The following is a 47,150-nucleotide window of genomic DNA, read 5'->3' as shown; positions in this document are numbered from 1 at the left end:
GGCAGTGGGTCAATCAGCATTAATTTTGACTGACCCACCGCCATCGCGAGCAGGCTCGCTCCCACAGGGGTTTTGCGTTACGGTCAGTTTTTCAGGCTGGCTTGTACGGTGGCAACACCATCCTTGCCATCAAAACTGCTGACACCGTCCAACCAGCGCTGCAGGTCTTGCGGATGATCACGCAGCCACTGCCTGGCCACGTCCTGCGGCGTCTTGCGCTCCATGATCGGCACCATCAGCTGGCTTTCCTGGGCGGCGGTGAAGGTCAGGTTCTCCAGCAAGCGGTTCACGTTCGGGCAACGCTCGGCGTAGTCCGGAGACGTCACGGTGGAGACCGTCGCCGCGCCTTCGTTCGGCCCGTAAACATCTTCGCTGCCGGTCAGGTAAGCGATTTTCATGTTGATGTTCATCGGGTGCGGCGTCCAGCCGACGAACACCACGAACTCCTTGCGATTCACCGCCCGTTGCACGGCGGCAAGCATGCCGGCCTCACCGGACTCGATCAGTTTGAAATCCTTCAGGCCGAACTGATTGGACTCGATCATGGTTTTGATCGTGGTGTTGGCGCCACTGCCCGGCTCGATGCCGTAGATTTTGCCGCCGAGCTTGTCTTTGAATTTGGCGATATCGGAAAAGGTTTTCAGCCCCGCCTCGGCCACGTATTCCGGCACGGCGAGGGTTGCCTGGGCGTCGGCCAGGCTCGGTTTTTCCAGGACCTTCACTTGATTGGCGGCCAGGAACGGCGCGATGTTTTTGTCCATCGCCGGTTTCCAGTAACCGAGGAAGATGTCCAGGCGCTTGTCGCGGATGCCGGCGAAGATGATTTGCTGCACGGCGCTGGTTTGCTTGCTTTCGTAGCCAAGGCCGTTGAGCAACACGTCGGCCATGCCGCTGGTGGCGATGACGTCGGTCCAGTTGACCACGCCCATGCGCACGGCTTTGCAGGAAGCATCGTCACTGGCCAGAACAGGGGTGCTCAGAAGAGCGGTACCGCAGAGGATTGAGAGACAGCAGGTCAACAGTCTTTTCATTGGGAATGATCTCGTGCGGCAGAATTATTATGGGTCCGGTGTCTTGATGCACCGTGTCCAGAACATTACGCAGCGTCGAGAGGGTAAAAGCGAACTGTGGCGACCGAGATTTGCACGGTGGCGACTAAAGTGAACGCGTTACCTGTGGGAGCGGCGGTGCGACGATTCGACTTGCTCGCGAAAGCGGTGTGTCAGTCGACATCAATGGTGTCTGACACACCGCCTTCGCGAGCAAGCCCGCTCCCACCAGGGTCAGACGTTGTAGTGTTTTTGGCCCCAGGTCAGCAGCCCTTGCAGCAGCTCCTTGAGCACCACTTGCGTCGGCTCTGCCAGGTCCGGGCGATAACGGAACGGCTCGAACTCTTCCATGTACGTGCACTGGCCCAACTCCAGTTGCACGGCGTGGATGTTTTGCGCCGGATTGCCATAGTGCCGGGTGATGTGGCCGCCCTTGAAGCGCCCGTTCAGCACATGGCTGTAATCGGTGTGCCTGGCGCAGATCGCTTCCAGTTGAGTCGCCAACTGTGGATCGCAACTGGCGCCGTTGAACGTGCCGAGGTTGAAGTCCGGCAGTTTGCCGTCGAACAGGTGCGGGATGATCGAGCGGATCGAGTGCGCATCAAACAGCAATGCATAGCCGAATTCGGCTTTCATACGAGCCAGCTCGTTCTGCAACGTGCTGTGGTACGGCGTCCAGACCTGCTCCAGATACGTCGCACGCTCAGCCGCCGACGGTTCCATGCCTTCACGGAACAACGGAATGCCGTCGAACAGCGTCGCCGGGTACAAACCGGTGGTGGCGCCGACGTACAACGGTTTGTCGTCCGAAGGCCGGTTCAGGTCGATGACAAACCGCGAGTACTCGGCAGCCAGGGTGCTGGCGCCCAGTTCGGCAGCGAATTCGTAGAGTTTCGGGATATGCCAGTCAGTGTCCGGCAGGCTTTTCGCGTCGGGGATCAACCCGGCTTCAACCGCCGGGGTCAGGCGCACGCCGGCGTGGGGCATGCTGATCAGCAGCGGCACGCGGCCTTGTTTGAAGTTCAGAACCTTATCCACAACTGCTCTCCTAAACGCTTGTTTCGACGCCGTGACGCACGACGCGTTTTTCCAGGTCACCGCCCAGCCAGTACGACAGGTCGGCGGGACGATCGATTTGCCAGGCGACGAAGTCAGCGACCTTGCCGGCTTCCAGCGAACCATGGGTGTCGGCCATGCCCAGCGCGGTGGCGGCATGAATCGTCGCACCGGCCAGGGCTTCTTCCGGGGTCATGCGGAAACAGGTGCAAGCCATGTTCAGCATCAAGCGCAGCGACAGCGCCGGCGAAGTGCCGGGGTTAAGGTCGCTGGCGATGGCGATTTTCACCCCGTGTTTGCGCAACGCATCCATCGGCGGCAATTGGGTTTCACGCAGGAAGTAGAACGCGCCGGGCAGCAACACGGCGACCGTGCCGGACGCGGCCATGGCGATGGCGTCTTCTTCGGTCATGAATTCCAGGTGATCGGCGGACAGAGCGTGATAACGCGCCGCCAGGCTCGAACCGTGCAATGACGACAGTTGCTCGGCATGCAGCTTCACCGGCAAGCCCAGTTTTTGCGCAGTGACGAACACGCGCTCGACCTGTGCCGGCGAGAACGCCAGGTATTCGCAAAACGCATCCACCGCATCCACCAGCCCTTCGGCGGCCAGGGCCGGGAGCATCTCGGCGCAGATGTGATCGATGTAGTCGTCGGCGCGATCCTTGTATTCCGGCGGCAAAGCGTGGGCCGCCAGGCAGGTGCTGCGCACACTGATCGGCAGTTCGGCCCCGAGACGGCGGGCCACGCGCAGCATCTTGCGTTCGTTGGCCAGGTCGAGACCGTAGCCGGATTTGATTTCGATGCTGGTCACGCCATCGCGCATCAAACTCTTCAACCGCTTGGCGGCGCTGGCGAACAACTCGTCTTCACTGGCCGCGCGCGTGGCGCGCACGGTGCTGGCGATGCCGCCGCCGGCCGCGGCGATTTCCGCATAGCTGACGCCTTGCAGACGCTGTTCGAATTCACCGCTGCGGTTACCGCCAAACACCGTGTGGGTGTGGCAGTCGATCAGGCCCGGCGTAACCCAGGCCCCGTTCAAATCGTTGACGGCCGGATATTCACCCGCCGGCAGTTCAGCACGTGGGCCGATCCACTCAATGTGCGCACCGGACGTCACGATGGCCGCGTCCTCGATGATCGAGTAGACGCCTTGCGCCATGGTTGCGACGTGGCAGTGTTGCCAGAGAGTTTTCATCCCGTAATCTCCACAATGTTCAAAATCGGTTCGCGGGCAAGCCTCGCTCCTACAAGGTAGGAGCGAGGCTTGCCCGCGAAGAGGCCATCACAGACTAGGCAGCAACTTCGCCGATACCAGTTCATTCAGGCAACGCGTCGCCAACAACTCGCTGGCCGCATTGATGTCCGGCGCAAAGAAGCGGTCCTTCTCATAGAACGGCACTTCTTTACGCAGAATCGCCCGAGCCTTTTCCAGTTTCGGCGAGGTCTTCAGACCGTCGCGCAGGTCCAGGCCTTGAGCGGCGGCCAGCCATTCCACCGCGAGGATGCCACGGGTGTTCTCGGCCATTTCCCACAGACGCTTGCCGGCAGCCGGAGCCATCGACACGTGGTCTTCCTGGTTGGCGGAGGTCGGCAGGCTGTCCACCGAATGCGGATGGGACAACGCCTTGTTCTCGCTGGCGAGTGCCGCAGCGGTCACCTGGGCGATCATGAAACCGGAGTTCACGCCGCCATTGGCCACCAGGAACGGCGGCAGTTGCGACATGTGCTTGTCCATCATCAGCGAGATGCGGCGTTCGCTCAGCGAGCCGATTTCAGCGATGGCCAGGGCCATGTTGTCGGCGGCCATCGCGACAGGTTCGGCGTGGAAGTTACCGCCAGAGATCACGTCACCTTCAGCAGCGAACACCAGCGGGTTATCCGAAACGGCGTTGGCTTCGACGGCCAAGACTTCGGCAGCCTGACGGAACTGGGTCAGGCAGGCGCCCATGACTTGCGGCTGGCAGCGCAGGGAGTACGGGTCCTGGACCTTTTCGCAGTTCTCGTGCGAATCGGACACTTCACTGCGCTCGCCCAGCAAGTCGCGGTACGCGGCAGCGGCGTCGATCTGGCCTTTCTGGCCACGGGCGGCGTGGATGCGGGCGTCGAACGGCGAGCGCGAACCCAGCACCGCTTCGACGGTCAGGCCGCCCAGAGCCAGGGCGCCCGCGAACAGATCTTCACCTTCAAACAGACCACGCAGCGCGTAAGCGGTGGACACCTGAGTACCGTTGAGCAGCGCCAGACCTTCTTTCGCGGCCAGGGTCAGCGGGGTCAGACCGGCGACTTTCAGCGCTTCGGTCGCTTCCATCCACTCGCCTTTGTAACGAGCCTTGCCTTCACCCAGCAGCACCAGCGACATGTGGGCCAATGGCGCCAGGTCGCCGGAGGCACCGACCGAACCTTTCAATGGAATGTGCGGGTAAACCTCGGCGTTGATCAGGGCGATCAGCGCGTCGATGACCACGCGACGAATACCGGAGAAACCACGGCTCAGGCTGTTGACCTTGAGCACCATGACCAGACGCACCAACGCGTCGCTGATCGGCTCGCCGACGCCGGCAGCGTGGGACAGCACCAACGAGCGCTGCAGGTTTTCGAGGTCTTCGCTGGCGATGCGGGTCGAGGCCAGCAGGCCGAAACCGGTGTTGATGCCGTAAGCGGTACGGTTCTCGGCGAGGATCTGTTCCACGCAGGCAACGCTGGCTTCGATCTGGGCAGCAGCGCTGTTATCGAGGGTGATTTTGACCGGTTGCTGATAGACATCACGCAGTTGGGCAAGGCTCAGTTGGCCGGGGATCAGGTTTAGTGCAGTCATTTTGTGCTCCTTTTGAGAGTTTTTATTCTTCATAAACGAAGAAGACTCACCAGACGCTCCGGAGATATCCGTTGTCCGTCGCGACTCGCTTTTTGGGAGCCGCGCCTTGGCACGTTGGTGTTGTGTGGAAATCAGTTCAGATTCGGTAAAGCCTTGTGCAGCAAATTCGAGTCTTTCAATACGCCGGCAGCGGCGGCGATGTCCGGCGCCAGCCAGCGATCCTGGTCGTAGGCCGGAACACGCTCACGCAGCAGACGCCACGCCGCATCGGTGCCGGCGCCGAAGCGTTGCTCTTTGAGGAATTCAAAAGCCTGGGCCGCCAGCAGGTACTCGATGGCGAGGATCTGCGTGCAGTTTTCCAGCGCGCGATGCAGCTTCAGCGCGGCGTTGGTGCCCATGCTCAGGTGGTCTTCCTGCAAGCCGGAAGTGACGTAGTTGTCGAGCACCGCCGGTTGCGCCAACTGGCGGTTTTCCGCACACAGCGAAGCGGCGACGTATTGCACGATCATCATCCCGGAGTTCACCCCCGGATTGGCCACCAGGAACGCCGGCAGACCGCTGACGTGCGGGTTGATCAAACGGTCCAGACGTCGTTCGGCGATGGAGCCGATTTCGGCCATGGCAATCGCCAGCAAATCCGCCGCCAACGCGACCGACTGGCCATGCGGGTTTGCTTGGGACATGACGCGGAAGTTGTCCGGTGTGCCCAGCAGCAACGGGTTGTCGGTGCAGCCGTTAAGCTCGGTTTCGATCTGTTGAATCGCGTGGGTCAGTTGATCCCGTGCGGCGCCGTGGACTTGCGGGATCGACCGGATGCTCAGCGCATCCTGCGTACGAATGCCTTTGCTGCTGGCAATCACTTCGCTGCCATCGAGCAGCGCCCGCAGGTTGATCCCGACCTGTTGCATGCCCGGATGCGGTTTGAGCGCGATGATCTCGGCGTCGAACGCAGCGATCTGGCCACGCTGGGCTTCGAAGCTCATGGCACTGATCACGTCGGCCCACTGCAGCAGGCGCGTCGCATCGGCAATCGCCAGGCAACTGAGGCCGCTCATGCACGGCGTACCGTTGACCAGGCACAAACCGTCCTTGGCACCGAGTTGAACAGGTTGCAGGCCTTCTTCAGCCAGCGCCTGTTGAGCGGAAACAATCTGCCCGCGATAGCTGACATTGCCGACACCCAGCAGTGCGATGCCGATGTGTGCCATGTGGGTCAGGTAACCGACCGAACCCTGGGACGGCACTTGCGGGGTGATGCCCCGATTGAGCAGCGCCAGCAAGGCTTCGACCACTTGCCGATGAATGCCGGATTTGCCCTGGGAGTAGTTGCGGATCGCTGCGCACATGATCGCGCGGGTCTGCTCGTCGGCCAGTGGTGCGCCGACGCCACAGGCATGGCTGAGCAAGGTGTTGCGCGACAGTTGGCTGAGCTGTTCGTCTTTGAGCGATACGTTGCAAAGCGCGCCCAGACCGGTGTTGACGCCATAGGCGCGTTCGCCGCTGGTGACGATGCGCTGGACGATCGCCTGGGCATTGTCGATGCGTGCCCAGGTCTGGGCCGACAGCTCGAGTTGTGCGCCGTGACGGGCTACCGCGACCACATCCTGCCAACGCAACGGGGCATCGGCGATAACGATTTTTTCAGCCTGGGACATCATTAACCTCAACCGTACAACCTGAATATTGATGCAGCTTCACCGGCGCCTTCGCGGGCAAGCCTCGCTCCTACAGGTGTGGGAGCGAGCCTGCTCGCGATGGGGCCGGCACAAACGCCGCAAACCTTTAAACCACCGCCGCCCGCCGCTGTACGAACCGGTCGACATACTCATCCGCCGGCGAATGCAGGATCTCTCGCGGGGTGCCGACCTGAATCAGGCGGCCATCCTTGAGGATCGCGATGCGGTTGCCGATGCGCACGGCCTCGTCGAGGTCGTGGGTAATGAAGACGATGGTCTTGTGCAGGGTCTTTTGCAGCTCCAGCAACTGGTCCTGCATCTCGGCGCGAATCAGCGGATCGAGCGCACTGAAGGCTTCGTCCATCAGGATAATGTCGGTGTCCGCCGCCAACGCACGTGCCAGGCCCACACGCTGACGCATGCCGCCCGAGAGCTGATGCGGGTATTTGTTTTCGTAGCCCTTGAGGCCCACGGTGTTGATCCAGTGCAGCGCGCGTTCGGTGCACATCTGCTTGCTCTCGCCGCGCACTTTCAGGCCGTAGGCGACGTTGTCCACCACGGTCTTGTGCGGCAACAGGCCGAAGCTCTGGAATACCATGCTGATCTTGCGACGACGAAATTCGCGCAGGGCTTCCATGTCGTATTGCAGGATGTCCACGCCATCCACCAGGATCGCGCCGCTGGTCGGGTCGATCAGGCGGTTGAAGTGGCGCACCAGTGTCGATTTGCCGGAACCGGACAGGCCCATGATCACGAAGATCTCGCCGCTGCCAATGCTCAACGACAGGTCGTTCACACCGACCACGCAGCCGGTTTCGGCCAGCACCTGATCCTTGGTCTTGCCCTGGCCGATCATGCCCAGCGCTTCTTTGGAACGGTTGCCGAAAATCTTGAAGACGTTTTTGACTTCGATCTTGCTGATGGCTGCGTTGCTCATTTGCTCACCTCATGCCGTGCACGACCGTACGCCTGTGTAATGCGGTCGATCACCACTGCCAGAATCACGATCGCCAGACCGGCTTCAAGGCCGCGTCCGACGTTGAGGGTCTGAATCCCCACCAACACATCTTCACCCAAGCCACGGGCACCGATCATCGAGGCAATCACCACCATCGACAGGGCCATCATGGTGGTCTGGTTGATCCCGGCCATGATGCTCGGCAGGGCCAACGGCAGTTGCACACCAAACAGTTGCTGCCAGCGGTTGGCACCGAAGGCGTTGATCGCTTCCATCACTTCACCGTCGACCTGGCGGATGCCCAGATCAGTCAGGCGGATCAGCGGCGGCGCGGCGTAGATCACGGTGGCGAAAATCGCCGGGACCTTGCCCAGGCCAAACAGCATCAGCACCGGGATCAGGTACACGAAGCTCGGCATGGTCTGCATGATGTCCAGCAACGGCATCAGCACCGAACGCAGGCGATTGCTGCGTGCCGAGAGAATGCCCAGCGGAATGCCGATCAGCACCGAAATGACCGTCGCGACCATCATCAGCGCGAGGGTCTGCATCAGCTTGTCCCAGAGGCCGACCGCGCCCACCAGGAACAGCAAACCGACGATCACGGAGGTGGTCACGACCTTGCGGGTCGCGTGCCAGGCAACGCCCGCCACGATCGCCAGCATCAGCCACCAGGGCGCTGCACGCAGCAGCCCTTCAAGATTGACGATGGCCCACAACAGGGTGTCGGAGATGCTGCGGAACACATCGCCGTAGTTGGTGACCAGCGAATCGACCCAACCGTTGACCCAGTCGGCGATGGAAAAGGTAAAGCTTTCGGGAAACATAAGAGACTCTCAATCAAGGGGTTGCGATCAAGCATCCGACTGCCGCTGACGGCAGTCGGAGAAGCTCAACCTACAAGGCCGCGTCGATCTTTTTGGCTGCGTCTTCGCTCACCCATGCGTGCCAGACTTCAGGATGTTCCTTCAAGAAGATCTTGGCCAGTTTTGGCGACTCGATCCGCTCTTTGGCCATACGCCCGAGGTTCTGGTTCAGCAGGTCGATCGGCAGGTTGACCTTTTCCAGCACGGCCACCAGTTCCGGGGCTTGCTCGTGGAAGGTCTTGGACAGGCCGACCTTGATGGTCACGCGCTTGTCCACGCCCGGCTTCTCTTCGAGTTTCACCAGGTCAACCTGGCCCATCAGCGGCGTTGGCGACCAGTAGTAGAACAGGATCGGCTCGCCACGCTTGTAGCTCGACAGCACTGCGGCATCCAGTGCCGGGCCGGTGCCCGGACGGAAGTTGGTGTAGCTGCTTTCCAGGCCGTAGCTTTTCAGCATTTCGCTGTTGTCCAGCTCACAGGTCCAGCCCGCCGGGCAGTTGTAGAAACGGCCCTTGGCTGGCTCTTCGGCGTCCTTGAACACGGCGGCATACTTGCCCAGGTCAGCAATGTTTTTCAGGTCCGGCGCCTTGGCTTCCAGTTTGCGCTTGGCGTCGCCTTCGATCACGTAGCGCGGTACGTACCAGCCTTCGACTGCGCCCACGACTGGCGCGCCGACACCGACAACTTTGCCGGCCTTCTCGGCCTTGTTCCAGACTTCGCTGCGGCCGACCCATTCTTCGGCAAACACTTGAATGTCGTTGCTGCTCAGGGCGTTTTCCATGGTGATGGAGTTGCCCGGCAGGCTGTCGGTCTTGCAGTCGTAGCCTTTCTCCAGCACGACTTGCAGCACGTCGGTCAGGAGCATGGCGCTTTCCCAGTTCAGGCCGGCGAATTTCACCGGTTTGCCCGATTCGCACCAACCGGCTGCCTGAGTGGCGCCGGCGCTGGCCAGCAGGCCCATGGAAAGCAATGTGGTCAGCAGGGTCTTGTTCGATTTCATTGTTGTGACGCTCCTAATCATGAATTGGCTTACGGCAGTCAAGAGGCATCCAGCCCTGTCCACGTCCAATCAGGCCTGCGCCGCAGCGCGACCGACATTCAGCTTTTGTTCGGTAATAACGTCCCGCTCGACCGGCAGGATCAGTTGATCGGGCACTGTGCCGTGCCATTTTTTTGCACACACGTAATACAGGGCGGCGGGAACCACCAGGCCGATGATCCAGGAGATATCCACATCACCCAGAGCGGCCACCAGCGGACCTGTATAGAACTTGCTGGAGATGAACGGCAGCTGCACCAGCACACCGAAAACATAGACGCTGATACCCAGAACGTTCCAACGACCGTAACGACCGTTCGGATCGGACAGCGCCGGCACGTCATAGCGCTCGCGGGTGATGCAGTAGTAGTCCACCAGGTTGATCGCGCTCCATGGGGTAAAGAACGCCAGCAAGAACAGGATGAAGGACTTGAACGCACCGAGGAACGAATGCTGGCCGAGCAACGCCATCAGGGTCGCCGCACCGACGATGACCAGCACAAACAGCAGACGCTGCAAGCGCGTTACTTTCAGGTCACCACGGAAACCGCTGATGATGGTCGCGATGCACATGAAGCTGCCGTAGGAGTTCAGCGTGGAGATGGTGACCTTGCCGAACGCGATGCTGAAGTACAGCAGCGCAGCAGTGGCACCGGTACCACCCAGACCCACGATGTAGGCCACTTCGTGACCGGCGAATTGCCCATTGGCCGAGGCGGCGGCAAACACGCCGAGGATCATCGCCACCTGCGCGCCAATGACCGAACCTGCACCCGCGGCGAAAAAGGTTTTCACCGAGGAAGTCTTGCTCGGCAAGTAGCGTGAATAGTCAGCCACGTAAGGACCGAAGGCGATCTGCCAGGACGCCGCGAGCGACACCGCCAGCAGGAAGCTGCTCCAGCTGAAGTGGCGGATTTGCAGGAGTGCGCCAACGTCAGTCTGGCTCATCAAACGGCTGAACAGGTAAACGAAGGCAATCACACCAATGACGCTGGCAATACGGCCAATCCAATGGATCACCCGATAGCCCAGCACCGTGACCAGCACGATGACACTGGCGAAGATGAGGATACCGACGGTGTCACTGACGCCAAACAACTGGCCCAGCGCCTGACCGGACAGCACGGTGCCCGTTGCGGTGAAACCCAGGTACATCAGGCACACCAGCACGATCGGGATCGCCGCGCCATAAACGCCGAACTGCACACGGCTGGAGATCATCTGCGGCAGGCCAAGCTTGGGCCCTTGCGCAGCATGCAGCGCCATCACCCCGCCGCCGAGCAGTTGACCGATCAACAGACCGATCAACGACCAGAACACGTCACCGCCCAGCACCACGGCCAGGGCCCCGGTGACAATCGCGGTGATTTGCAGGTTGGCACCCATCCACAGCGTGAACTGGCTGAACAGACGACCGTGTCTTTCCACTTCCGGGATGTAGTCGATCGAACGTTTCTCGATCAACGGTTTGCTGCCTGCACGATCGTTGTTAACAGCCATGATTCAACCTCTGTGGATTGTTCTTCCGGGTTGGTAAAAATCTTTGTAGGAGCCGGCTTGCCGGCGATTCAGGCACCCTGATGTATCAGGTAAATCGCCATCGCCAGCAAGCTGGCTCCTACAGAGGTGTTGCGTTATTTACCGGTAATCATCGGCAGGTTCAGCCCTTGTTCCTTGGCGCAGTCGATCGCGATCTGGTAACCCGCATCGGCGTGACGCATAACGCCGGTGGCCGGGTCGTTGTGCAGAACGCGGGCGATACGCTCGGCCGCTTCGTCAGTACCGTCGCAGACAATCACCATGCCGGAATGCTGGGAGAAGCCCATGCCGACGCCGCCGCCGTGATGCAGGGAAACCCAGGTCGCGCCGCTCGCGGTGTTGAGCAGGGCGTTGAGCAGTGGCCAGTCGGACACGGCATCGGAACCGTCTTGCATCGATTCGGTTTCGCGGTTCGGGCTCGACACCGAACCGGAGTCCAGGTGGTCGCGGCCGATCACGATTGGCGCGGACAATTCACCGCTGCGTACCATTTCGTTGAATGCCAGGCCGAGCTTGGCGCGCAGACCCAGGCCAACCCAGCAGATACGCGCCGGCAGACCCTGGAAGCTGATGCGCTCGCGCGCCATGTCCAGCCAGTTGTGCAGGTGGGCGTCGTCCGGGATCAGTTCTTTGACCTTGGCGTCGGTTTTGTAGATGTCTTCGGCGTTGCCCGACAGTGCAGCCCAACGGAACGGGCCGATGCCACGGCAGAACAGCGGACGGATGTAAGCCGGTACGAAGCCTGGGAAGTCGAATGCGTTTTCCACGCCTTCTTCCTGGGCCATCTGACGGATGTTGTTGCCGTAGTCGAAAGTCGGGATGCCCATTTTCTGGAAATCCAGCATCGCTTTAACGTGCACGGCCATCGATTGCTTGGCGGCTTTCACCACGGCAGCAGGCTCGGTCTTGGCACGAGCGCGGTACTCTTCCCAGGTCCAGCCGGCCGGCAGGTAACCGTTGAGCGGGTCGTGGGCGCTGGTCTGGTCGGTGACCATGTCCGGACGCACACCGCGACGGACCAGTTCCGGCAGGATTTCAGCGGCGTTCCCCAGCAGGGCGATGGAAATCGCTTTGCCTTCCTTGGTGTATTTCTCGATGCGGGCCAGGGCGTCGTCGAGGTCTTTGGCTTGCTCGTCGACGTAGCGGCTGTTCAAACGGAAGTCGATGCTGACCTGTTGGCATTCGATGTTCAGCGAGCAAGCGCCGGCCAGGGTTGCAGCCAGAGGTTGAGCGCCGCCCATGCCGCCCAGGCCTGCGGTCAGGACCCAACGACCTTTGAGGTCATCGTTGTAGTGTTGGCGACCGGCTTCGACGAAGGTTTCGTAGGTGCCTTGAACGATGCCCTGGCTACCGATGTAGATCCAGCTGCCGGCGGTCATCTGGCCGTACATGGCCAGGCCTTTGGCGTCGAGTTCGTTGAAGTGTTCCCAGCTCGCCCAGTGTGGCACCAGGTTGGAGTTGGCGATCAGTACGCGCGGGGCGTTGGCGTGGGTCTTGAACACGCCGACCGGCTTGCCGGATTGCACCAGCAGGGTCTCGTCTTCGTTCAGGTTGGTCAGGCTTTCGACAATCTTGTCGTAGCATTCCCAGTTACGCGCCGCACGACCGATACCACCGTAAACCACCAGCTCTTTAGGGTTCTCGGCGACTTCCGGGTCGAGGTTGTTCATCAGCATGCGCAGCGGCGCTTCGGTCAGCCAGCTCTTGGCGGTCAGCTTGTTACCGCGGGCGGCACGGATTTCAACGTCACGAAACTTAGTAGGTTTCTGGGTATTGTCAGTCACGAAAAAGACTCCTCAGCGATCAATTCAAACCAACCCTGGCGGTGGGTAAGCCAGCCTGTGCGCGTCAACGCGACACAAGCGAATCAGTGGACGCTGCGGAGAGTCTCGATCGACTCATACGCATACGTCTTTACTTGTACATACAAGCATATGCAATCAAGCGGCCAACTTGTTGGATGGGTGTTCAAGAAAAGTTTTTGGAAGGCTGGAAGCCCCCTGGATCAAGGGTTTTGGAGAAGATGAAATTTTTCGGGAGGATTTTGCGGAGGGGAGGACTGTTGTTACTTGAGCGTGGTTTTGCGCCACGCTGGGGCGTTCGGTAACAAAGTGGTGCGCATTAGGGAACGGATTTGATCGGTGGAAAAACTTCGCGGGCAAGCCTCGCTCCTACAGGGGATCTGCGGTCCACTGTAGGAGCGAGGCTTGCCCGCGAAAGGATTTTGGATCAGCGTGCAGTCAGCTCGACCACACAGCACGGGCCGACACTGGAGACTTCCAGCAGGCTGTTATTACCGTCGAGTTGCAGGCAGTCATGGCGACCCAATTGCTGGGTGTTGTTACCGACCTGCACTTCCAGCGCCTCGCCGACACTGAACACCAACACCGTGCCCGCCGAACTGAAAAACCGTTGCACGCCGTCCAGCCACTGCAACCGTGCGCTGTAACGCTGCGGCGCATAAATCAGGTTGAAGTCGCGAATCGGCCCGCCAAGCAGAGTGCACGACACCTGGCTCTCGCCACTGAACGCAAACGGTTCCAGCGGTAACAACGGATGCGTGTCCTGGCCATCGACGCGCAAGGTCATGCCGTCGCCTTGCAGCACGGTGATCACTCGCTCATAGCCAGTGAACGTCGAGAAGCCGCCCGACTCACCAATATCGGCAATCGACAGGCGCCAGCCGAAACCATCCAGGCCAGTACCCGCATCGCGGGTGATTTCTTCAGTGCTGCCGCCGCCGTTTTTCCACGGCATGCGCGGGTAATCAACGGCACGTAAAACCTTTATCTGACTCATTTATGAAACCGACCTTCCAGACGATGACGGGAACCAGGGTGGATCAAACGGGCGGCGGTCACTGGCTGACGGCCAGACCAGGTGCGGCGACGAATCAGCAGGCACGGCTCGCCTTTCTCAATCTGCAGCAACTTGCACTCGCTGGCCTCGGCCAGAATCGCCTCGACCACATGTTCGCCTTCGGTCAGCGGAGCGACCTGGTTCAGATAGGCGTAAGGCGTTTGCAGGGTGAAGTCCTGCTTGAGGTAGTCCGGGGCGACCAGCGCGTTGACGAAACGGTCTTCGATTTGCACCGGAATATCGTTTTCGAAATGCACGATCAGCGAATGGAAGACCTTTTGACCTTCACGCATGTCCAGCGCCAGGGCGCGCTCGGAACCAGCGGCCTCTTCTTCAAGGGTAATGACCTTGCAGGTATGGCGATGGCCACGGGAGGCGATTTCGTCGGCGATGTTGTGCACTTCGAACAGCGCGGACTGGCTTTTCGGTTCGGCGACGAACGTGCCGACGCCTTGCATACGCACCAACAGACCGTCGGCAGTCATCTCGCGCAGCGCGCGGTTGATGGTCATGCGGCTGAAACCGAGTTGGCTGACCAGCTCGCTTTCCGACGGAACGCGGTAGTGCGGCGGCCAGTTTCCACTGTCGATTTGCTGGGTAATCATCTGTTTGACGCGGGCGTACAAGGGCGCCGGACTGTCGCCCATGTTCGCGGCCAACGGTGACACTGCAGGCGGAGTCGGCACGGTTAATCCTTGTTCATTTGGTAGAGGTTGCTAGCTTGCCGGAGTTTACCGGGCAGGCAAACGTCTGTATATGTATATACAAATAACACACGATGGGGTGCTGAACCATGTCCGCCTTCTTTGCCGAACGCGCGCTGCTGCCTAGTGGATGGGCCAACAATGTACGTCTTGAGGTCAGCGCCGACGGCGTTTTGACCCATATCCAGGCCGATTCCCACGCAGATGGCGCCGAACGGCTAAGCGGTCCGCTGCTGCCAGGCATGCCGAATCTGCACTCCCACGCATTCCAGCGAGCGATGGCCGGGCTGGCGGAAGTGGCCGGTAATCCGAACGACAGTTTCTGGACCTGGCGCGATTTGATGTACCGTCTCGTCGGAAAAATCAGCCCCGACCAACTCGGCGTGATCGCCCGGCAGCTGTACATCGAAATGCTCAAGGCCGGTTACACCTCGGTGGCGGAATTTCATTACGTGCACCACGACACAAGTGGCCAACCGTATGCAGATCCGGCCGAACTGGCGCTACGCATCAGCCAGGCGGCCAGCTCCGCCGGCATCGGTTTGACCCTGCTGCCGGTGCTCTACAGCCATTCCGGTTTCGGCGGCCAGACGCCGAACGACGGTCAGCGTCGCTTTATCAACAGCACTGAAAACTACCTCAAGCTCCAGTCGCGTTTGCAGCCGATCCTGGCGCAGCAACCGGCCCAATCGCTGGGTCTGTGTTTCCACTCGTTGCGTGCGGTAACACCGCAGCAGATCAGCGAAGTGCTGGCGGCCAGCGACAAGCAGTGCCCGGTGCACATTCACATCGCCGAGCAGCAGAAGGAAGTCGACGACTGCCTGAGCTGGAGCGGTCGCCGGCCGCTGCAATGGCTGTACGAAAACACCGAAGTCGACCAACGCTGGTGCCTGGTCCACGCGACCCACGCCAACCCGGAAGAAGTCACGCTGATGGCCAAGAGTCGCGCCATTGCCGGTTTGTGCCTGACCACCGAAGCCAACCTCGGCGACGGGATTTTCCCGGCGGTGGACTTCCTCGCTCAAGGCGGGCGCATGGGCATCGGTTCTGACAGCCATGTGTCGCTGAGCGTGGTGGAAGAATTGCGCTGGCTGGAATACGGCCAGCGCCTGCGCGATCAGCGGCGCAACCGGTTGTATGGCGCGGATCAACCGATGGTCGGCCGTACGCTGTACGACGCGGCACTCGACGGCGGCGCGCAGGCGATGGGGCAGCCGATCGGTGCGCTGGAAGTTGGCAAACGGGCAGATTGGCTGGTGCTGGACGGCAACGATCCGTACCTGGCGACCGCCAGTGGCGACGGGATTCTCAATCGTTGGTTGTTTGCCGGCGGCGATCGCCAGGTGCGCGATGTGCTGGTCAATGGCCAGTGGGTTGTGCGCGATGGGCGACATGCCGCAGAAGAAGAAAGTAACCGCGCGTTCACCCTGGTCCTGCGCGACCTCTTGGGTTAACACAAACCCTTGTAGGAGCCGGCTTGCCGGCGATGGCGGACTGTCTGTCAACAGTGATGTTGAACATGACGGCCCCATCGCCGGCAAGCCGGCTCCTACAAAGGGTGCGTGATCAGTTAGAGGTCTTGGCCATCTGCGTATCCGTCGCACGCCAGATCAGCCGCGTGGTGTCATACCCCTGCTGACGCGCCTTGCTCAGCAGTTCTTCGCGCACTACACCGTTGACCGTCGGGGTTCGCGACAGCAGCCACAGATAGCGGCGGCTCGGGTCGCCGACGATCGCAGTCTTGTAGTCTTCGCTGACGAACAACACCCAGTACTCGCCCTTCGCCACGCCCGGTATCAACCGCGAAAACCAGGTATCGAACTCGACCCACAACTTGTCAGTCTTGCCCGGCACCTGTGGATAAGCCGTGCCCTTGGCCTCTTCCCATTGCCAATCCGCCGTCAGGCAGCGATTCAGCACCAGGATGTTACCGTCCGGCTTGAGCGTGTAATGCGCTTCGGATTGCGCGCAGTTGCGCTGGAAATACATCGGCAGACGCGCCAACTCGTACCAGGTCCCTTGGTACTTCTTGAGATTGACGCTGTTGACCGTTTTCGGCGCCAACGGATTTTCACCAGAAGTGGCGCAGCCGGCCAATACCAGGCTGGCAAAAAGGAGGATCAATAACCGCTTCATTGTTTTTCTCCCGTGGGCGTATCGCCCCGGTTTACTTCAGGCCTTGGCCGGAAAACATCAACACTTTGTCACCGGCGTACTGCACGCTGATAAAGCTGTTCTTGTCGCCCCAGGTGCAACTGGACATGCCGAGCGCGCCCGCGCAGTCGGTAGGTTTGCCCAGCAAGGTTTCCACCTCGGCCTTGGCCATGCCTGTCGACAACTTGGAGTAGTTTTCCTGATTGATTTTGCCGCACGCGGCCAGCAAGACGCAGAACGAAAGCAGGGCGATGGAACGCAGCGACATTGTGTAGCTCCTGGGACAAAGGGGAATGGCATGACAGCCAAGCTGAAGCTTAGAAGAGAAAACCCCTGTCTGGTTCCCTGACCGAGCGCCTATTTATCGGGCCGCTCGTCTGCCTTTTGCCGAAAAATCAGCCACTTTCTCGTGTTGTTGAGCATTTCGTCGGTTTTGACAGAATTCGCCTAATCTTTGGCGCCGCTCAGTCGACATAAAAGGCAGCGCAAAGCCCGTTCCTGTGGCAAATTGACGCCCCTTGTCGACCAGCACCTCCGCGGTAGTTCATTTAATGACCAGAAACATGAAGTTCAGCCACAAAATCTTGTTGGCTGCTGCCCTCGTGGTGGCCGTTGCATTCGCCTGTTTCATCCTCTTCAACGACTACCGCCAGCGCCAGACCTTGCGCAGCAGTACCGAATCGTCGATGCAGGAACTCGGCAGCCTGACCACCAGCAACATTCAAACCTGGCTGGAAAGCCGCATCCAGCTGTTGCAATCGTTGTCCCAGCAGATCGCCGTGGACGGCAGCGCCCAGGCCAGCCTCAAGCGCGCCATCGACTTGCCGGCCTACACCAGCAATTTCCAGCTGAGCTACTTCGGCGGCACTGACGGCGTGATGTTCTCGGTTCCGGCCGGCAATCGCGCTGCCGATTACGACCCTCGCGCGCGTGGCTGGTACAAGGCGGCCAACGGCGCGCAACAGACCATCGTCACCGAGCCGTACATCGCTGCGTCCTCCGGCAAACTGGTGATCACCGTGGCCACACCGGTGAAGCATCAGAACCAGATGATCGGCGTCGCCGGCGCCGACATTGACCTGTCCAGCGTCAGCGCGATCATCAACTCGCTGAACTTCGGCGGTCACGGCCATGCGTTTATCGTCAGCGCCGACGGCAAGATCCTGATCCACCCGGACAGCAAACTGGTGCTCAAGAACCTCGCCGAGGCCTACCCGAACGGCGCACCGCAAGTCAGCCCGGGCATGAAAGAGGTCGAGATCGACGGCAAACGCCAGTTCATCTCCTTCACTCACGTCAACGGCGTGCCGTCGGCGGATTGGTATGTGGCGCTGGTGCTGGATCAGGACACCGCGTTCTCGATGCTCAGCGAGTTCCGCACCTCGGCGATCATCGCCATGGTTATCGCGGTGGTGATCATCATCGCGCTGCTGGGCATGCTGATCAGTTTCCTGATGCAGCCGCTGCTGACCATGGGCCGCGCCATGCATGACATCGCCGAAGGTGAAGGTGACTTGACCAAACGCCTGACCATTCACGGCCACGACGAATTCGGCGCGCTGGGTACTTCGTTCAACCGCTTTGTCGAGCGTATTCACACCTCGATCCGCGAAGTGTCCTCGGCCACCGGCCAGGTCAACGAAGTCGCCCTGCGCGTTGTCGCCGCGTCCAACTCGTCGATGTTCAACTCCGATCAGCAAGCCTCGCGCACCAGCAGCGTGGCCGCCGCCATCAATGAACTGGGCGCAGCCGCTCAGGAAATCGCCCAGAACGCCGCCCTCGCCTCGCAGCATTCCAGCGATGCACGCGCCTTGGCCGAAGACGGTCAGCAAGTGGTGGATAAAACCATCGCGGCGATGCAGCAGCTCTCGGCGAAGATCAGCGATTCGTGCGGCAACATCGAAACGCTCAACAGCAACACGGTGAACATCGGGCAGATTCTGGAAGTGATCACCAGTATCTCGCAGCAGACCAACCTGCTGGCGCTGAACGCCGCCATCGAAGCCGCCCGTGCCGGTGAAGCCGGGCGCGGTTTTGCCGTGGTGGCAGACGAAGTGCGCAACCTCGCCCACCGCACCCAGGACTCGGCGCAGCAAGTGCAGAAGATGATCGAGGAGCTGCAAGTCGGCGCCCGTGAAGCGGTGAGCACCATGACCGACAGCCAGCGTCAGAGTGAAAGCAGCGTTGGGATCGCCAATCAGGCGGGCGAGCGTCTGGGTAGCGTGACGCAGCGGATTGGCGAGATCGACGGGATGAACCAGTCCGTGGCCACGGCGACGGAAGAGCAGACTGCGGTGGTGGAGTCGATCAATGTCGACATTACCGAGATCAACACGCTGAACCAGGAAGGGGTGGAGAATTTGCAGGCGACGTTGCGGGCGTGTTCCGATCTGGAGCAGCAGGCGGCGCGTCTTAAGCAATTGGTCGGTAGCTTCAGGATTTAAGGCGCTCTTGCGGGCCTCATCGCGAGCAGGCTCGCTCCCACAGTGGATCTCCAGCGTTACGAAGATCCATGTGGGAGCGAGCCTGCTCGCGATGACGGCATCAGCCGCAATGAAAATTTAGAACCTTGACCCAGGCTGCGAAAGAAACACCAACTCCTCAACCGTAGACTCCCTTCCCAACACCGCATTGCGATGCGGAAACCGTCCAAACCGCGCAATCACCTGCTGGTGCTTCTCGGCGTAGCTCAGATAATTGCTAAAGAGTTTCCGGTCGCCCTCCGGCTGTTGCGCCACCAGATCGATATAGCGTGAGACGGCCTCATTCTGCACCGCCAGATTCTCGCAGTGCTCGAACACCAGATAGATGAACACCCGCTGAATCGGCTTCAACTGCCGATCGAAATCCGCAGCAATGCCTTGCGCCACCAGTGCCTGAGCCCTGAGATCGCCGGAAAAGGATTTGGGTGTTTCGCGAAAGATCATTCGCGGCAGTTGATCGAGCAGCAGCACCAAGGCCAGCCAACCTTCCGGGCGTTGCGCCCAGTCAGTCAATCCGCCGGCCAGTGCCTGCTCGACCCAGTCCCCGAAACGCGACTGCGCTTCGAGGTCCTGGCTGTCGTGCTTGCCGAACCATAACCTGCCCTTCTCAGCCGCTACTTCGTTCGGCGATTCGGAATTTCCGAACCACCATTCGAGCAACGGCTGCCAGGGCGCGGTCATGTTTATTCCTTGTGGTAAGCCGTGACGCGTGCGACTTCTTCTTTCGAACCGAGGAACACCGCTACGCGCTGGTGCAGACCTTCCGGTTGAATGTCGAGGATGCGCTGGTGGCCGTCGGTGGACACGCCGCCCGCCTGTTCAACCAGGAACGACATCGGGTTGGCTTCGTACATCAGACGCAGTTTGCCCGGCTTCGACGGCTCACGGCTGTCGCGTGGGTACATGAACAGACCGCCACGGGTCAGGATGCGGTGCACGTCGGCAACCATCGCGGCAACCCAGCGCATGTTGTAGTTCTTTTTCAACGGGCCTTCATCGCCAGCCAGCAATTCGCTGACGTAACGCTGTACCGGCGCTTCCCAGTGACGCTGGTTGGAGGCGTTGATCGCGAATTCCTGAGTGGACTCCGGGATCGTGATGTCTTCATGGGTCAGTACGAAGCTGCCCATTTCACGGTCCAGGGTGAAGCCTTTGACGCCATTGCCCAGGGTCAGCACCAGCATGGTCTGTGGACCGTAGATCGCGTAACCGGCGGCAACCTGCTGAGCGCCTGGCTGCAGGAAGGCCTTTTCGTTCAAAGGCTCGTTCTGGGTCAGGTATTCGTTCGGGCAACGCAGCACCGAGAAGATCGTACCGACCGGTGCGTTGATGTCGATGTTCGACGAACCGTCCAGCGGGTCGAATACCAGCAGGTACGCGCCTTTCGGGTATTTGCCCGGGATCTGGTAGGCATTGTCCATTTCTTCGGACGCCATGCCGGCCAGGTGACCGCCCCATTCGTTGGCTTCGAGCAGGATGTCGTTGGACATCACGTCCAGCTTCTTCTGCACTTCACCTTGGACGTTTTCAGTGCCCATGCTGCCCAGAACACCACCCAGGGCGCCTTTGGAGACGGCGTGGCTGATTTCTTTACAGGCGCGCGCCACCACTTCGATCAGGAAACGCAGATCGGCAGGGGTGTTGTTGCTACGGGTCTGCTCAATCAAATAGCGACTCAGGGTAACGCGGGACATGGAAGGCTCCGGTGGAATGGGGGGCTAAAAACCCGCGCAGTTTAACGCGAGTCGGGGCGTATTTCCTCCTATCAGACGTGATACGTCCAACAGAGTTCATGTGCCGGGTTTAGCGTAGATCGAAACCGGCCGGATGTGGGCCGGCGACAGGTGGCAGTTTTGAGATTTTTGGTGCCTGACAGTCAGTCTTCGCGGGCAAGCCTCGCTCCTACAGTGGAGCGCGTACATTTGCCCGCGAATGGCGCGCAGCGCCAGCCTTTCTCAGGAATTGGCCGGAGGTTTACGCAACAAGCTGAACGCCATCGCCGCCAAAAACAAAACCCCCAGCAACAACACCGCCCACAACCCGAACTTCTTCCAGTTCGGTTCAGCCTGTGCAACGGATGTGAGCGTGGAGCTCGGCGTCTCTACCACCCCGCCCGACACCGTAGCCTTGCCCAACGCCGCCCACTTCGCCGCGCTGTAATCCGGAATCAGCGTTGCCAGCGGCAGATTCGCCGCTTTCACCGTCGCACTGCCCAGCGCCAGCGTATAAGGCCCGGCGCCGCGTGCCAGGAACACCAGTTGCGTCGAACGCACAGCGAAACGCACCGTCGGCGCCTCGGCGCCCAAGCCACCGCCGCGCTCGTCCACCGTCAACTTCAACTGCTGCACGGTTTGCCCCGGCAACTGCAATTCGTTCTGCACCACGTCCTGGCCACTCTGGGTCAGGCGATAGAGCAAACCACTGCTCAACGGCTGCCACGGCAGGCTGCTTTCCCGACGACCGGACAACGTCACCGGCGCCAGGCTGTTTGGCTGATTCAGCTCGACCTGCAAGCGCTCGACGTTCAAACCCATCGGCAATTGCCAGGTGTATTCACCCGCCTTCACGCTGGCGCCCGCTAACGGTTGCGACCAGACCAATGGCAGCGGCAGGCTGCGCGTGCTGGCGCTTTGCAGTTGCGCCGAGGTCAATATCGGCGCCGATTGCGGCGTGTTCCACAACAAGCGCAGATAACGCGCTGATTGTCCCGGCAAGCCGACCTCATGCTGCTCGACCCGCTCGTCGGCAAACGTCAGCCGCGCCACCTGCCCGTCACCCCACGACTGCCAATGCTGCAAATCGTCGCTGGCTTCGATGCTGAAACGCTGGAAGCCATCGCGCTCGCTGGTCCAGTCGAGGATCAATTGCTGCAACGGTGCCTTGATGCCGCTGGCGTCGAGCAGCCAACCGCTCAGCACTTCTTCGCCCACCTCCAGCTGACTCGACGGCTGCACTTCGACCAGCGTGCCATTGGCGCTCGATTGCACCCGCACACTCGGCGTGCGCTCGGTGGCGTCCGCCGAGTTGTACAACGGGAACCATTTCACGTCGGTCAGGGTGGGGGTTTCGCCGGTTTTCGCGGTCTCCCGCGCCACAGCGTAGGCCTGAGCCTCGCCGGCCGCGTTGAACACGCGCACATCGCTGAGGTCGGTTTGTCGCGCATTCAGTTGCACGGCCAAGGGCAATTCGAGGCGATACCACGGACCTTCGCCGCTCACGGTCAACGGCACTTGCGTGGCGAAGTCCGCCGGTTTTTCCTGCGCGTTGGCCGACAGCGCCACGCCCAACGCAACAGCGCCCAACCAGACCAGGTTCAGCTTCTGACTCAAGACGACACTCCTTCGGTTTCCGGGGCCGGTTTTCCAGATTCCGGCGTAGCGTCGACGCGCTTGGGCGGCAACGGGGCGAAATAGCCCACCACCAACAGCAACACGCCAACACCGATAAACGAGACGATCCGGGCGAGTCCGCCACGGTTACTCAATTCGACAAAGAACAGTTTCGCGACCACCACACCGATCAGCGCCGCGCCGATCAGCCAGACTTCACGACGATGGCGCAGATGGCCGCCGATCATCAGACTCAGAGCCATCAAGGTCCAGACGATCGACAGACCGGCCTGCACCTGCATCGACGCGAGCAGCAAATCCAGCTCGAACGGTACGCCGCCCCAATGGTGAGCCGTGCGATTCACCAGCGCGGTGAAAAACGCGAACAGCGAAACACCCGCGATCAGCTGCGTGGCGTGATCGAAGATGTCCTTGCGGATTGCCAATTGCGTCACGGCGCTGCGGGCCCACACGTAAACGCCGAACAGCGCAAACAGCAGCCCCAACTCCAGCGGATTGATCAGCGGCACATAGGGCAGCGGCTCGGCGGTGCCGTCGCTGACAATGTTCGCCAGCCAGAACCAGCCGAGCATGAGCAAGGCCAGCGGCGCCGCCGCGTACAGTCGATACTCGCGCGGATAAGCCGACACCGGCCACGGCCAGGCACGCGGTGCGGCCATCAACACCAGATAAACACTTGGCAGAATCGCCCAACCCAACCAACGCCAGGCGTTGTATTGCTCGGACAACAGCAGCAACCCGTAACGCAACTCCAGCGCCAGCACACCGATCAACAGCCAGCAACCGAGTACATGAGCGGTGCTCAAAGCCCGCTCGGGGAGCATCGGCGCCAGACGCCGCAGCGAGATGAAATGCACGACGAACACCGCCGCCCAGGCGAGCCAGCCGAAGTCAGCCGCCGGGTGGTAACGCGCGTGCCATGCCCCGAGCAATACCACACCCGCCACAGGAATCAGCAAAGTGCAGAGCAAACCCAGCGACGGCCATTTCAGGCGCAACGCCAACACGGCCCACAGCGCGACGCTCAGCGCCGCGACTGCCAGTAGCAACGTCGCCTGAAGATTCATCGGTGCAAAACGCAGCACTTCACTGATCCACGCCAACGCCCACCAACCCGCGCCCCACACCAGCAGCACTTCGGACAAACGCTGCAAACTCAGGACATCGAACGCCGAAGCATGGTTGCCGAGCTGCAAGCGCCAGGCGCCGACCAACGCCGCCAGCCCCAGCACCAACGGCGTCCAGAATCCGCTATGCGCCAATGGTTTCAACCCTTCGCTGGCCAGCGGCCCCAGCAGGTCCGGCCCGGCGAACAGGAACGCCGCCCCGCCAATCACCTGCAACAGCAGACCGAAGACGAAACTCACGCGCTGCTTCAGATAAAGGCTCAGCCAGATAATGAACAGACCACTGGCCGCCCACACCGCACTTGCGGTTTGCCACGGCAGCACGAACAGAACAGCGAGGTTGATCAGCACCAGGCCGGCCAGCAACACCACCGACAAACCGCGCAACAGCCGAGCATCGCTGCGCACCATGTCATCGCGGGCGGCCAGCAACATACCGGCGATCAACGCCAGGCCGATCAGCGACGCGCTGAGCAAACCGCTCCAACCCGCGCTGAACACCGCGCCAGACTCACCGCTCGCACCTTGCAGTCGCAGCAGGAACAACGCGCCGCCCAGTAATTGCACAGCGAACGCGGTGAAGAGGAAGGTGCGCGATTGCAGGCGCAAACCGACAAACAACGTCGCCAGACCGGCCAGCGCCCAACTGATCGCCGTGCCGTGGGTAAAGAAGAACAGCGGCGCCAGCAGATAGAGGAAGGTCAAACCGAGGCAGGCCAGCACCGGCAAGCCTTTGCGCTCCCACGCCAACGTCTGCTCAGGCAAGGCGTTGCGCAGTTGGTAGAAACTGAACAGCAGCGCCACGCCGAGCATCAACGCGCCCAGCGGCGCACCTTCCAGCAGGCTGCTTTCGCCGAACCGCAGCTCACTGAGGAACGCCAGCGCCGAACCCAGTTGCAGCAGCAATGCAAAGGCGCGCGCCAGCGGTCGTTGCTGACGCAATCCGAGCCAGAAAATCCCGGCGCCTTCCACCGCCCAAGCGGCCGCTGTCCAGCGCGCATCAAGCCCCAACGGGATCGCCAGACTGGCGAAGATCACGCCCAACGCCAGACAGGTTTCCGCTAGCAACAACGCTCGGCCACCCATCAGCAAGCGGGCCAGGCCCATGTAAATCATGCCCAGCGCCAATGCACTGAAAGCGGCAGCGAACTCCAGATGCTGGACCAGCGCGAACTGCAAACCGAAACCCACCAGCGGCGGGCCAAACAACATCGTCCCGTCGACGTAGTCACCTTTGCGTGCCGACCAGTGCAGCAGCGCCTCGCGACTGTCGTCCTCGGGCGCGTCGCTCATTTCCAGCAACTTGCGCCGTGCAAACAGTAGCCCGATGGCCAGGTACATCAGGAAAAACACAATCAGGAACGGCTCGGTGCTCCACAGCAGCTCCGGTGTGTAGGAGCGCAGGCCCCAGGCGAAACCGATGCCGAAGGTGCCGACAAAGCCGATCAGGTTGAGCAGCCGCCAGGCCTTGAACCAGGCGATGGCGAGAATGCCGGCGTTGAGCAAGGCGAAATAGCTGAACAGCGCGACATGGTTGCCGGCGCCGGTGGACGTCAGGATCGGCGCGGCGAAACCGCCCAACGCGGCGGCGCACGCCAGTGCCAGCGAGTCTTGAGTGATGGCCAGAATGGCCGAGAACACCGTCACCGCCACCAGCAGCCCGAGCGCCGCCGTCGGATCAAGCAGCGGATGCAAACGCATGGCCGCGAACACCGCCAGGTACAACACGGCGATCCCGGTGCCTTGCAGCATCAACGCATAGTTAGTGTTGCGATGACGCAGCCACCAGCCCAGACCGAGCAGGGCCAACGCAGCCGCCGCCACCCCGGCGTAACGCAGTTCGATCGGCACCACCATGCCTTCGGTGGCATAGCGCAGCAGAAACGCCAGACCGAGGAACAACAGCACCACACCGACCCGCAGCACGGTGTTGCCACCGAACAGCCAGTTACGGGCACCGCTGATGGCGCGCTCGATGAAGTTCGGGCCGCGCGGGACGGCGGGCTCGCGGGCAACCGGTTCGGATTTCCAGGCATCGTCGGGCAGCGGACGGCTGGTTTGCGTCGCTGTCGCGGTGATCGGTTCGAGTTCGGGCGGGAGTTCCCAGACCATCTCCGGGGAAGAGACAGGGACTTCTTCGAGAATGAATACGGGGGACGGGGCCGGTTCGCTGGCAAGCGGTTCCTCGGCAAGCGGCTCGCTGGTTTCAGGCGCCTTGACGCCAGACACCTCCAGCGTGGCCAGGCGTTGCTGGACCGCATTCAGTGCGACCTGCGCCTGCTCCAGCAGAGCGCGCTGTTCAGCCGCCTGTGAACCCAAACGGCCGATGCGAATGGCCTGGCCGATACCCAACCCGAGTAACGCACCCAACAGCGCGTCGCTGAACGACTCGTCGAGTATCCAGCCCAGCACCAGCCCTATCAGCATGAACATCCATTGCATGGTCGATATCCCTAAGCGGCCCATTGCCTTGCGGTGTCTGCGCTGATGCTTTCGCGGGCAAGCCTCACTCCTACAGGTATGCGTAAATCCTGTAGGAGCGAGGCTCGCCCGCGAAGATGCCCGCAAGGACATCACTGAAACATCTGGCAAACTGGTGCTTAGTATATCGGTCAGGTCCAACAACCGTCGGACCTTGCGCACATTTGTGGCTAAAAGTTACTCCAATGCCTTCCAGATATCCGTCGCGTACTCGCGAATGGTCCGGTCCGAGGAGAACCAGCCCATCCGGGACGTGTTCAACACCGCCGAACGCCACCACTCATTCGAGTCGTGCCAATGGGCTTCAACACGCATCTGCGCGTCCCAGTAGGAATCGAAATCGGCGCAGACCAGGAAGCGGTCGTAGTCGATCAGCGAATCGATCAAGCCGGTGTAACGGGACGGATCATCCGGCGAGAACACCCCGCCACGAATCGCTTGCAGCACATCATTGAGCCGATGGGACGCGGCAATGTCCGGCGTCGCATTGAATTCATGATTCTGTTTGCGCGCTTCAACCTGCTGCGCGCTGAGGCCGAAGATGAACATGTGCTCGGCGCCGATGCGCTCGCACATTTCCACGTTGGCGCCGTCCAGCGTACCAATCGTCAGCGCGCCGTTGAGGCCGAACTTCATGTTACTGGTGCCCGACGCCTCGAAGCCTGCAGTGGAAATCTGCTCGGACAAATCCGCCGCCGGAATGATGCTCTCCGCCAGGCTGACGTTGTAGTTAGGCAGGAACACCACTTTGAGCAAGCCGCGCACAGTCGGGTCGTTGTTCACCACCCGGGCGATGTCGTTGGTCAGTTTGATGATCAGCTTGGCCTGGTGATAACTGGCGGCGGCCTTGCCGGCGAAGATCTTCACTCGCGGCACCCAGTCGATTTCCGGCTCGGCGCGAATCGCCTGATACAGCGCGACGGTGTGCAGCAAGTTGAGCAACTGACGTTTGTATTCGTGGATCCGTTTGACCTGCACGTCGAACATCGCCGCCGGGTTGACCGCGACCCCAAGGCGCTCGTGAATGATGTACGCCAGCGCTTTTTTGCTATGCAGGCGCTGTTCGGCGAAGGCCTTGCGGAACGCGGCTTTTTCCGCGAACGGTTCCAGATCGAGCAAGCGCTCCTCCGGGTTATCCAACAGATCAGGGCCGAGGGCATCGACCAGCATCGAGGTCAATTCCGAGTTGGCCTGATACAACCAGCGGCGGAAGGTAATGCCGTTGGTCTTGTTGTTGATCCGCTCCGGGTAGAGCTTGTGCAGTTCCGAGAACACGGTTTTGCGCATCAGTTGCGTGTGCAGTCCGGACACGCCGTTGACGCTGTGGGAGCCGAGAAACGCCAGGTTGCCCATGCGCACACGGCGACCGTTGTCCTCTTCGATCAGCGATACCGCGCGCAGCACGTCAAAATCATGGATGCCTTTGGCACGTAGCGAATCGATGTGCTGGGCGTTGATCAGGTAAATGATCTGCATGTGCCTTGGCAGCATCCGCTCCATCAAACCGACCGGCCAGGTTTCCAGCGCTTCCGGCAACAGCGTGTGGTTGGTGTACGAAAGCGTGTCGACGGTGACCTGCCACGCGGCGTCCCACGCCACGTCGTAGACATCGACCAATTGGCGCATCAACTCGGCCACGGCAATGGACGGGTGAGTGTCGTTGAGCTGGATTGCCGCGTGGTCGCCCAGGGTCAGCACCGAGGTGTGCATGTTGCGATGACGGCGCAGCAAATCCTGGAGAGATGCCGCGACAAAGAAGTATTCCTGGCGCAGGCGCAGTTCCTGGCCGGCCTCGGTGCTGTCCGCCGGGTACAGTACGCGAGAGATACTTTCCGCCCGCGCCACTTCAGCGACCGCGCCGAGGTGGTCGCCGGCGTTAAAGCGCTCAAGGTGCAAATCTTCCATCGCACGGGCACGCCACAGGCGCAGCGTGTTGACGCTCGCCCCGCGCCAGCCGACTACCGGAGTGTCATAAGCAATGGCGCGCACGGTTTCCGCCGGGGACCAGACTTGCTTGGACTTGCCGTTTGAGTCGGTCACGGTTTCGACGCTGCCGCCGAAGCCGATCGGGTAAACCACTTCTGGCCGTTCGAATTCCCACGGGTTGCCGAAATCCAGCCAGTGTTCGGTCTGTTCCTGCTGCCAGCCATCGACAATCGCCTGGCGGAACAAGCCGTGTTCGTAACGAATGCCATAACCGTGGCCGGCGATGCCGAGGGTCGACATGCTTTCCATGAAGCACGCCGCCAGACGACCGAGGCCGCCGTTGCCCAAGGCTGCGTCGGGCTCCAGCAGGCGGATACGTTCGAGGTCGACGCCGAGCTCGGTCAGCGCTTCGCGGGCGACGTCGAGCAGGCCGAGGTTGCTCAAACTGTCGTAGAGCAGCCGGCCGATGAGAAATTCCAGGGAGAGGTAATAAACCCGCTTCTGACCTTTGCGGTAGATCTGCCGGGTGTGGTCCATCCAGTGCTCGACCATGTGATCGCGCGCAGCCAGCGCAATGGCTTCGAACCAGTCGTGGTCGAAGGCGTGATCCGGGTCTTTGCCCACCGCGTAGGTGAGTTTGGTCAAGACGGCGTCGCGGAATGCGGCCACCTCTGCTTCGCGAACAAGTGGTTCTTGAGTCATCGATAAGACCTCGAGCGAGCTTTGAGTTGTCTGAGCCTAGACGGTCTGACAGGCGGTAGAGGCTCTGGTTCGGCAGTTTTTCCTGTTAGTGCGAGATAGGTCGGCATTACCTTGTCGTGTACCTGAATCAATGCAGGGGCCGTGCCGGAATTCAAGGGTTGTTGACCACAGTTAAAAAAATCTGGCGAAAGGTTGTTCAAAAATCCACCAGTCCCGGTATGATCGCGCGCCCTGATGCACACGCTGGTAACAACCGATGATGAAGCCCAACCTGATCGCCGCCGCAGAGATCGATCGTCTCGATACCTGGGCCAAATACTCTGCGCCGATGTGCGGTTCCTGCGTATCCAGCTGCTGCACCCTGCCGGTCGAGGTCAAGATCAAGGATCTGATCCGCATCGGCATCGTCGACGAGTTCGAGCGCGGCGAACCGGCGAAGAACATCGCCAAGCGTTTGCAGAAGGAAGGGATCGTCGAGCGTTACAGCCAGAAGACCGAGATCTTCACCCTCCAGCGCATGAGCAACAACGATTGCCTGTACCTGGATCGTAAGAGCCGTCTGTGCACTATTTATGAAAAGCGCCCGGATACTTGCCGCAACCACCCGAAGATCGGGCCGCGACCTGGGTATTGCGCTTACAAGCCGAAAGAAGTGGCGCGCGAGACCAGCAGCAGCCGTCGGCCTCTCGAGAAATTCTGATCTGAATCTTCGCTGCTTGACCTGACCTCATCGCGAGCAGGCTCGCTCCCACAGTGATTGGTGTCGTGCACAAATTATGTGTTCACCATCAATACCCTGTGGGAGCGAGCCTGCTCGCGATGAGGCCGGTACAGACGCCACACAAATCGCAGACAAACAAAAACGCCCCCGGCCTTTCGACCGGGGGCGTTTTCATTCAGCCTGAACTAAAACTCAGTTCTTGGCTTTCTTGGCAGCGCGGGTACGCTCGCCTTCGTCCAGGATCTTCTTGCGAAGACGGATGGACTTAGGAGTAACTTCACACAGCTCGTCGTCCTGGATGAATTCCAGGGCCTGTTCCAGGGTGAAGCGAACAGGTGGAACCAGAGCGATGGTTTCGTCTTTACCCGAAGCACGCATGTTGTCGAGCTTCTTACCTTTGGTTGGGTTGACGCCCATGTCGTTATCACGGCTGTTCAGACCAACGATCTGACCGTTGTAGATTTCCTGACCGTGTTCAACGAACAGCTTGCCACGTGCCTGCAGGGTTTCCAGGGAGTAGGTCAGAGCCTTGCCGGTTTCTACCGATACCAGAACACCGTTCTGACGACCGGACATGTCGCCGGACTTCATGGTGTCGTAGCGATCGAAGATCGAGGTCAGGATGCCAGCACCGTTGGTCAGGGTCAGGAACTGGTTACGGAAACCGATCAGACCACGAGCAGGGATGTTGTATTCCAGACGCACACGGCCTTTGCCATCCGGCACCATGTTGGTCAGGTCGCCCTTACGCAGACCCATCTCTTCCATGACCTTGCCCTGGGATTCTTCAGGGGTGTCGATGGTGACGTTTTCAAACGGTTCCTGCTTCACGCCGTCAACCTGACGGATGATCACTTCAGGACGACCAACGCCCATTTCGAAGCCTTCGCGACGCATGGTTTCGATCAGTACCGAGAGGTGCAGCTCACCACGGCCGGAAACCTTGAACTTGTCAGCCGAGTCGCCTTCTTCAACGCGCAGTGCAACGTTGTACAGCAGCTCTTTGTCCAGACGTTCCTTGATGTTACGGGAAGTCACGAACTTGCCTTCTTTACCGCAGAAAGGCGAGTCGTTCACCTGGAAGGTCATGGAAACGGTTGGCTCGTCAACGGTCAGAGGCTTCATCGCCTCGACGTTGTCCGGCTGGCACAGGGTGTCGGAGATGAACAGCGAGTCCATACCGCTCACGCACACGATGTCACCGGCAAACGCTTCTTCAACGTCGATACGGTGCAGACCGTGGTGACCCATCAGCTTCAGGATACGGCCGTTGCGTTTCTTGCCGTCGGCGCCGATGGCGACAACCGGAGTGTTCGGCTTGACGCTACCACGAGCGATACGGCCAACACCGATAACACCCAGGAAGCTGTTGTAGTCCAGTGCCGAGATTTGCATCTGGAACGGGCCTTCACGGTCAACTTTCGGCGCAGGTACGTTGTCGACGATCGACTGGTACAGCGGGGTCATGTCTTCAGCCATGTCGGTGTGGTCCAGACCGGCAATACCGTTCAGGGCCGAGGCGTAGACGACTTTGAAGTCCAGCTGTTCTTCGGTGGCACCCAGGTTGTCGAACAGGTCGAAGATCTGGTCCAGAACCCAGTCCGGACGCGCGCCTGGACGGTCAACCTTGTTGATGCACACGATCGGACGCAGGCCGGCTTCGAAAGCCTTCTTGGTCACGAAACGGGTTTGCGGCATAGGGCCGTCTTGAGCGTCAACCAGCAGCAGAACGGAGTCAACCATCGACATTACGCGTTCAACTTCGCCGCCGAAGTCGGCGTGGCCCGGGGTATCCACGATGTTGATGTGGTAGCCGTTCCAGTTGATGGCGGTGTTTTTCGCCAGAATGGTAATACCGCGCTCTTTTTCCTGGTCGTTGGAGTCCATCACGCGCTCGTCGTTGAGCTCGTTGCGCTCCAGAGTGCCGGATTGACGCAGGAGTTTGTCTACCAGGGTGGTTTTACCATGGTCAACGTGAGCAATGATGGCGATGTTGCGTAGATTTTCGATCACTTGTGTATCTCGATCAGAGGATTCGGTGTGCTGACAAGTCTTGGCAGCGATTAACAGTAGAGTCAGGCCTTGCCGTTACAGCTTGACGGCAGAGTCGGGGGGCCGATGACGCAGGCCACAGGCAAACAGCCCCGGGCTCTTAGCTCGGTCGATAAACGCGCACATTGGCATGCCCCTCACTGAGCAAATGGTGGGCATGCAGGCGACTCATCACGCCTTTGTCGCAATACAGCAGGTACTGGCGAGTAGGGTCCAGTTCCTTGAAACGAGCGTTCAATGCATAAAACGGCATCGTCTGTACCTCAATGCCACCGAGTTCCAGCGGCTCGTCTTCAGCGGCATCCGGGTGACGGATGTCGATGATGATCTGGCCCGCCAGTGCTTCGCTGACTTCTTCGATCTGCAAATCCTGGCCCAATTCGTCGATCACGCGATCGATCGGCACCAGTTTGGCGTTCTCGAGCGCACGCTCAAGGACTGCCATGTCGAATTCTTTCTCTTCATGCTCCACCCGGTGGCGCTTGGCAGCCGTCTTCGGGTTGACTGAAATGACCCCGCAATACTCCGGCATGTGCCGGGCGAAATCGGCGGTACCGATTTCGTTGGCCAGATCGATGATGTCCTGCTTGTGACTGGCGATCAGCGGGCGCAGCACCAGCTTCTCGGTCACGCAGTCGATCACGTTCAGATTCGGCAATGTCTGGCTCGACACCTGGGAGATCGCCTCCCCGGTCACCAGCGCTTCGATTTGCAGTCGATCGGCAATTTGGGTCGCAGCGCGCAACATCATACGCTTCAATACTACGCCCATATGACTGTTATCGACTTTACCGAGAATTTCTCCCAGTACTTCCTCGAACGGCACACTGACAAATAACACGCGTTGGGAGCTGCCGTACTTCTTCCAGATGAAGTGCGCGACTTCCATCACGCCCAGTTCGTGGGCCCTTCCGCCCAGATTGAAGAAGCAGAAGTGGGCCATCAGGCCGCGACGCATGATCTGGTAGGCCGCCACAGTGGAGTCGAAGCCGCCGGACATCAGCACAAGCGTCTGTTCCAGGGCACCCAGCGGATAACCGCCGATGCCGTTGTGCTGACTATGGATCACGAACAACCGTTGGTCGCGAACTTCGATTCGGACTTCGATTTCAGGTTTTTTCAGGTCGATCCCGGCGGCACCGCACTGGCGGCGCAACTGGCTGCCGACGTATTTCTCAATATCTATCGAGCTGAATGGGTGCTTGCCGGCGCGTTTGCAACGCACCGAGAAAATCTTGCCGGCCAGTGCATCACCGTAGTGCTGCTTGCATTTTTCAACGATGTCGTCGAAATCACCCAGCGGGTACTCATCGATTTGCAGGAAGTGCGCGACGCCCGGCATGCAGCTCAGACGCTCGCCCATCTCCTTCAGAGCCTTGGGATCGCTGACGCGGGTTTCCAGCTCGAGGTTGTCCCACACGCCGTTCACCACCACGGCCGGATCCAGATCGCGGAGCACGGCACGGATGTTCTTGGCCAACTGGCGGATGAAACGCATCCGTACCGGGCGGCTCTTGATGGTGATCTCTGGGAAGACTTTTACGATTAATTTCATGGAAACAGCGCGCGCGAGGCCTGCCGAAAAAGGGGGGCGCGGATTATAGCGGAAATTGCTCAAGGTTTAACCAGTTAATGTGCAGAAGGTTTTGCACGCACCAAAACAGGTCATTTATTGATTTTAGCGCCACATTGTAGGGCGGGATTTTCCCCATTAATGCGCTTTACACCTTTATAAGCGTGATATTGGGGCAAAAAACCCATGGTGGGGCACTGGCATGCAATTTGCTCCCTTGTGAGGCAGGTTGCCTTGGCAGAGTATTCGCGCCGGCATCACCCACATTCTAAGGGCATCCACTACTAAGCCCGAAGCCACCCGGAGGACACTATGTCGAAGTCGGTTCAACTCATCAAAGATCATGACGTCAAGTGGATTGATCTGCGCTTCACGGACACCAAAGGCACCCAGCACCACGTGACCATGCCGGCTCGCGACGCGCTGGATGAAGACTTCTTCGAAGTCGGCAAGATGTTCGACGGTTCCTCCATCGCTGGCTGGAAAGGCATCGAAGCCTCCGACATGATCCTGCTGCCGGACGACAGCACTGCCGTACTGGACCCGTTCACCGAAGAGCCGACCCTGATCCTGGTCTGCGACATCATCGAACCTTCGAGCATGCAAGGCTACGATCGCGACCCACGTGCGATCGCCAAGCGCGCAGAGGAATACCTCAAATCCACCGCCATCGGCGACACTGTGTATGCCGGTCCGGAGCCAGAGTTCTTCATCTTCGACCAAGTGAAGTTCAAGTCCGACATCTCCGGTTCCATGTTCAAGATCTACTCTGAACAAGGCTCGTGGATGTCCGACCAGGACGTGGAAGGCGGCAACAAAGGCCACCGTCCAGGCGTCAAAGGCGGCTACTTCCCGGTTCCACCGTTCGACCACGACCACGAAATCCGTACCTCCATGTGCAACGCACTGGAAGAAATGGGCCTGACCGTCGAAGTTCACCACCACGAAGTGGCAACTGCCGGCCAGAACGAAATCGGCGTCAAGTTCAACACCCTGGTGAAGAAAGCCGACGAAACCCAAACCCTGAAGTACGTCGTGCACAACGTGGCCGATGCCTACGGCCGCACCGCTACCTTCATGCCTAAGCCTCTGTACGGCGACAACGGCTCGGGCATGCACGTGCACATGTCCATCTGGAAAGACGGCAAGAACACCTTCGCAGGTGAAGGCTATGCCGGTCTGTCCGATACCGCCCTGTACTTCATCGGCGGCATCATCAAACACGGTAAGGCCCTGAACGGCTTCACCAACCCGGCGACCAACTCCTACAAGCGTCTGGTTCCAGGCTTCGAAGCTCCAGTGATGCTGGCCTACTCGGCCCGTAACCGCTCCGCTTCGATCCGTATTCCTTACGTGTCGAGCCCGAAAGGCCGCCGTATCGAAGCACGCTTCCCGGATCCAGCTGCCAACCCGTACCTGTGCTTCGCAGCACTGATGATGGCTGGCCTGGACGGTATCCAGAACAAGATCCACCCTGGCGATGCAGCTGACAAAAACCTGTACGACCTGCCGCCTGAAGAGGCGAAAGAGATCCCACAAGTTTGCGGCAGCCTGAAAGAAGCCCTGGAAGAGCTGGACAAAGGTCGTGCGTTCCTGACCAAAGGCGGCGTGTTCTCCGATGACTTCATCGACGCTTACATCGCTCTGAAAAGCGAAGAAGAAATCAAGGTACGCACCTTCGTACACCCACTGGAATACGAGCTGTACTACAGCTGCTGATCCGGTAGCGCCTGCGCAAGCGGCGTGACAAAAAAGAGGCCTCCTTCGGGAGGCCTTTTTTGTGCCCGCGATTCCGCGGATGGCCCCGCTTTTCTGTGGGAGCGAGCCTGCTCGCGAAGGGGTCGTCACATCCAACATTGATTTTGAATGACGCACCGCTTTCGCGAGCAGGCTCGCTCCCACAGGGACTTGCGTCGCCTGATGTATTGCAGGAAATCATGCCCAAATGTTTACAACTTGGGTCAATCACCAGCCCTGACCTATGCTGCAACCCAACGCGTTCGTTTCTGGTCGATTTTATGGGTCGTGGTTTTCTGTTCATCCTGCTGTTGATCGCCCTGCCCGCCGCCGCGCAGATCTATAAGTACACCGACGCCGCCGGCAACACCGCCTACAGCAATCAACCACCCGACGGTGTGAAGGCTCAGCCGGTCGAACTGCCGCCGCTCAACAGCGTCGAGCGCCAGGCGCCTCCTGCCCCACCCGCCGAAGCCACCAGCCGCGAACAACCTCGCAGCGCCTACGAGGTGCTGGAGCTGACCAACCTGCCCACCACCGAAGCGCTGCGGGCCAACAACGGCACCTTCACCGTCAACGTGTTGATCAAACCGCGCTTGCAAGGCCCGCATCTTTTCAGGCTGCTGCTGGACGACCAGCCTTACGGCCAGCCGAGCAACGTGCCGATCCTGCAACTGGTCAACATTGATCGCGGCACTCACAGCCTCGCGGTGCAGGTGATCGACGGGGAAGACATCGTGCAGCAGAGTCCGACCGTGACCTTCACGGTTCAGCGGGTGCACAAGCCGTGAGGTTATGGCTGCTGGCCGCCTGCCTGATCGCGCTGTCCGCATCGGCCGAAGTCTTCACTTACATCGACGCACAGGGCAATCGGGTCTTCACCGACCAGCCTGGCTCCGGCAACGCCAAACGCGTGCCGCTGGCGACGAGCAACCGCATGTCCACCAGCCCGACCGGCGCAGCGCCGGTGATTGCCGAGAAACGGACCGAAACCAAACCCCTGTTCCGCTACGACATGCTGCGAGTGCTGGTGCCCGAGCCCGACGCCACAATCCGCAGCACCGCCGGCGAGCTGATCGTCAGCATCACCAGCGAGCCCGGCCTGCAACGAGGTCATCGCTACCGCTTGTTGCTGGACGGGCAGCCCACCGCTGAACCGGGTCCGAGCCCGGTGTTCGCCTTGAGCAACATCGATCGTGGCAGCCACAACCTGTCCGTGGAAATCCTCGACGAACACGGCCGCATCGTCGAGCGCACCGCCAATCAACCCTTCCATATGCTGCGCATTTCCCTAGCACAAAAACGCCAGGTCAAACCCTGCACGTTGACCGACTACGGCCAACGACCGGAGTGTCCGCTCAAGGACAAACCCATCGAGCCAAAAAATCCCTTCCTGCGTTTCTTCTAACCTCGTTCAGCTTTGCGCACTATATTGGTGCGATAGGTTGCACCGTACCCAAATATCAACCCATTTTGGTTCGAAAGTACCCGCAAAAGCTGGCAGAACGCCACGCAAACGAGCGTCAAACGCCCGTTTCAGGCCTTTAACGCTTCTTTTCGGAGCCTTGGTTTGGTTTTTGCATTTTCCTCATATCGGCGCGTTATTCACGCGCATGCCCTGCTCCAAAAGAGGTCCTGATGACCATTAGCGACGCACTGCATCGATTGCTGCTCGACAACCTGACCACCGCCACCATCCTGCTCGACGCCGAACTGCGCCTCGAGTACATGAACCCGGCGGCGGAGATGCTGCTGGCCATCAGTGGCCAGCGCAGCCATGGGCAGTTCATCAGTGAGTTGTTCACCGAATCCACCGAAGCCCTGAATTCCCTGCGCCAGGCAGTCGAGCAGGCGCATCCGTTCACCAAACGCGAAGCGATGCTCACCGCCCTGACCGGCCAGACGCTGACCGTCGATTACGCGGTCACACCGATCCTGGCCAACGGCGCCACCATGCTGCTGCTGGAAGTCCACCCGCGTGACCGCTTGCTGCGGATCACCAAGGAAGAGGCGCAGCTGTCAAAGCAGGAAACCAGCAAGATGCTGGTGCGCGGCCTCGCTCACGAGATCAAGAATCCGCTCGGCGGGATTCGCGGTGCGGCCCAGTTGCTCGCCCGCGAACTGCCGGAAGAAAGCCTGCGCGATTACACCAATGTCATCATTGAAGAAGCCGACCGCCTGCGAAACCTGGTCGATCGCATGCTCGGTTCCAACAAGCTGCCATCGCTGGCCATGTGCAACGTCCACGAAGTGCTGGAGCGCGTCTGCCACTTGGTCGAGGCGGAAAGCCAGGGCTGCATCACATTGGTGCGCGATTACGACCCAAGCATTCCCGACGTGTTGATCGACCGCGAACAGATGATTCAGGCCGTCCTGAATATCGTGCGCAACGCGATGCAGGCCATCAGCAGCCAGAACGAGCTGCGCCTGGGCCGCATCAGCCTGCGCACCCGCGCCATGCGCCAGTTCACCATTGGCCACGTGCGCCATCGCCTGGTGACCAAGATCGAAATCATCGACAACGGCCCCGGCATTCCTGCGGAACTTCAGGAAACCATCTTCTTTCCCATGGTCAGCGGGCGCCCGGACGGTACCGGGCTCGGCCTGGCCATTACCCAGAACATCATCAGCCAGCACCAGGGCCTGATCGAATGTGACAGCCATCCAGGCCACACCACCTTCTCGATCTTTCTGCCACTGGAACAAGGAGCCACATCGACATGAGCCGTAGTGAAACCGTGTGGATCGTCGATGACGACCGTTCTATCCGTTGGGTCCTGGAAAAAGCCTTGCAGCAGGAAGGCATGACCACGCAAAGCTTCGACAGCGCCGATGGCGTGATGAGCCGCCTGGCGCGCCAGCAGCCGGACGTGATCATCTCCGACATTCGCATGCCGGGTGCCAGCGGTCTGGACCTTCTGGCGCGGATTCGCGAGCAACACCCACGGCTGCCAGTGATCATCATGACTGCGCACTCCGATCTGGACAGCGCTGTCGCGTCCTATCAGGGCGGCGCGTTCGAATACCTGCCCAAGCCGTTCGATGTCGACGAAGCGGTGTCCCTGGTCAAGCGCGCCAACCAGCACGCCCAGGAACAGCAAGGCCTGGAAGTCCCGGTCGCCCTGACCCGCACCCCGGAAATCATCGGCGAAGCGCCGGCGATGCAGGAAGTGTTTCGCGCCATCGGGCGCTTGAGCCACTCCAACATTACCGTGCTGATCAACGGTGAATCGGGTACGGGTAAAGAGCTGGTCGCCCACGCCCTGCATCGCCACAGTCCACGGGCGGCTTCGCCATTCATTGCGCTGAACATGGCGGCCATCCCGAAAGACCTGATGGAATCCGAGCTGTTCGGCCATGAAAAAGGCGCGTTCACCGGTGCGGCCAACCTGCGTCGCGGACGATTCGAACAGGCGGATGGCGGCACGCTGTTCCTTGATGAAATCGGCGATATGCCGGCGGACACGCAGACCCGTTTGCTGCGCGTGCTGGCAGACGGCGAGTTCTACCGCGTCGGCGGCCACGTGCCGGTCAAAGTCGACGTGCGGATCATCGCCGCGACTCACCAGAATCTGGAAACCCTGGTGCACGCCGGGAAATTCCGTGAAGACTTGTTCCACCGCCTTAACGTGATCCGCATTCATATTCCACGCCTGTCGGACCGTCGCGAAGACATCCCGACCCTCGCCAAGCACTTCCTCAGCCGCGCCGCGCAAGAACTGGCGGTCGAGCCGAAGCTGTTGAAAAGCGAAACCGAGGAATACCTGAAGAACCTGCCGTGGGGCGGCAACGTTCGTCAGCTGGAGAACACCTGCCGCTGGATCACGGTGATGGCTTCGGGTCGCGAAGTGCACATCAGTGACCTGCCACCAGAGCTGCTGAGCCTGCCGCAGGATTCGGCGCCGGTGACCAACTGGGAGCAAGCGCTGCGCCAGTGGGCCGATCAGGCGTTGGCGCGTGGTCAGTCGAGCCTGCTCGACAGCGCAGTGCCGGCGTTTGAGCGGATCATGATCGAGACTGCGCTCAAGCACACCGCTGGCCGTCGTCGTGATGCAGCGGTATTGCTGGGTTGGGGGCGTAATACCCTGACGCGCAAGATCAAGGAACTGGGGATGAAGGTGGATGGTGGGGATGATGATGAGGGGGATGAGGGTTAATCAGCCTTTAGATCATCATCGTTGCATAGATCCATTCGCGGGCAAGCCTCGCCCCTACAGGTTGGTAGAAATCCTGTAGGAGCGAGGCTTGCCCGCGAAGCTTTTGGGGCCAACATGCACCGACTGAATGCAGAGTGAACCGCAATCGCGCACACCAACCGATCCAAAACCCCACCTGCGTTCACAATCGAACCCCTGGCGAAAAAACACGAAAGCCCCGTATTACGGGGCTTTCGGCGTTTCAGAGGGCGTGATTGTTTCAAGCTGTTAAAACCTGGCACGCCCCCTGCAATAGTCCATTCAGTGATTCAGTTCACTACCCGGTTTCGGGGACCTTGGTACAGGCAGGCCGGGGATTCCCCTCTTTACATCGGGCTCACACCGCACTTGCGACGAGCCCAAACAGTTTTGGGGCCCTTGATACAGGCAGGTCAGGGGTTCCTTCTTTACACCGGGCTCACGCAATGCGCGAGCCCTCCCGTTTTGGGAACCTTGGTACAGGCAGGCCGGGGATTCCCTCTTTTATTGCTCCCGGAGATGGATCTCCAGCCGCCAGCGGTCATCGACCTCGCTACCGGCCCACTCGCCTTGCAGTGGCCGGGCCGCCACCACCGACAGCAACAACCCCCCATCACTCAATCGCACCCGCCAGTTCACGTTCTTGTCGTTGAGCTTGAGCTGACCTTTCTGCGTCTTGCCCTCCGCCTCGAACAGCAACGCCAGGCTGCCGTCGATAAACTCGCCGTGGGACTTGGGTTCGTTGTTGAACCACACCACCAGGCCGTCGTTCGTCACCTCGATCTGCTGCAATTCACTGGGGTCGGGCGTGGTCAGGCGACCGATCATCAGCCCCACCATTACCCCGACAATCGCCAGCGAACCCATCACGCGCGGGAATAGTTTCGAACGGGGATCCGCTTGCGGCGTAGAATGCCCGTCATCTTTACCTTCGGAGCCGTGCATGTTTCACGTCATCCTTTTTCAACCAGAAATTCCGCCGAATACCGGCAACGTTATCAGGCTGTGCGCCAACAGTGGCTGCCACCTGCATTTGATCGAACCGCTGGGCTTCGAGATGGACGACAAGCGCCTGCGCCGGGCCGGCCTCGATTACCACGAGTATGCCACCCTGCAACGCCATGCGGACCTCGCCAGTTGCCTGGAGAGCCTTGGTCATCCAAGGGTGTTCGCGTTTACCACCAAGGGTTCGCGGCCGTTCCATGACGCGAGCTTCGCCGAGGGCGATGCCTTTCTGTTCGGCCCGGAAAGCCGAGGCTTGCCGGCAGAAGTGCTGGATGCCCTGCCCGGCGAACAACGTCTGCGTTTACCGATGCGCGAAGGCTGTCGCAGCCTGAACCTGTCGAACACTGTGGCGGTTGCCGTCTACGAAGCGTGGCGGCAGAACGACTTCAAATAACACCCCATAACAAATGTGGGAGTGAGCCTGCTCGCGATGGCGGTGTGTCAGCTGACATTGATGTCATCTGACACACCGCCATCGCGAGCAGGCTCACTCCCACACGGGTGTCGCTGCGCAGCTTATTGAACGGTTGGAGTTTCGCCAGCCGCCTGCATGCGTTGCAGTTCTTGTGCGTACAGCGCGTCGAAGTTGACCGGGGCCAGCATCAGGGCCGGGAACGAACCACGGGTCACCAGGCTGTCCAGGGTTTCGCGAGCGTACGGGAACAGGATGTTCGGGCAGAACGCGCCGAGGGTGTGGCTCATCGAAGCGTCGTCCAGGTTCTTGATCAGGAAGATCCCGGCCTGTTGCACTTCAGCGATGAACGCTACTTCTTCACCGTTTTTCACGGTCACGGACAGGGTCAGCACGACTTCGTGGAAGTCGCCTTCCAGTGCCTTCTGGCGGGTGTTCAGATCCAGACCGACGCTTGGTTCCCACTGCTGGCGGAAGATCGCCGGGCTTTTCGGGGCTTCGAACGACAAGTCACGTACGTAGATGCGCTGCAAGGAGAATTGCGGTGCGGTTTCTTCTTCGCTAGCTGCAGTGTTCTGTTGGTCAGTCATCTCAGATCCTTTCTGATCTTGGGGTCTTATAGGGAAGGCATTCAGGCCTTGAGCATGGCGTCGAGCTTGCCGGCGCGCTCAAGGGCAAACAAATCATCACAACCGCCAACGTGGCGCTCACCGATCCAGATCTGCGGCACGGACGTGCGCCCGGCCTTCTGGGCCATGGCGGCGCGCACCTGCGGCTTGCCATCGACCTTGATCTCTTCGAAGGCCACACCTTTGTTCTCGAGCAGGTACTTGGCTCGCGAGCAGTAAGGGCAGTAATCGCTGGAATAGACGACGACGTTGCTCATATCACTTCACCAGCGGCAGGTTGTCGCCTTTCCAGCTGGAAATACCGCCGGACAGCTTGGCGGCGGTGAAGCCGGACTTCATCAGTTCGCGAGCGTGAGTGCCGGCGGTCTGGCCCATGGCGTCGACCAGGATGATGGTCTTGGCCTTGTGCTTTTCCAGTTCGGCCACGCGAGCGGCCAGTTTGTCGTGAGGAATGTTCAACGCGCCAACAATATGACCGGCGGCGAAATCCTTGACCGGACGAATGTCGATCACAACGCCCGCGTCCTTGTTGACCAGGCCGGTCAGTTCACCGGTGCTCAGGCTGCGGCCGCCGCCTTGCATCTGATAGGCGATCAGCAACGCCAGCAGTACCACGAAGATACCGACGAGCAGATAGTGGTTAGTGGCAAATTCAATCAGGTGAGCAACCATCGAAGGAGGTTCCAGGGCGTTAAAATGTCGGCCAGTATACACAGCCACTATGGTGGGCCAAACCCCGTCCGGCGGTGACGCCGTCGGAACTTCGCTTTAAACTGCCACTCCCTTTTCCATTGCCCTCTTTTAACTCAGCCACGAGTGGAATCCATGACTACCACGCCTAAACCTTTGGTCCTGATTATTCTCGACGGCTTCGGTCACAGTGAGAGCCCTGAATCCAACGCCATCTATGCGGCGAAGAAGCCCGTACTGGACCGTCTGTGGGCCACCGTGCCGAACGGTCTGATCTCGGGCAGTGGCATGGACGTCGGCCTGCCGGATGGCCAGATGGGCAACTCCGAAGTCGGCCACATGAACCTCGGTGCCGGCCGCGTTGTGTATCAAGACTTTACTCGCGTGACCAAATCGATCCGCGACGGCGAGTTCTTCGAGAACCCGACCATCTGCGCGGCTGTGGATAAAGCCGTTGCCGCCGGCAAAGCCGTGCACTTCATGGGCCTGCTGTCCGATGGCGGCGTTCACAGCCACCAGGATCACCTGGTTGCCATGGCCGAATTGGCTGCCAAACGCGGCGCGGAAAAAATCTACCTGCACGCTTTCCTCGATGGCCGCGACACGCCGCCGAAAAGCGCCCAGTCGTCGATCGAACTGCTCGACGCGACCTTCCAGGCCCTCGGCAAAGGCCGGATCGCCAGCATTATTGGCCGTTACTTCGCCATGGACCGCGACAACCGTTGGGACCGCGTGTCCCAGGCTTACAACCTGATCGTCGATGGCAATGGCGAATTCAACGCCGCCAGCGCCCAGGAAGGCCTGCAAGCCGCGTACGAGCGTGGCGAGAGCGACGAATTCGTCAAAGCCACCTCCATCGGCGAGCCGGTTAAAGTCGAAGACGGCGACGCCGTAGTGTTCATGAACTTCCGCGCCGACCGCGCCCGCGAGCTGACCCGCGTGTTCGTCGAAGACGGTTTCAAGGATTTCGAACGTGCGCGCCAGCCAAAACTGGCCGGTTTCGTCATGCTCACCCAATACGCCGCCAGCATCCCCGCGCCATCGGCCTTCGCCGCCGGCAGCCTGGACAACGTGCTCGGCGACTTCCTGGCGAAAAACGGCAAGACGCAGCTGCGCATCGCCGAAACCGAGAAGTATGCCCACGTGACCTTCTTCTTCTCCGGCGGTCGTGAAGAACCGTTCCCGGGCGAAGAACGCATCCTGATCCCGTCGCCGAAAGTCGCCACTTATGACTTGCAGCCGGAAATGAGCGCGCCGGAAGTCACCGACCGCATCGTCGACGCCATCGAAAACCAGCGTTACGACGTGATCGTGGTCAACTACGCCAACGGCGACATGGTCGGCCACAGCGGCGTGTTCGAAGCAGCGGTGAAAGCCGTGGAATGCCTGGACCTGTGCGTCGGCCGCATCGTCGATGCGCTGGACAAAGTCGGCGGCGAAGCGCTGATCACGGCTGACCACGGCAACGTCGAGCAGATGTCCGATGAAACCACCGGCCAGGCGCATACCGCGCACACCACCGAACCGGTGCCGTTCATTTATGTCGGCAAGCGTGACTTGAAGGTGCGTGAAGGCGGCGTGCTGGCGGATGTGGCGCCGACCATGCTGAAGCTGTTGGGCCTGGAAAAACCGGCTGAAATGACCGGGACTTCGATCCTGGTGTAACCCGGTCGCTCAAACACCGCCAAACCCTGTAGGAGCAAGCTTGCTCGCGATAGCTATCTGACCGTCGACATCTATGTTGAATGTTAAGGCCCTATCGCGAGCAGGCTCGCTCCTACAGTGGGTTTGCGGTGTTTTTCGGGCCGGTTATCACACAGCCCCAATTGGGCGTTTTTTTTGCAGCGTGGGGCGGGCATACTAGGCCGTCCCTTTCCCTGGTGTCGCCCGCCTCTATGCTTCGCGTCCTGATAGCCCTTGCCCTGACTTGCCTGCTCCAACCGGCCTTTGCTGACGAGCGCGCGCAAACCCAACAACAGTTGGACGCCACGCGTCAGGACATCGCCGAGCTGAAAAAACTGCTGGGCAAGCTCCAGGAAGAAAAATCCGGGGTGCAGAAAGACCTCAAGGGCACCGAGACCGAGATGGGCAAGCTCGAGAAGCAGGTCGAAGCCCTGCAAAAAGAGCTGAAGAAAAGCGAATCCGAGCTGCAGCGTCTCGATGGTGAGAAAAAAAAACTCCAGAGCGCGCGCATTGAACAGCAAAGACTGATCGCCATTCAGGCCCGCGCGGCCTATCAGAACGGCCGTCAGGAGTATTTGAAGCTGCTGCTCAACCAGCAGAATCCGGAAAAATTCGCCCGCACCCTCACCTATTACGATTACCTGAGCCAGGCCCGCCTGGAGCAGTTGAAGAGTTTCAACGAAACCTTGCGCCAACTGGCCAACGTCGAAAAAGACATCGCCCTGCAACAAGCGCAGTTGCTGGTGCAAAAGAGCAGCCTCGACAGCCAGCGCGATGAACTCGACAAAGTCCGTCAGGAACGCCAGCAAGTCCTCGCCAAGCTCAGCGATGACGTAAAGGCTCGCGATCAGAAACTGGCCGCCCGCGAGCAAGATCAGGCAGACCTGTCTAAAGTCCTTAAAACCATCGAAGAAACCCTGGCCCGCCAGGCTCGTGAGGCAGAAGAAGCGCGGCAAAAAGCGCTGATTGCCCAGCAGGAAGCCGAAAAAAAGCGTTTACGTGAGGCTCAGGCGGCAGCAGATGCAGACGCCACTGACGCCCCACGCAAACCCGTTAAATCGACACCCGGCGCCTTGGTTTCAAGCTCAGGCGAGACGTTTGGCGGCCCGTTTGCTTCCAGCCGGGGAAAACTTCCATGGCCGGTTGATGGTCGACTGCTGGCACGCTTTGGCGAAACCCGTGGCGACGACGCCCGCACCAAGTGGGACGGCGTGATGATCAGCGCCTCCGCCGGCAGCCAGGTGCATGCCGTGCACGGAGGCCGCGTGGTGTTTGCCGACTGGCTGCGCGGTGCCGGCTTGCTGGTGATCCTTGACCACGGCAACGGTTTTTTGAGTCTTTACGGTCACAACCAGACGCTGCTCAAGTCTGCGGGTGACGTGGTGAAAGCCGGTGAGTCCATCTCCACTGTCGGTAACAGCGGCGGGCAGGACACTCCAGCACTGTATTTCGCAATTCGTCAGCAGGGTCACCCGAGTGATCCGGCGCAATGGTGCCGCGCGCAAGGATAGGCGTTGAGTCACCTACATTAGGAGTTCGTTCGACATGCTGCATTTGTCCCGTCTTACCTCGCTGGCCCTGACGATCGCCCTGGTGATCGGCGCGCCTCTGGCGTTCGCTGCTCAACCGGCTCCGGCGGTCGCGCCTGCGGGCACTGCTGCGACTACCAAGGCGCCGCTGCCGCTGGAAGAGTTGCGCACCTTTGCCGAGGTCATGGACCGGATCAAGGCAGCCTATGTCGAACCGGTGGACGACAAGACCCTGCTGGAAAACGCCATCAAAGGCATGCTCAGCAACCTCGACCCGCACTCCGCCTACCTGGGCCCGGAAGACTTCGCTGAGTTGCAGGAAAGCACCAGCGGCGAATTCGGCGGCCTGGGCATCGAAGTCGGTGCCGAAGACGGTTTCATCAAGGTGGTTTCGCCGATTGATGACACGCCCGCCTCGAAGGCCGGCATTCAGGCCGGCGACTTCATCGTCAAGATCAACGGCCAGCCGACTCGCGGCCAGAGCATGACCGAAGCCGTGGACAAGATGCGCGGCAAGATCGGCCAGAAAATCACCCTGACCCTGGTTCGCGATGGCGGCACGCCGTTCGACGTGACCCTGTCCCGCGCCATCATTCAGGTGAAGAGCGTGAAGAGCCAGTTGCTGGAGTCCGGCTACGGCTACATCCGCATCACCCAGTTCCAGGTCAAGACCGGCGAAGAAGTCTCCAAGGCCCTGGCCAAGTTGCGCAAGGACAACGGCAAGAAGCTCAAAGGCATCATCCTCGACCTGCGTAACAACCCGGGCGGCGTGCTGCAGGCAGCGGTGGAAGTGGTCGACCACTTCATCACCAAGGGCCTGATCGTTTACACCAAGGGCCGCATCGCCAACTCCGAGCTGCGCTTCTCCGCCACCGGCAAAGACGAAAGCGAAGCGGTGCCGATGGTTGCACTGATCAACGGCGGCAGCGCCTCGGCCTCGGAAATTGTGGCCGGCGCCCTGCAGGATCAAAAACGCGCAGTGGTCATGGGCACGACCAGTTTCGGCAAGGGCTCGGTGCAAACCGTGCTGCCGCTGAACAACGACCGCGCGCTGAAGATCACCACGGCGCTGTATTACACGCCGAACGGCCGCTCGATCCAGGCCCAGGGCATCGTCCCGGACATCGAAGTGCGCAAGGCCAAGATCACCAGCGAGCAGGACGGCGAATACTTCAAGGAAGCCGATCTGCAAGGTCACCTGGGCAATGGCAACGGCGGCGCCGACAAACCGACCGGCTCCAGCGCCAAGGCCAAGGCGATGCCGCAGGACGATGACTACCAGTTGGCCCAGGCCCTGAGCCTGCTCAAAGGGTTGAGCATCACCTCCGGCCGCTGAGATGCGCCTGCGGTTGGTTCTCGGTCTGTTGTGCTGTCTGGCGGGTGTTGCTCACGCGGCGCCCGCCCCTCAAAAAGCCTACATCAGCCTGATCATCGATGACCTGGGGCAGAACCTGCCCCGGGATCGCCGCGTGCTGGCCCTGCCCGGCCCGGTGACCACGGCGATCATGCCCGACACACCCCACGCCACCGAATTCGCTCGCGAAGCTCATCGCGCCGGCAAGATCGTCATCCTGCACATGCCGATGGACCCCGCCACGGGGCCGTTCGCCTGGCATCCCGAGCTGCCCATCGAAGAGCTTGAGAAGCGCCTCGACGCGGCGTTCAAAATGGTCCCGTACACAAGCGGCATCAACAACCACATGGGCAGTCGCATGACCGCACAGCAACCCGCGATGGCCTGGTTGATGGCGGAGTTGCAGCGGCGGCACAAGTTCTTCGTCGACAGCCGCACCAGCGCGCAAACCGTGGCAGCGGCCGAAGCGCAGAAGATCGGGTTGGCGAGTGTTTCGCGGGATGTGTTTCTGGATGATGAGCGAACGGAAGCGGCGATCTTCACCCAGCTACAGACCGCGATCAATCTGGCGCACAAACAGGGTTCGGCGGTGATGATCGGGCATCCGTATCCGCAGACGCTGGCAGTGCTGGAGCGCGAATTGCCAAAGCTGAAAGCTCAGGGCATTGACTGGATTGATATCAAGTTGATGATCAGCGTGCGCAGCAACCGCGCAACGACTGCGCACGGCAAGGACGGCGTTTACCGCTAATCAACGGAACCACTGTAGGAGCCGGCTTGCCGGCGATGGCGGCCTCGAATCA

Annotated in this window: 38 protein-coding genes and 1 pseudogene; 14 read left to right on the top strand and 25 right to left on the bottom strand. The window is 60.3% G+C overall.

The annotated features are described in order from the left end of the window. Positions 1–83: 83 nt before the first annotated feature. The 12 genes from KGB27_RS18945 to hutC all read right to left on the bottom strand — a co-directional run bounded on the left by KGB27_RS18945 (position 84) and on the right by hutC (position 14,507). Complete coding sequence (locus KGB27_RS18945) at positions 84–1,031, bottom strand: choline ABC transporter substrate-binding protein (RefSeq protein ID WP_223555754.1); 948 nt, start codon at positions 1,029–1,031, stop codon at positions 84–86. A 252-nt stretch (positions 1,032–1,283) separates the two neighbouring features. After that, on the bottom strand, positions 1,284–2,087 hold the full coding sequence (gene hutG, locus KGB27_RS18940; RefSeq protein WP_223555752.1) for an N-formylglutamate deformylase: 804 nt from the start codon (positions 2,085–2,087) through the stop codon (positions 1,284–1,286). A gap of 10 nt (positions 2,088–2,097) precedes the next feature. Next, entirely contained in the window at positions 2,098–3,303 is a 1,206-nt protein-coding gene (gene hutI, locus KGB27_RS18935) for an imidazolonepropionase (RefSeq protein WP_192226838.1), read from the bottom strand. An 87-nt stretch (positions 3,304–3,390) separates the two neighbouring features. Then, positions 3,391–4,923: a histidine ammonia-lyase gene (gene hutH / locus KGB27_RS18930; RefSeq protein ID WP_223415491.1), complete on the bottom strand. Its 1,533-nt coding sequence runs from the start codon at positions 4,921–4,923 to the stop codon at positions 3,391–3,393. Between the two features lie 131 nt (positions 4,924–5,054). After that, on the bottom strand, positions 5,055–6,578 hold the full coding sequence (gene hutH, locus KGB27_RS18925) for a histidine ammonia-lyase (RefSeq protein WP_192226837.1): 1,524 nt from the start codon (positions 6,576–6,578) through the stop codon (positions 5,055–5,057). 127 nt (positions 6,579–6,705) lie between these two features. Further along, complete coding sequence (locus KGB27_RS18920; RefSeq protein ID WP_008036590.1) at positions 6,706–7,536, bottom strand: glycine betaine/L-proline ABC transporter ATP-binding protein; 831 nt, start codon at positions 7,534–7,536, stop codon at positions 6,706–6,708. Continuing rightward, complete coding sequence (locus KGB27_RS18915) at positions 7,533–8,384, bottom strand: ABC transporter permease (RefSeq protein WP_008025264.1); 852 nt, start codon at positions 8,382–8,384, stop codon at positions 7,533–7,535. Before KGB27_RS18915 ends, KGB27_RS18920 begins: the two co-directional genes overlap by 4 nt. 70 nt (positions 8,385–8,454) lie before the next feature. Beyond that, complete coding sequence (locus KGB27_RS18910) at positions 8,455–9,423, bottom strand: ABC transporter substrate-binding protein (RefSeq protein ID WP_008025265.1); 969 nt, start codon at positions 9,421–9,423, stop codon at positions 8,455–8,457. A gap of 69 nt (positions 9,424–9,492) precedes the next feature. Continuing rightward, positions 9,493–10,962, bottom strand: a complete 1,470-nt coding sequence (locus tag KGB27_RS18905) for a purine-cytosine permease family protein (RefSeq protein WP_223555749.1) — start codon at positions 10,960–10,962, stop codon at positions 9,493–9,495. Positions 10,963–11,096: 134 nt separating this feature from the next. After that, on the bottom strand, positions 11,097–12,785 hold the full coding sequence (gene hutU, locus KGB27_RS18900; protein WP_008025267.1) for a urocanate hydratase: 1,689 nt from the start codon (positions 12,783–12,785) through the stop codon (positions 11,097–11,099). Between the two features lie 445 nt (positions 12,786–13,230). Continuing rightward, positions 13,231–13,800 carry a HutD family protein gene (locus KGB27_RS18895; protein WP_223555747.1) on the bottom strand — a complete coding sequence of 190 codons (570 nt, stop codon included), beginning with the start codon at positions 13,798–13,800 and terminating at the stop codon, positions 13,231–13,233. After that, the gene (gene hutC, locus KGB27_RS18890; protein WP_172435301.1) at positions 13,797–14,507 is read right to left on the bottom strand and encodes a histidine utilization repressor; all 711 of its coding nucleotides are present in this window, start codon (positions 14,505–14,507) and stop codon (positions 13,797–13,799) included. The genes KGB27_RS18895 and hutC overlap by 4 nt, the downstream gene beginning before the upstream one ends. A gap of 146 nt (positions 14,508–14,653) precedes the next feature. Here hutC and KGB27_RS18885 point away from each other — a divergent pair, with 146 nt between their 5' ends. After that, positions 14,654–16,018 (top strand): formimidoylglutamate deiminase, encoded by a 1,365-nt coding sequence (locus KGB27_RS18885; RefSeq protein ID WP_223555744.1) that lies wholly within the window; start codon positions 14,654–14,656, stop codon positions 16,016–16,018. Positions 16,019–16,130: 112 nt separating this feature from the next. On the opposite strand, the gene KGB27_RS18880 is transcribed toward KGB27_RS18885, so the two are convergent. Both KGB27_RS18880 and KGB27_RS18875 read right to left on the bottom strand, forming a co-directional pair. Continuing rightward, a complete protein-coding gene (locus KGB27_RS18880) occupies positions 16,131–16,700 on the bottom strand; it encodes a lipocalin family protein (protein ID WP_192226834.1) in 570 nt (189 codons plus the stop codon). 31 nt (positions 16,701–16,731) lie between these two features. Then, the gene (locus KGB27_RS18875) at positions 16,732–16,986 is read right to left on the bottom strand and encodes a hypothetical protein (protein ID WP_008028040.1); all 255 of its coding nucleotides are present in this window, start codon (positions 16,984–16,986) and stop codon (positions 16,732–16,734) included. Positions 16,987–17,269: 283 nt separating this feature from the next. On the opposite strand from KGB27_RS18875, the pseudogene KGB27_RS31620 reads away from it, so the two are divergent. Together KGB27_RS31620 and KGB27_RS31615 are read left to right on the top strand one after the other, a co-directional pair. Next, a pseudogene (locus tag KGB27_RS31620) lies at positions 17,270–18,304 on the top strand (cache domain-containing protein); the annotation flags it as partial. A 93-nt stretch (positions 18,305–18,397) separates the two neighbouring features. Beyond that, positions 18,398–19,162 carry a methyl-accepting chemotaxis protein gene (locus tag KGB27_RS31615; RefSeq protein WP_371927683.1) on the top strand — a complete coding sequence of 255 codons (765 nt, stop codon included), beginning with the start codon at positions 18,398–18,400 and terminating at the stop codon, positions 19,160–19,162. Between the two features lie 117 nt (positions 19,163–19,279). Here the strand turns inward: KGB27_RS31615 and KGB27_RS18865 are convergent, their stop codons facing one another. The 5 genes from KGB27_RS18865 to KGB27_RS18845 form a co-directional block, all read right to left on the bottom strand. Next, positions 19,280–19,882 (bottom strand): DUF924 family protein, encoded by a 603-nt coding sequence (locus KGB27_RS18865; protein ID WP_223555741.1) that lies wholly within the window; start codon positions 19,880–19,882, stop codon positions 19,280–19,282. Between the two features lie 2 nt (positions 19,883–19,884). After that, positions 19,885–20,895, bottom strand: a complete 1,011-nt coding sequence (locus KGB27_RS18860) for a class 1 fructose-bisphosphatase (protein ID WP_223555738.1) — start codon at positions 20,893–20,895, stop codon at positions 19,885–19,887. Between the two features lie 261 nt (positions 20,896–21,156). Then, a complete protein-coding gene (locus KGB27_RS18855) occupies positions 21,157–22,530 on the bottom strand; it encodes a DUF3999 domain-containing protein (RefSeq protein WP_223555735.1) in 1,374 nt (457 codons plus the stop codon). Then, the gene (locus KGB27_RS18850) at positions 22,527–26,120 is read right to left on the bottom strand and encodes a DUF2339 domain-containing protein (RefSeq protein ID WP_223555733.1); all 3,594 of its coding nucleotides are present in this window, start codon (positions 26,118–26,120) and stop codon (positions 22,527–22,529) included. The genes KGB27_RS18855 and KGB27_RS18850 overlap by 4 nt, the downstream gene beginning before the upstream one ends. Positions 26,121–26,336: 216 nt before the next feature. Next, positions 26,337–28,787, bottom strand: coding sequence for a glycogen/starch/alpha-glucan phosphorylase (locus KGB27_RS18845; protein WP_008028030.1), 2,451 nt, complete (start codon positions 28,785–28,787; stop codon positions 26,337–26,339). 259 nt (positions 28,788–29,046) lie between these two features. On the opposite strand from KGB27_RS18845, the gene KGB27_RS18840 reads away from it, so the two are divergent. After that, on the top strand, positions 29,047–29,487 hold the full coding sequence (locus tag KGB27_RS18840; RefSeq protein WP_090473876.1) for a YkgJ family cysteine cluster protein: 441 nt from the start codon (positions 29,047–29,049) through the stop codon (positions 29,485–29,487). A 213-nt stretch (positions 29,488–29,700) separates the two neighbouring features. Here the strand turns inward: KGB27_RS18840 and typA are convergent, their stop codons facing one another. Continuing rightward, a complete protein-coding gene (gene typA, locus KGB27_RS18835) occupies positions 29,701–31,521 on the bottom strand; it encodes a translational GTPase TypA (protein WP_008028025.1) in 1,821 nt (606 codons plus the stop codon). A gap of 139 nt (positions 31,522–31,660) precedes the next feature. Then, on the bottom strand, positions 31,661–33,115 hold the full coding sequence (gene thiI / locus KGB27_RS18830) for a tRNA uracil 4-sulfurtransferase ThiI (RefSeq protein WP_008040995.1): 1,455 nt from the start codon (positions 33,113–33,115) through the stop codon (positions 31,661–31,663). Positions 33,116–33,445: 330 nt separating this feature from the next. On the opposite strand from thiI, the gene glnA reads away from it, so the two are divergent. The 5 genes from glnA (at position 33,446) to ntrC (ending at position 39,027) form a co-directional block, all read left to right on the top strand. Further along, positions 33,446–34,852 carry a type I glutamate--ammonia ligase gene (gene glnA / locus KGB27_RS18825; RefSeq protein WP_008028021.1) on the top strand — a complete coding sequence of 469 codons (1,407 nt, stop codon included), beginning with the start codon at positions 33,446–33,448 and terminating at the stop codon, positions 34,850–34,852. Positions 34,853–35,151: 299 nt separating this feature from the next. Next, positions 35,152–35,661: a DUF4124 domain-containing protein gene (locus tag KGB27_RS18820; RefSeq protein WP_207284654.1), complete on the top strand. Its 510-nt coding sequence runs from the start codon at positions 35,152–35,154 to the stop codon at positions 35,659–35,661. Further along, complete coding sequence (locus KGB27_RS18815) at positions 35,658–36,278, top strand: DUF4124 domain-containing protein (protein WP_223555730.1); 621 nt, start codon at positions 35,658–35,660, stop codon at positions 36,276–36,278. Before KGB27_RS18820 ends, KGB27_RS18815 begins: the two co-directional genes overlap by 4 nt. Before the next feature lie 230 nt (positions 36,279–36,508). Next, a complete protein-coding gene (gene glnL / locus KGB27_RS18810; protein ID WP_008024908.1) occupies positions 36,509–37,594 on the top strand; it encodes a nitrogen regulation protein NR(II) in 1,086 nt (361 codons plus the stop codon). Next, positions 37,591–39,027, top strand: a complete 1,437-nt coding sequence (gene ntrC / locus KGB27_RS18805; RefSeq protein ID WP_008024910.1) for a nitrogen regulation protein NR(I) — start codon at positions 37,591–37,593, stop codon at positions 39,025–39,027. The genes glnL and ntrC overlap by 4 nt, the downstream gene beginning before the upstream one ends. A gap of 522 nt (positions 39,028–39,549) precedes the next feature. Here the strand turns inward: ntrC and KGB27_RS18800 are convergent. Further along, positions 39,550–39,990 (bottom strand): hypothetical protein, encoded by a 441-nt coding sequence (locus KGB27_RS18800; protein WP_032828573.1) that lies wholly within the window; start codon positions 39,988–39,990, stop codon positions 39,550–39,552. Between KGB27_RS18800 and trmL the strand changes: the two genes are divergently transcribed. After that, complete coding sequence (trmL, locus tag KGB27_RS18795) at positions 39,989–40,444, top strand: tRNA (uridine(34)/cytosine(34)/5-carboxymethylaminomethyluridine(34)-2'-O)-methyltransferase TrmL (protein WP_008040998.1); 456 nt, start codon at positions 39,989–39,991, stop codon at positions 40,442–40,444. The two genes, KGB27_RS18800 and trmL, sit on opposite strands and share 2 nt — an antisense overlap. A gap of 122 nt (positions 40,445–40,566) precedes the next feature. On the opposite strand, the gene secB is transcribed toward trmL, so the two are convergent. The 3 genes from secB to KGB27_RS18780 are packed head-to-tail and all read right to left on the bottom strand — an operon-like array spanning position 40,567 to position 41,763. Continuing rightward, positions 40,567–41,052 (bottom strand): protein-export chaperone SecB, encoded by a 486-nt coding sequence (gene secB, locus KGB27_RS18790; protein WP_007897410.1) that lies wholly within the window; start codon positions 41,050–41,052, stop codon positions 40,567–40,569. A 41-nt stretch (positions 41,053–41,093) separates the two neighbouring features. Continuing rightward, positions 41,094–41,348, bottom strand: coding sequence for a glutaredoxin 3 (gene grxC / locus KGB27_RS18785; RefSeq protein ID WP_008024917.1), 255 nt, complete (start codon positions 41,346–41,348; stop codon positions 41,094–41,096). Position 41,349: 1 nt separating this feature from the next. Beyond that, complete coding sequence (locus KGB27_RS18780) at positions 41,350–41,763, bottom strand: rhodanese-like domain-containing protein (RefSeq protein WP_008024918.1); 414 nt, start codon at positions 41,761–41,763, stop codon at positions 41,350–41,352. 153 nt (positions 41,764–41,916) lie between these two features. On the opposite strand from KGB27_RS18780, the gene gpmI reads away from it, so the two are divergent. The 4 genes from gpmI to KGB27_RS18760 all read left to right on the top strand — a co-directional run bounded on the left by gpmI (position 41,917) and on the right by KGB27_RS18760 (position 47,098). Beyond that, positions 41,917–43,446, top strand: a complete 1,530-nt coding sequence (gpmI, locus tag KGB27_RS18775) for a 2,3-bisphosphoglycerate-independent phosphoglycerate mutase (RefSeq protein WP_223555727.1) — start codon at positions 41,917–41,919, stop codon at positions 43,444–43,446. A gap of 230 nt (positions 43,447–43,676) precedes the next feature. Further along, a complete protein-coding gene (locus KGB27_RS18770; protein WP_008024921.1) occupies positions 43,677–44,975 on the top strand; it encodes a murein hydrolase activator EnvC family protein in 1,299 nt (432 codons plus the stop codon). A 34-nt stretch (positions 44,976–45,009) separates the two neighbouring features. Further along, positions 45,010–46,329 (top strand): S41 family peptidase, encoded by a 1,320-nt coding sequence (locus KGB27_RS18765; protein ID WP_008024923.1) that lies wholly within the window; start codon positions 45,010–45,012, stop codon positions 46,327–46,329. Position 46,330: 1 nt separating this feature from the next. Further along, positions 46,331–47,098, top strand: coding sequence for a divergent polysaccharide deacetylase family protein (locus KGB27_RS18760; protein WP_008041001.1), 768 nt, complete (start codon positions 46,331–46,333; stop codon positions 47,096–47,098). Positions 47,099–47,150 lie beyond the last annotated feature (52 nt).

The organism is Pseudomonas sp. BF-R-01 (genome assembly GCF_019946615.1).
Lineage (GTDB): Bacteria > Pseudomonadota > Gammaproteobacteria > Pseudomonadales > Pseudomonadaceae > Aquipseudomonas > Aquipseudomonas migulae.
This window is presented reverse-complemented; position numbering and strand designations above follow the sequence as displayed.

Bases quoted from the DNA above. Each gene is read 5' to 3' on its own strand.
- KGB27_RS18945 (WP_223555754.1), bottom strand. From the start codon at position 1,031: ATGAAAAGACTGTTGACCTGCTGTCTCTCAATCCTCTGCGGTACCGCT.
- hutI (WP_192226838.1), bottom strand. From the start codon at position 3,303: ATGAAAACTCTCTGGCAACACTGCCACGTCGCAACCATGGCGCAAGGC.
- hutH (WP_223415491.1), bottom strand. From the start codon at position 4,923: ATGACTGCACTAAACCTGATCCCCGGCCAACTGAGCCTTGCCCAACTG.
- hutH (WP_192226837.1), bottom strand. From the start codon at position 6,578: ATGTCCCAGGCTGAAAAAATCGTTATCGCCGATGCCCCGTTGCGTTGG.
- KGB27_RS18920 (WP_008036590.1), bottom strand. From the start codon at position 7,536: ATGAGCAACGCAGCCATCAGCAAGATCGAAGTCAAAAACGTCTTCAAG.
- KGB27_RS18915 (WP_008025264.1), bottom strand. From the start codon at position 8,384: ATGTTTCCCGAAAGCTTTACCTTTTCCATCGCCGACTGGGTCAACGGT.
- KGB27_RS18910 (WP_008025265.1), bottom strand. From the start codon at position 9,423: ATGAAATCGAACAAGACCCTGCTGACCACATTGCTTTCCATGGGCCTG.
- KGB27_RS18905 (WP_223555749.1), bottom strand. From the start codon at position 10,962: ATGGCTGTTAACAACGATCGTGCAGGCAGCAAACCGTTGATCGAGAAA.
- KGB27_RS18895 (WP_223555747.1), bottom strand. From the start codon at position 13,800: ATGAGTCAGATAAAGGTTTTACGTGCCGTTGATTACCCGCGCATGCCG.
- hutC (WP_172435301.1), bottom strand. From the start codon at position 14,507: ATGGGCGACAGTCCGGCGCCCTTGTACGCCCGCGTCAAACAGATGATT.
- KGB27_RS18885 (WP_223555744.1), top strand. From the start codon at position 14,654: ATGTCCGCCTTCTTTGCCGAACGCGCGCTGCTGCCTAGTGGATGGGCC.
- KGB27_RS18880 (WP_192226834.1), bottom strand. From the start codon at position 16,700: ATGAAGCGGTTATTGATCCTCCTTTTTGCCAGCCTGGTATTGGCCGGC.
- KGB27_RS18875 (WP_008028040.1), bottom strand. From the start codon at position 16,986: ATGTCGCTGCGTTCCATCGCCCTGCTTTCGTTCTGCGTCTTGCTGGCC.
- KGB27_RS31615 (WP_371927683.1), top strand. From the start codon at position 18,398: ATGTTCAACTCCGATCAGCAAGCCTCGCGCACCAGCAGCGTGGCCGCC.
- KGB27_RS18865 (WP_223555741.1), bottom strand. From the start codon at position 19,882: ATGACCGCGCCCTGGCAGCCGTTGCTCGAATGGTGGTTCGGAAATTCC.
- KGB27_RS18860 (WP_223555738.1), bottom strand. From the start codon at position 20,895: ATGTCCCGCGTTACCCTGAGTCGCTATTTGATTGAGCAGACCCGTAGC.
- KGB27_RS18850 (WP_223555733.1), bottom strand. From the start codon at position 26,120: ATGCAATGGATGTTCATGCTGATAGGGCTGGTGCTGGGCTGGATACTC.
- KGB27_RS18845 (WP_008028030.1), bottom strand. From the start codon at position 28,787: ATGACTCAAGAACCACTTGTTCGCGAAGCAGAGGTGGCCGCATTCCGC.
- KGB27_RS18840 (WP_090473876.1), top strand. From the start codon at position 29,047: ATGAAGCCCAACCTGATCGCCGCCGCAGAGATCGATCGTCTCGATACC.
- thiI (WP_008040995.1), bottom strand. From the start codon at position 33,115: ATGAAATTAATCGTAAAAGTCTTCCCAGAGATCACCATCAAGAGCCGC.
- glnA (WP_008028021.1), top strand. From the start codon at position 33,446: ATGTCGAAGTCGGTTCAACTCATCAAAGATCATGACGTCAAGTGGATT.
- KGB27_RS18820 (WP_207284654.1), top strand. From the start codon at position 35,152: ATGGGTCGTGGTTTTCTGTTCATCCTGCTGTTGATCGCCCTGCCCGCC.
- glnL (WP_008024908.1), top strand. From the start codon at position 36,509: ATGACCATTAGCGACGCACTGCATCGATTGCTGCTCGACAACCTGACC.
- ntrC (WP_008024910.1), top strand. From the start codon at position 37,591: ATGAGCCGTAGTGAAACCGTGTGGATCGTCGATGACGACCGTTCTATC.
- trmL (WP_008040998.1), top strand. From the start codon at position 39,989: ATGTTTCACGTCATCCTTTTTCAACCAGAAATTCCGCCGAATACCGGC.
- KGB27_RS18800 (WP_032828573.1), bottom strand. From the start codon at position 39,990: ATGCACGGCTCCGAAGGTAAAGATGACGGGCATTCTACGCCGCAAGCG.
- secB (WP_007897410.1), bottom strand. From the start codon at position 41,052: ATGACTGACCAACAGAACACTGCAGCTAGCGAAGAAGAAACCGCACCG.
- grxC (WP_008024917.1), bottom strand. From the start codon at position 41,348: ATGAGCAACGTCGTCGTCTATTCCAGCGATTACTGCCCTTACTGCTCG.
- KGB27_RS18780 (WP_008024918.1), bottom strand. From the start codon at position 41,763: ATGGTTGCTCACCTGATTGAATTTGCCACTAACCACTATCTGCTCGTC.
- gpmI (WP_223555727.1), top strand. From the start codon at position 41,917: ATGACTACCACGCCTAAACCTTTGGTCCTGATTATTCTCGACGGCTTC.
- KGB27_RS18770 (WP_008024921.1), top strand. From the start codon at position 43,677: ATGCTTCGCGTCCTGATAGCCCTTGCCCTGACTTGCCTGCTCCAACCG.
- KGB27_RS18765 (WP_008024923.1), top strand. From the start codon at position 45,010: ATGCTGCATTTGTCCCGTCTTACCTCGCTGGCCCTGACGATCGCCCTG.
- KGB27_RS18760 (WP_008041001.1), top strand. From the start codon at position 46,331: ATGCGCCTGCGGTTGGTTCTCGGTCTGTTGTGCTGTCTGGCGGGTGTT.